Source organism: Nitratireductor sp. CH_MIT9313-5 (genome assembly GCF_037029545.1).
Lineage (GTDB): Bacteria > Pseudomonadota > Alphaproteobacteria > Rhizobiales > Rhizobiaceae > Chelativorans.
In genome coordinates, this window is sequence record NZ_JAYMER010000010.1 from 308210 (window position 1) to 365880 (window position 57671).

Sequence of the window (57671 nt, forward strand, 5' to 3'; positions counted from 1 at the left end):
TCACGTGGTGCGCTTCAATGGCAGCTAGCTCCCGTTCCGGCTGGGGCCGGCGGGGGCGCAACATCATTGGTAACCTGCTTCTGCTGACGGTTCTTGCGGGCTGTACGGCGACCGGTTCTGCGCCGGGCGAATCAGGTTCGGGATTGCGCCTGCCGGTCACATTCTCCTGCGATGGCGGTCGAAGCCTTACGATCTCCACTTCTGCGGATGGCGGCATCCGGGTGCTGAGCCCGCGTGGGCAGGATGTCGTGCTCTATCCTTCGCCAGCAGGCCAGGATGTGCGCTTTCAGGCGCCGCCCTATGCAATCAATGTCGACCCGCAGGAAGCGCTCTGGATCGTTACCGGAAAGCGCCCGCTGTCGTGCAAGAGGTAGCAGCGCGCAGTCCCAAATCGATTAAGGCGAAAGTTGGGTGTCTGCGGCTTTGACGCAGTGCAAAAACCGCATTAGAAAGCCACCTGCCGCGGACCTGCCCAACACTTCATCAGTGTGACGGCATTTCCGCCAGATAACGGGGAAGCCATGAGCAAGCCAACAGCCACCCGCGCGAGGCCCCTCTCGCCGCATTTGTCCGTCTACCGATTCATTCCAACAATGGTCATGTCGATACTGCACCGCATTACGGGTGCAGCACTTTATTTCGGCACGATCCTTCTGGTCATCTGGCTGGTCGCCGCGGCGTCCGGACCTGAAGCATTCGACCAGGTGAATGGCATTTACGGATCCTGGTTCGGGCGGCTCATCCTGTTCGGCTACACCTGGGCGCTTCTTCATCACATGCTGGGCGGCATCCGTCACCTGATCTGGGATACCGGCCACGGTCTTGAGAAGCAGACGGCAACCAAATTCGCCTATGCAACCATCATCGGCTCGGTCACGCTGACCGTGCTGATCTGGGTCGCTGGCTACGCATTCGGTGGGGGAGCCTGATCATGAGCGACTTTCGCACACCCTTGAACCGCGTTCGCGGCCTCGGCTCTGCCAAGGAAGGGACCGACCATTTCTGGCGTCAGCGCCTGACGGCGGTGTCCAACCTGTTCCTGGTGATCTTCTTCGTCGGGTTTGTCGTCTTCTATAACGGCGCGTCCTATGAGACCGTCCGCGGTGCGCTTGGCAATCCCGTTATTGCCATCCTGATCGCGCTGATGCTGCTTTCGATCCTGTATCACATGAAGATCGGCATGCAGGTCATCATCGAGGACTATGTGCACGGTCCGGCCAAGGTGCCGTTGATCCTGCTCAACATCTTCTTTCCCATCATTGTTGGCGTGAGCGCGCTCTACGCCCTTGTAACGATTGCCTTCGGAGGCTGACGGCGGATATGGCTACGGCAAATGAAAAGAAGGCTGGCAGCGCCTATACCTATGTCGATCACAAATTCGACGTGGTGGTTGTCGGTGCCGGCGGTGCGGGTCTGCGTGCGACGCTGGGCATGGCGGAGCAGGGGCTGAAGACAGCCTGCATCACCAAGGTTTTCCCGACCCGCTCGCACACGGTTGCTGCCCAGGGCGGCATCGCGGCCTCTCTGCAGAATATGGGCCCCGACCACTGGCAGTGGCACCTTTACGATACCGTGAAGGGGTCGGACTGGCTTGGCGATGTCGATGCCATGGAATATCTGGCGCGCGAAGCGCCGGCTGCCGTCTACGAACTTGAGCATTATGGCGTGCCATTTTCGCGCACCGAAGACGGTCGCATCTATCAGCGCCCCTTCGGCGGCCACATGCAGAATTTCGGTGACGGCCCGCCGGTGCAGCGCACCTGTGCGGCAGCCGACCGTACCGGCCACGCGATCCTTCACACGCTTTACGGCCAGTCGGTGAAGAACAACGCGCAGTTCTTCGTCGAATATTTCGCGCTCGACCTCATCATGACCGACGGTGTCTGCACGGGCGTGGTGGCCTGGAACCTGGAAGACGGCACCATTCACCGCTTTGCGGCCAAGATGGTGGTGCTTGCGACCGGCGGCTATGGCCGCGCCTATTTCTCCTGCACCTCGGCCCATACCTGTACGGGCGACGGCAATGGCATGGTTGCACGTGCCGGACTGCCGCTGCAGGACATGGAATTCGTGCAGTTCCACCCGACCGGCATTTATGGTGCCGGCTGCCTTATCACGGAAGGCGTGCGCGGCGAGGGCGGTTACCTCGTCAATTCCGAGGGCGAGCGGTTCATGGAGCGCTATGCGCCGTCCGCCAAGGATCTTGCCTCGCGCGACGTTGTCTCGCGCTGCATGACCATGGAAATCCGCGAAGGCCGCGGTGTGGGCAAGAACAAGGACCACATTTTCCTGCATCTCGACCATCTGGACCCGGCGGTCATTCACGAGCGCCTGCCTGGCATCGCCGAATCGGCGCGCATCTTTGCCGGTGTGGATGTAACGCGCGAGCCGATCCCGGTTCTGCCGACGGTTCACTACAATATGGGTGGCATCCCGACCAACTATTGGGGCGAGGTGCTGAACCCGACCAGCGACAATCCGGACGCGGTGGCGCCGGGTCTGATGGCTGTCGGCGAGGCAGCCTGTGCGTCGGTGCATGGTGCCAACCGTCTCGGCTCCAACTCGCTGATCGATCTCGTGGTCTTTGGTCGCGCGGCTGCCATTCGCGCCGGTCAGGTTGTCGACCGGGATTCGAAGGTCCCGCCGATCAACGAGGCGGCGTGCGAGAAGATCATGGACCGCTTCGATCGCTTGCGTCACGCTTCGGGCTCCACGCCAACGGCAGAGATCCGCGAGCACATGCAGCGCACCATGCAGGAAGACGCAGCCGTCTTCCGCACGCAGGAATCGCTGGAGCAGGGCTGCAAGCGTATCTCCGAGGTTTGGAAGGAACTGCCGGATGTGAAGGTCTCCGACCGTTCGCTCATCTGGAATTCCGATCTCATGGAGACGCTGGAGCTGGAAAACCTGATGGCCAATGCGGTTGTTACGGTCTACTCGGCTGAGGCGCGCAAGGAGAGCCGTGGCGCACATGCACGCGAGGACTTCACCGAGCGTGATGACGCCAACTGGCGCAAGCACACGCTTTCCTGGATCGACGAGAGTGGCAAGGTCACCCTCGATTATCGCCCGGTGCACACCGATCCGCTTCTGAAAGAAGAAGACGGTGGCATCGAATTGGCCAAGATCGCGCCCAAGGCGCGCGTCTACTAAGGCGGGGATATCATGGTTGAACTTACACTTCCCAAGAACTCCAAGGTTCGTCAGGGCAAGGTCTGGCCAAAGCCTGAGGGCGCGACCAATCTGCGCGAATACAAGGTTTATCGATGGTCGCCTGATGACGGCGAGAATCCGCGCATCGACACCTATTATGTCGATATGGACGATTGCGGGCCGATGGTTCTCGACGGTCTGCTCTGGATCAAGGACCATATCGATCCGACCCTGACCTTCCGCCGCTCCTGTCGCGAGGGCATTTGCGGTTCCTGCGCCATGAATATCGATGGCACGAACACGCTGGCCTGCACCAAGGGCATGGACGAGATTTCCAGTGACGTGAAGATCTATCCGCTGCCGCATATGCCGGTGGTGAAGGATCTGGTGCCGGACCTCTCGGTTCCCTACGCCCAGCTTTCCTCCATCGAGCCCTGGCTTCAGACGGTTTCGCCGGAGCCTGCAAAGGAATGGAAACAGAGTCACGAGGACCGCTCCAAGCTGGATGGTCTCTACGAGTGTATTCTGTGCTTCTGCTGTCAGACTTCCTGCCCGAGCTACTGGTGGAATGGCGAGCGTTATCTGGGACCGGCGGTGCTTCTGCAGGCTTATCGCTGGCTGATCGACAGCCGCGACGAGAAGACGGGCGAGCGCCTCGACAATCTCGAGGATCCGTTCCGGCTCTATCGCTGCCACACTATCATGAACTGCACGCAGACCTGCCCCAAGGGTCTGAACCCTGCCAAGGCAATCGCCGAGATCAAGCAGATGATGGTCGAGCGCCGCGTCTGACGGTAATTGGTCCGGGGGAGAAGCCCCCCCCCTGCAAGCCTGATTTCAAGCCGCTCACGCACACGTGTAGCGGCTTGAATTGCTTTCAGGCTCCTTCACGGTAGGTGTCAGGGGGGCCTCTAGGAGATTTTCATGCGCAGACTACTCACACGTCTTGTCATTGCAGCCGGCCTGGCTGTTTCCGGTACCGGTGCCGCACTTGCAGCGGAACAGACGGCGATATTCGCCGGTGGCTGCTTCTGGTGCGTGGAAGCGGATTTCGACAAGGTTCCAGGCGTGACCGGCACGGTCTCGGGTTATACGGGCGGTCGCACGGAAAGCCCGACCTATCGCACCTATTCAAGCGGCGGGCATCGCGAGGCGGTCAAGATCACCTATGATGACACGCAGGTCAGCTATTCCGAGCTGCTCGACATCTTCTTCCACTCCGTTGATCCAACCGATGCGGGCGGCCAATTCTGCGATCGTGGTGTGAGCTATTCGACCGCCATCTACACGCTCTCGCCCGAACAGGAAGCTGCGGCGCAAAAGGCCAAGCAGGCAGCTGAGAAAGAGCTGGGACAGGCTGTTGCAACGCCAGTCATTGGTGCCAGCACCTTCTGGCCGGCTGAGGACTATCACCAGGAATATTACCGCAGCAATGAGCGGATCCTTACCCGCTTCGGCCTCGTGACCAAGGCGGACGCGTATAAGGGTTACCGCGAAGGCTGTGGCCGTGATGCGCGGCTTGAGCAGCTATGGGGCGAAAACGCGCTTCGCGGCATCAAGAATTAGGCTCATTGTTGGTGCAGGCTTGCCGGCATTCGAACAGGAGCATTTTTCATGAACATGTTGGCACGAACACTTATCGGCACCGTCGCGACCGTCCTTGCAGGCGTAACCGTCTCCCATGCGACCGAAGGCTGGATCATCAAGGACAGCCCGCACAGCGTTTCCGAAACAGCTGACAGGTTGGAGGCAGCGATCGAGGAAAGCCCGGCGAAGCTCGTCGCGCGGCTTGACCACCAGGAAAATGCCAAGAGCGTGGGCCTGGACATGTCTCCGGCAACAGTCTTGTTTTTCGGCAACCCGAAGGTTGGCACGCCGATCATGCAGGTCAATCCGCGTGCGGCACTCGATCTGCCGCTGCGTGTTCTGGTCTGGGAAGAGCATGACAAGGTTCGCATCGGCTATCTTTCCGCCGAGGCGCTTGCACAGCGCTACGGCATCCAGGGTGCGGACGAGGCTTTCGGCAATATGGCGAAGGCATTGAACGGCCTGACCTCGAAGGCCATCGCTAAAGAAGAATAGGCGGCGGCTGACGCGAATAATGCGCTCCTGGATTGGCCGGGAGCGCATTTTTTTACTCTACGCCTTGCGGGCCTTGATGCGTGCCATCGCGATATCCGAGGCCACATCATTGGTGGGGCGATTTTCAGCGTCGGCCTTCTTGAAGATCGCACTGAGGGTCGCGGGAATTTCCTTCACCATCTGCATGGTTGCCTCCCGATCATAGCCGCCGGGGGCGAGCTCTGCGGCGACATTCATCAAACCGCCCGCGTTGATGACATAGTCCGGCGCGTAGAGAATGCCGCGCTCCATCAACAGACGTGCATCTTCGTGGCGCGCAAGCTGGTTGTTGGCGGCGCCGGCAATAATTTCGGCGTTGAGCTTGGGGATTGTGTCGCCCGCAAACAGGCCGCCGAGGGCACATGGAGCGAGAATGTCGGCTTCGACGAAAAGGATTTCGGTCGTAGGCGCTATATCGGCCCCAAACTGAACACGGGCTCGTTCGGCAGCGTCTTTGTCGATATCTGCGACGTTCAGTTTGGCGCCTTCTGCGTGAAGTTTTTCGCAGAGGGACCAACCGACCGAGCCCAGACCCTGTACGGCCACTTTCACGCCATCCAGCTTGTCGTGGCCGCGCCGGTGCGCAAAGGCGGCTTTCAGACCCAGGAATACGCCTTGTGCGGTGACCGGGGAGGGATTGCCACTGCCGCCCTTGGTCGTGCCTGTCACATTCGTGGTGCGCTCGCGCAGGAAGTCGGCGTCGGCCAGCGTAAGCCCTACATCTTCACCGGTGAAATACTGTCCTTCGAGAGCAGCCAGCATTTCCGCATAGGCTTCCAGCAGCGCCGGCGTCTTGTCCTTCTTGGGGTCGGCAATGATGACGGCCTTGCCACCTCCGAAAGGTACTCCGGCAATGGCGGCCTTGTAAGTCATCCCGCGGGAAAGGCGCAGAACGTCGGTCAGTCCGGCTTCGAAGCTTTCATGCGCCCAGACACGGGTGCCGCCCAGAGCCGGGCCAAGCACGGTGTTGTGAATGCCGACAAGCGCGGTCAGGCCGCGTTCGTCGTCGCGCCCACACCATACGCGCTCGTGACCATCATAGGCTTCCAGTTTGGCGGCTTCTTCGGTGACGTCGGTGATTTGCAGCGTGCTGTTCTTTGCAGACAGCTTCAGGTTCGGCTGCGCATGTGCATGCAGCATTGTCTCACTCCCATGATCTCCTTGGCAGCGAGGCAACTGCTGGCCTCTCTGCCATCTCCCATGAGAGGATTTTACGCTTGTCGCGCGGTTCTTTGGTTGCGAAGAGGTGTCGGGGCGCGACCGACCATTGCGTTTCGCAGCCCCTTTGATGCCAAAACTGTCCCGAATATCAAGCGAAGCGGGCAGACAGCGTGATCTTGATCGCGCCAAGAGCCTTGGAAACCGGACAGGTATCCTTGGCCTTCTCGGCGATCTCCACGAACTTTTCCTCTTCCAGACCGGGCACCTTGCCGATGACCGTCAATGCGCTGCCGCAAATTTCGAAGCCGCCGCCCTGTGCGGGTTGCAGGTCGATTTCTGCCTTGGCGTAGAGAGTTTCGGCAGGTGTACCGCTTTCGGCGAGCATGTGGGCAAGCTGCATGGAAAAACAGCTGGCATGGGCGCCAGCCATCAATTCTTCCGGATTGGTGCCCGCGATGCCCTGCTCATCCTCGAAACGAGCCTTGAAGGTGATTGGCAGATCGCCGATCGCCTGGCTTTGCGTGTCCAGCCGTCCGGCACCCTGTGTCAGCGAGCCCTTCCAGATGGCGTTTGCGTGTCTTTTCATGCGTTCCCCCAAGAGAAGTTCAGATAGGCTCGCCCTGCAGAAGCCTGGGCGCAGACCCTTGCGTGGTTGATGCCTGGCGAATGAAGAAGTCTTTCAGTGCTGGCATGCGATCGACCATGCCCAAACCAAGATCGCGGATCGCCCTTATCGGGCCGATATCGTTCGAGAACAGGCGATTGAGGACATCGGTGGTGATGCCCATCTGCACCGTATCGAAGCGGCGCCAGCGCTCATAGCGTTGCAACACGTCCAGCGCGCCAATATCCTCGCCCAAACGGTCCGCCTCCACCACGGTCTCGGCCAGTGCGGCGGCATCCTTGAAGCCGAGATTGAGGCCCTGGCCGGCAATCGGGTGGATGCCGTGCGCGGCATCACCTGCGAGAGCAAATCGCGGGCGCACGAAATCGCGCGCAAGCGTCAGGCCGAGCGGCCATGCCCGGCGTGGGCCGTCGACCCGAATCTCGCCCAGCTTGAGGCCGAAGCGCATTTCAAGCTCCTGCTCGAAGATGAATTCGTCCTCGCTCACCAGCCGTTCGGCATCTTCGGTACGCTCGGTCCAGACGATGGAGGAGCGGTTGCCGGGCAGGGGAAGGGTTGCGAAGGGGCCAGCGGGCAGAAAGTGCTCTTCGGCACGCCCATTATGCGGGCGTTCGTGCTTGACCGTGCAGACGATGCCCGATTGGCCATAGTCCCAGTGAAGCGTCTTTATGCCAGCCATGTCGCGCAGGCGCGACTTCACGCCATCGCAGGCGATGAGAAGCCGGGCGGAAACGGCAAGGCCATCGCTCAGCCGCACGATGGTGCGGGCGGTGCCACGGTCGAAGCCGTCAACGCTTACGCCCTGGACGATGTCGATGCCCAGTTCCTCGGCGCGGGCGCGCAGTGCACCGTTCAGTTCGCGGTTCATGACCATATGGGCGAAAGGTTCGCCCGGAGTGGTCTCCCCGCCAAAGGTCAGGAAGACGGGGCGCACGGGATCTGAGGTGCGCGAGTCGGTGACGACCATTTCGTTGATCGGCTGTGCCTCGCCAGCCAGTTCATCCCAGCAGCCAAGCCGGGAGAGCATGCGGGTTGCGGCTGCGGCAATTGCAGAAGCGCGACCGTCTTTCTGCCAGACACCGGCTGGTGCGGCATCAACGATCATGATCTTGAGGCTTGGGCGCGCCTGAGCGATGGAAACGGCAGTAGCAAGGCCGACATAGCCGGCGCCAGCAATCAGGATATCGATCTGCTCACCTGAATTTGCGGTTGTCTCAGCCATGGCCATATCCTCTCATTCTGGTCGTCTGCCTTGACTTCCACTCTGGCGTTCGCTTTCTCGCCGGAAATGCCGAATTGCTGCCGGAGGGATATCTATGTCGTCTGCAATGAACGAGCTTCTCGACATACTTGATCTCGAGCCGCTTGAACACAACCTGTTTCGTGGCCGCAGTCCCCAGGTGGGCTGGCAGCGCGTGTTCGGCGGTCAGGTCATAGGTCAGGCACTTGTTGCCGCCCAGCGAACCGTGTCGGAAGGGCGGCACGTCCATTCGCTTCACTGCTACTTCATGCGGCCGGGCGATCCTGCCGTGCCGATCATCTATGAAGTCGACCGCATTCGTGACGGCGGCAGCTTCACGACGCGGCGGGTGGTGGCGATCCAGCATGGGCACGCAATCTTTTCGCTTTCTGCCTCCTTCCAGGTGGAAGAAGAGGGGCTTGAGCACCAACTGCCAATGCCGCTCGATGTTCCGGGGCCGGAAACGCTGAAATCCCAGCGCGAATTCATCGAAGCATTCGGCGACAAGGTGCCGGAGAACATTCGCCGGTACTGGAAGCAGGAGCGTCCGCTGGAAATCCGACCGTTGAATGTGGAGCATTACACGACGCGAGACCCGTTGCCGCCGATACAGAATGTCTGGCTGCGCGCCACGGGTCCCGTGCCGGACGACCGCGCGCTGCAGGCGGCGATACTTGCCTATCTCTCCGACATGACGCTGCTCGACACTTCAACATTCCCGCATGGTCGCTCGGTCTTCGATCCGGAGCTTCAGATGGCGAGCCTCGACCATGCAATGTGGTTTCATCGCCCGACGAAACTCGATGACTGGCTGCTCTACACCTCCGACAGTCCCTCCTCTCAAGGCGCGCGCGGTTTCTCCCGCGGAGCGCTTTATGCGCGCGATGGAACACTGATTGCCTCGACTGCCCAGGAGGGGTTGGTGCGACTGCGCAAAAAATAGGCATAGAAATTTATCCGCCTATAAATTAATCATCTCCATTACGTACAAACCTGCCGCAACACCAGTGGCAGGTTTTTTTATGCTTGTTTAACAGCAGGTTGCGCGGATCGCATTCAAACTGGCACGGTACTTGAATCCACTTTGGCATAGCCGGCGCAAGGGGTGGGCTGGCGACATCTGAACGCGGGGAACCGCACCAGCAGAGGTGGATCCTGATGAAACTCGTCATGGCAATCATAAAGCCGTTCAAGCTGGAGGCAGTGCGTGAAGCGCTGACCGAGCTTGGCATTCAGGGCCTGACCGTCACGGAAGTGAAGGGGTATGGCCGCCAGAAGGGGCATACGGAAATCTATCGTGGGGCCGAATACGCAGTGAGCTTCCTGCCCAAGGTGAAGGTCGAGGTTGCTGTCGATAGCGATATTGCAGACCGCGCCGTCGAAGCCATCGCCACGGCCGCCAAGACCGGCCAGATCGGCGACGGCAAGATCTTCGTTCTCAATGTGGACAAGGCCGTGCGCATTCGCACCGGCGAAACCGACAGCGCCGCTCTTTGAGCCGTCCGGATATTACAGGGAGATTATCAATGACAATTCGTTCGTTTCTGACTGCCAATGGCGGTCGGCTTACCGGAGCGCTGGCGATTGCGGCACTTTCTGCCGTTCCGGCAATCGCCCAGGACGCAGAGGCTGCTCCTGCTGCCGGTGCCGATACGGCTTTCATCTTCAACACGCTTCTATTCCTCATCGGCGGCTTTCTCGTCATGTGGATGGCCGCAGGCTTTGCCATGCTGGAAGCCGGTATGGTGCGTTCGAAAAACGTTTCCATGCAGCTTTTGAAGAATGTCGCGCTCTATTCCATCGCCGGTCTGATGTATTGGGTCGTGGGCTACTCGCTCATGTATGTCGATGTGACGGGCTGGATCGGCAGCTTCGGCGCCTATAGCTGGCCTGATGCGGGTGTAGCCAATGAAGGTGACTACTCGGTCGCTTCCGACTGGTTCTTCCAGATGGTCTTTGTTGCTACCGCAGCCTCGATCGTTTCCGGCACGCTTGCCGAGCGCATCAAGCTTTGGCCCTTCCTGATCTTCGTGGTCGTTCTGACCGGCTTCATCTACCCGATCCTCGGTTCGTGGAAGTGGGGCGCTGGCTGGCTCGATGCGATGGGTTTCCAGGACTTCGCTGGCTCCACGCTTGTTCACTCCGTCGGTGGCTGGGCAGCTCTTGCAGGTGCACTCCTTCTTGGGGCTCGTCAGGGCAAATATGCTTCCAACGGCCAGATTCAGCCAATCCCCGGTTCCAACATGGCGCTCGCCACGCTTGGTACCTTCATCCTGTGGCTTGGCTGGTTCGGCTTCAATGGTGCTTCGCAGCTCGCCATGGGCACCAATTCCGACGTGTCTGACGTCAGCCGCATTTTTGCCAACACCAATCTTGCCGCTGCCGGCGGTGTGGTTGCCGCTCTGCTCCTGACTCAGCTTGTCTACAAGCGGGTCGACATCACCTTCGTGCTGAACGGTGCTCTGGCCGGTCTCGTCTCGATCACGGCCGAGCCGCTGACGCCGAGCCCGCTCATGGCGATCATCATCGGCGCAATTGGCGGTATCATCGTCGTGTTCACCGTTCCGCTGCTCGACAAGCTGAAGATCGATGACGTTGTCGGTGCGATCCCTGTTCACCTGATTGCCGGTATCTGGGGTACGCTTGCCGTGCCGCTGACCAATGAGGGTGCAAGCTTCGGCGTGCAGCTCGTCGGCATCGTTGCCTACGGTATCGCAGCCTTTGCGGTCTCGTTCATCGTCTTCGCAATTCTGAAAGCGACCATGGGCTTGCGCGTATCGCCGGAAGAAGAGCTTTCGGGTCTTGATGTCGCGGAAGTCGGCGTTGAAGCCTATCCGGAGTTCATCGCCTCGCGAGTCCGCTAGAGATCGGAGAGGCGGGGACTTGAGCCCCGCCATCCAACAATTTCCCGTCGCAGCATTAAAGCACATCCTCCCGCTTTGACCGCTGCACCTTTGGCCCGGAGCAATCCGGGCCTCTTTTCGTTCGTGCAGGTAGGGGCGGTGCCATGCATGGTTAATGGGCCCTTAACCTTCCAGCCCTAGTCTGCGGAGCGAATCCCCAGTGGCGGCATTTGCCGCATCAGTGATGCTTGGACGGGCTAATGCGTATGAGTTCCGGTTCTTCCGCGACCTATGTCTATGACGAAGGCAGCCATGGCTTTCACGCCTTTGTGCTGCGACAGGCCTCGCGTCTGTCGGGTCTCCTGATCCTTGCATTTGCTGCATTTGCACTGGCCAGCCTTGCCACATGGAATGTGGCCGATCCAAGTTTCAGCTACGCAACTGACAATCCCGTCACCAATGCCATGGGTTATCCGGGTGCGGTTTTCGCCGACCTCGCCATGCAGTTTTATGGCGTTGCCGCGGTTGCAGGGCTGGTGCCTACGGTCTTTTTCGGCGCCCTGCTTGCCACGGCGCAGGGTATCGAGCGTCCCGGTCGCCGGCTTGGCGCGTGGCTGCTTGGCTCCATTCTTGCCGCCGGTGTTGCAGGCTGCGTTGCGCCGCCGGATTCCTGGCCGCTGCCGACCGGCCTTGGCGGGGTGTTTGGCGACATGGTTCTTGCCATTCCGAAAGTGTTTATCGGCCAATACCCTTCCGGCATTCTCGGCTTCATCATCGGCGCGCTGCTGGTAGGGCCGGCAGCCTGGCTTGTCCTGTTTGCCTCCAGCATTCTTGGGCGCAGCCCGCGCGCGGATGTGTCAATGGACGAGCCGACCGAAGAAATCATCTATGACGCCGACTTCGTCGAAGACGACAGCAATGGCTCCATCGTTCTTGGCTGGATGACGCATTGGTGGCTGACGGCCTGCGCGTTCGTGCGCCGTCGCCTCGCTGTTCGCGGTCCAGATCTGCCGGAAGAATACGATGTCCCTGTTATCGCGCCGAGCGGTGAAGGCCCGGCGATAGATGATGGCGTGAAGATCGAACCGGATTTTGATGACGACGTTTTCGGCGGGCAGAGCCAGCGTTCCGCATCCGTGCATGAAGCCGGCCCGGCAGCAGGTCCTGACGAGGATGACGATTATCCGTGGGAAGAGCCGGTCCAGCGTGTCGCGCAAGCAGCACAGCCGCAGGCGCGTACCACTGTGGCCCAGCCTGCCCAGGCCTCGCGGGTGGAAAATCCCTCGCCGCGGCCGCAGCCCGGCACTCGGGTGCGCCGTGAGGCACAGCCTTCGCTTCTGGGTGATGACGGTTTCGAACTACCCGCGCTTCATCTTCTGGCCGAGCCGAAGGCAACCGCGAAGGATCCCACGCTTTCCAAGGAAGCGCTGGAGCAGAATGCACGGCTTTTGGAAGGCGTTCTGGAGGATTTCGGCGTCAAGGGCGAGATCATTCATGTCCGCCCCGGTCCCGTTGTCACGCTTTACGAGCTTGAGCCGGCGCCGGGCATCAAATCTTCGCGCGTGATCGGACTTGCAGACGATATTGCCCGCTCGATGAGCGCGATTGCGGCTCGTGTTGCCGTCGTACCCGGTCGCAACGCCATCGGTATCGAACTGCCCAATTCAACGCGCGAGACCGTTTATCTGCGCGAGCTTCTCTCCAGCCGCGATTTCGAATCCGCAAAGGCCAAGCTGGCGCTATCGCTCGGCAAGACCATCAATGGCGAAGGCGTGATCGCGGACCTTGCCAAGATGCCTCACCTGCTGGTGGCTGGTACCACGGGTTCGGGTAAGTCGGTCGCGATCAACACGATGATCCTGTCGCTGCTCTACCGCATGACGCCGGAGCAGTGCCGCCTGATCATGATCGACCCGAAGATGCTGGAGCTTTCGGTCTATGACGGCATCCCGCATCTTCTGACGCCGGTTGTGACCGATCCGAAGAAAGCGGTGGTCGCGCTGAAATGGACCGTGCGGGAGATGGAAGACCGCTACCGCAAGATGTCCAAGGTCGGCGTTCGCAATATCGAAGGCTTCAATCAGCGCGTTACGGCCGCCAAGAAGAAGGGCGAGACCATCCAGCGCACCGTCCAGACCGGCTTTGATCGTGAAACGGGCGAAGCCATCTACGAGACGGAAGAGCTGGATCTGGAGCCGATGCCGTTCATCGTCGTCATCATCGACGAGATGGCCGACCTGATGATGGTCGCGGGCAAGGACATCGAAGGCGCGGTGCAGCGTCTGGCGCAGATGGCACGTGCCGCGGGCATACATGTAATCATGGCGACCCAGCGCCCGTCCGTCGACGTCATCACCGGTACCATCAAGGCCAACTTCCCGACGCGAATCTCCTTCCAGGTGACGTCGAAGATCGACAGCCGCACCATCCTTGGCGAACAGGGTGCAGAACAGCTTCTCGGCATGGGCGACATGCTCTACATGGCCGGCGGCGGACGCACCCAGCGTGTTCACGGCTCCTTCGTGTCTGATGGTGAGGTTGAGGAAGTTGTGGCCCATCTGAAACGTCAGGGCGCACCGGCCTATCTTGAAGCCGTCACCGAAGACGATGGCAGCGACGATGGTGACAGTGCAGGTGGCGGTGGCTCCACCGGAAACCTCGCCAATTCCGACGATCCCTATGATCAGGCGGTTGCAGTCGTGCTGCGCGACGGCAAGGCATCGACCAGCTATATCCAGCGCCGCCTCGGCATCGGCTACAATCGCGCTGCTTCCATCATCGAGCGCATGGAGCAGGAGGGCATCGTTGGTCCAGCAAACCATGCCGGCAAACGCGAGATCCTGGTCCCGACCGAGCAGGACGAAGTCTGAGGCGAGGGGCGCTGAAAAGGGGAACCGGCTGATGATGCAGCCGTTTCCTTCCTGAAGCCAAATTTCAGCCCAGTTGCGTTTGTATTCGCAACTATCAGATTCAGCATCCGGAGCGATCATGAACAAGACATCGAAGCTCAGCCGCACGATCCGCGCTTTTGCAGCTGCAATGGGGCTGGTGATGTTGGGGGCCGTGGCTGCGCCCGTCGCAGGGCACGCGCAGGGCAATGCGTCTTCCGCGCAGGCAATCGCCAATCATTTCTCGAGCGTGCGAACCATGACGGGTGAATTCGTGCAGTTTGGTCCGAGCGGCGAGCAGACGGGTGGCAAGTTCTATATCGAGCGCCCCGGAAAGGTACGCTTCGACTATGAAGCGCCTTCGAATGTCCAGGTGATCTCGGACGGCACTTCTCTCGTCGTGCAGAACCGCAAGCTGCAGACAGCCGATGTCTATCCGCTCGGCAAAACGCCTCTGAAGCTTCTGCTCGACCGGCAGATCGATTTGTCCGGAAGCAAGGTGCAAAGCGTGAAGCAGGATGACGAGCTGACGACGATCAAGCTTGCCGACAAGTCGGTATTCGGCGACTCGACCATCACCATGATGTTCGACAGCAAGTCCTACGAGCTGCGCCAGTGGACCATCACCGACGCACAGGGCAAGGATACGACGGTGATGATCTTCAACGTGCAGAATGGCGTGTCATTCGATCCCAGCACATTCGCAATCGATTATCGCAAGGTTAACCAGATGAACCGCAGGCGCAACTGACAATCCAGTCAGCAGCGGTTGTGGAAAGCTGAGCCCGCCCCGGTCTTCTGCCGCGGCGGGCTTGTCTTATGGAGCTGCAGCATTCATTTTCGCGCCTGACAAGAAGACCTAGATCAAGTTGGGGTGCGGATGCCGCTTCGAATTGCCACCTGGAACATCAACTCGGTGCGTCTGCGCTTGCCGCTTGTGCTGCGTTTCCTCGAGGAGCATCAGCCGGACGTGCTTTGCTTGCAGGAGACCAAGTGTCCCAACGACCAGTTCCCCACGGCCGCCTTCCGCAAGATCGGCTATGACCATGTCGCGATCCATGGCCAGAAGGGCTATCACGGGGTCGCAACCATTTCGCGCCGTCCAATGTCGGTTCTGGAGACGCGCACCTTTTGCGGCATAGAAGATTGCCGGCATCTGGCAACTTCGGTGGAGCTTGGCGGTCGCCGCATCCATTTGCACAATTTCTATGTACCCGCAGGCGGTGACGAGCCGGACCCGGAGGTCAATCCGAAGTTCAGGCACAAGCTCGACTTCGTGAAGGAGATGCATGACGTCCTGCCCTCCACCATTGCCGATACGGGCAGCATATTGGTCGGTGATCTGAATATTGCACCGCTGGAGGCCGATGTGTGGTCTCACAAGCAGATGCTGAAGGTGGTGAGCCATACGCCGGTGGAGACGGAAGGGCTGGAAGCCGTGCGCAAGGCAGGTGGCTGGGTCGACATCATGCGCCAGCATGTTCCGCCGGAAGAGAAGCTGTTTACCTGGTGGAGCTATCGCTCAAAGGACTGGGAAGCTTCCAACCGCGGGCGCAGGCTCGACCATGTGTGGTCCTCACCCGACCTCTCTCCGGTGTTGAAGAACATGACCGTGATCAAGGAAGCGCGTGGCTGGGAGCGCCCTTCCGACCATGTGCCGGTTATATCCGATTTCGATATCGGCTAGCGCTGCAAGCGGTTGGCCACTTCCTCGATCTGGCGCAGCATGGCCTGAAGATTGGCCGAAATGCGCCGGTGCAGGATTGCTGCGGTGTCTGGAAACTCTTCCAGTATTCGGCGGAACATGGAGCGGCTGAGGCGGAGCAGCTTCGTATCTTGTTCCGCAACGGCTTCCATGAGCCGCTGGCTTTCGGCAATCAGCGCGAACTCACCCAATATCGCGCCGCTGCCCTCAACAGAGACGCGTTCGCGCTTGCCGTCGCGCAGACGGTAGAGACCAATTGCGCCGCTGATAATTACAAAGGCGCAATCCGCAGGGGCACCCTCGGCATAGAGCTTTTTTCCAGCGGCGAGCGTGACAGTTTCCGCACCGAAGGCCATCAGGCGCAGCTGTTCGTGCGTGAAACCCTGAAAAAGTCTCACGCCGGACAGTACGCGAATATCATCGTCCAGCGCCATTCACCCGTCCCCAGCCCGTGCCTTGTCCAAGACGGATGATGCCCCCGCATCCGGTCTTCAAGGTACGAGCTTGTATCCGCCGCTTTCTGTCACAAGAATTTCCGCTTTGGAAGGATCGCGTTCGATCTTTTGCCGCAGGCGGTAGACATGTGTCTCCAGCGTGTGTGTCGTCACACCGGAATTGTAGCCCCAAACCTCTTCCAGAAGTACATCGCGTGTCACGACCTTCTGATCAGCGCGGTAGAGGAACTTGATGATGGCCGATTCTTTCTCGGTAAGGCGGATCTTGCCGCCGCGCTCGTCGATGAGAAGTTTCTGGCTGGGCTTGAAGGTGTAGGGGCCAACGGTGAACTTGGCGTCCTCGCTCTGCTCGTGCTGGCGAAGCTGCGCGCGGATGCGGGCCAGCAGCACGGCGAAGCGAAAAGGCTTTGTCACATAGTCGTTTGCGCCTGCTTCCAGACCGAGGATCGTGTCGGAATCGGTGTCTTGCGCGGTCAGCATGATGATCGGTGCCCGGAAGCCGCCCTTGCGCAGGATCTTTACCGCCTCGCGTCCATCCATGTCCGGCAGGCCGACATCCATGATGATGAGGTCCACCATGCCACTGCGGGCAGTGTTGATGCCCTTGGTCGCATTGGGCTCCTGGAGAAGATCGAACTCTTCGTAAAGTGCGAGTTGTTCCACAAGTGTGGCGCGAAGGTCTTCATCATCATCGACGATCAGAATGGTGCGTGGCGTCATATTGCTTCCCGTCAGTCCTCAAAGCTGATGTTGACCCTGCCCGCCAAATCGTAAACCTATCCCGGATGGAGCGGGTTGACGACGAGCGGTGCTGCCAAACTTTGCTTCCACCAAAGGATTATATGCGAGAAACAAAGGTTTGACAGGGGCATGGTGCATTCCACACCCATACGGGTTCACGCGCAGCCGGGCCAGCCCTCCCGCGGGATACTCAGTTACAATGGCATGACATTTTCGTGTGCGCTCGGTCGCGGTGGGATCACGGCCTTCAAACGGGAAGGCGATGGTGCCACACCACTTGCGCGTATGAGGGTAGTGGAAATCTTCTGGCGCGGCGACAGAACATCGCTGCCGGTGTGGCAGGCAGCGCTGCCGTCCCGGCTCATCCGCAGCGACATGGGCTGGTGTGATGCCCCTGCTGACGCCAACTACAACCGGCTTGTGCGTCTGCCCTTCAAGCCCAGTCACGAGACTATGCAGCGTGACGACCGGCTATACAATGTCGTCGTTGTTCTCGACTGGAATTTGCGGCCGCGAATGCGCGGTCGCGGCAGCGCCATCTTTCTCCATATTGCCCGTGAGGGTATGAAGCCGACCGAAGGCTGCATTGCCGTGGAGCCGTGGGTCATGCGACGGCTTCTGCCATTGCTGCATCCCGGTCGCAGCTTCGAGGTGGTACGCTGAGCCTTACCGCGCCATCGCGTGATATTCCTCGTTTGGTCGCATATCGACAGCGGACGCCATGCGGTTCGACATGTTGAAGAAGGAAGTGACCGCTGCAATGTCCCAGATGTCGCGATCGGTGAAGCCGACATCACGCAGCGCTTGCCGGTCGGCCTCTTCGATCCGGTCTGGTGTTTCGGTAAGCTTCACCGCGAAATCGAGCATGGCCTTCTGCTTCGGTTCAAGATCGGCTGCACGATAATTCATGACCAGCACCTCCCCCAGTGCAGGGTCGCCTGAGAGCTGTCGTACGGCAGCGCCGTGGGCAGTGAGGCAGTAATAACAGTGGTTCACGCTGGAAACCGCGACTGCAATCATCTCCCTTTCCAGCTTTGACAGCGACGAGTCGGCCAGCATCAGATCGTTATACATCTGTGCGAAGGTCGTCAGTTTTGCGTCGTTGAACGAATAGGCAGCCAGCACGTTGGGCACCATGCCGAGCTTGTCGCGGCATTTCTGGAAATAGGCCTGGTTTTCAGGCGAAAGTTGTGTTTCAGCCTCGATCGTCAGCGCGGTCACATTCTTCGTCATGATTAATTCACCTTTCAGAGGGAAGACCACATTGTAGATCAAGGTTCGCCGAGAGACATTGCCTCGTCAAACCATCCATATAAGGCTACGGTCAAAATCTATTGCGCTACGGAGGGATAATCCCGAATGAGCACTAAGGCATCCAAGGCAAAATTCACAAAAGCAAATTCCAGTATCGGTGAGGAGCGCTTGCGCGAAGCGATGGTGGCGCGCGCACCGTCCGAAGACCTGGCTGCCTATGACCGTAGCGATGTCGACCACGCGGTAAGGCTGGCGGCAGCCTGCCTTGCGGTGCACAAGCCCGGCGACAGCATCGTCGAGATCGAACCGGTCTCCGATATCCGCCACGAGGGCCGCGCGGTGACGACGATCACCGTCGTTAATGACAACATGCCGTTCCTGTTCGATTCGGTGCTCGGCGAGATCGCAGATTCAGGCGGTGAACCGATCCTGGTGCTGCATCCTGTCCTCCTTGTGCGTCATGACGCCCACGGCGTAAGTGAGGTGCTTGGCGATGCCTCGGTCAAGGCTGTGGCCGATGCAGAAAAGGTCAGTCTCATCCACGTGCATCTGCCGCGCCTTTCGGAAGAGGATTGCCAGGCACTCAAGGAGCGGCTCTGCCATATTCTGGCGCAGGTGCGTGCTGCGGTCACCGACTGGAAGCCGATGCTGGCGCGCCTCGACCAGGAGCTGACGCGCCTGCGTTATGCCCCTGTGCCCATCGAACAGGCCCAGCTTTCCGAAGCCATCGCCTTTCTGGAATGGCTGAGAGACGACAATTTCACTTTCCTCGGCATGCGCGAGTTCCGCTACACGGGCAATGAGGAAGAGGGCACGCTTGAGCGCTCGGACAAGAAGGGGCTCGGCATCCTGTCCGATCCGAAGGTGCTTGTGCTTCGTCGTGGCACCGAGGCCGTTTCGACGACACCGGAGATCCGCGCCTTCCTGCATGGTCCGGAGCCGATCATCGTCACGAAAGCCAATGCGCGGTCTGTCGTGCATCGGCGCATCTATCTTGATTATGTAGGCGTGAAGACCTTCGATGAGGAAGGCAAGCTGACGGGCGAGCTTCGCATCGTCGGACTGTTCACCTCCACGGCCTATACAAGTTCGGTCATGAAGATCCCCTATCTGCGCTCCAAGGCGCAGGCGGTGGTTCAGAAGTCCGGCTTCGCCCCCACCGACCATTCCGGCAAGGCGCTTATGAATGTGCTGGAATCCTATCCGCGTGACGAATTGTTCCAGATCCCGGTTCAGCGATTGCGCAAGCACGCCGAAGCCATTCTGGCGCTGGGCGAGCGGCCTCGGGTTCGCGCGCTCTACCGGGTTGACCAGTTCGACCGCTTCGTTTCCGTCATCGTGTTCGTGCCGCGCGACCGCTACGATTCACGCGTGCGCGCCGAGATTGGCGAGTATTTGAAGACGGTCTTCGAGGGGCGCGTCTCCGCGTATTATCCGGCCTTTCCGGAAGGCACGCTGGCGCGCGTTCACTTCATCATCGGACGATCCGGCGGCAAGACGCCTCGCATCGATGCCGAAACGCTGGAAGCCGGTATTCGCAAGATCGTGCGAACCTGGGATGACAGCCTGCGTTCGGCGGTCGAGGATACCGCGGCAGAGCCGGAAATCGCTTCCATCGCATCCGGTTTCCCCGATGATTACCGCAACAGCTTTTCGGCAGAGACCGCGTTGGTCGACGCCAAGCGCATTGCCGCGCTTTCGGCGGATAACGAGATCGAGATCGATTTCCACCGTCACGAGGATCAGGCCGAGAACCAGGCCGCACTTCGCATCTATCACTATGGCAAGCCGGTAGCGCTCAGCCGTCGTGTGCCGCTTCTTGAGAATATGGGCTTCCGTGTCATTTCCGAACGCACATTCGAGATGGGCGAGCGCGATGGCCAAACGGTCTTCCTGCACGACATGGAGCTTGAAAATGCTTTTGCCGGTTCCATCGATCTGGAAGATGACGGCAGCCTTTTCGAAAATCTCTTCCTTTCAGTGTGGCGCGGGCGGTACGACAACGACCCGCTCAACGCGCTGGGTCAGACCGCGCATCTGCGCGCCGAGGAGATCGCGGTGCTGCGCGCCTATAGCCGCTATCTGCACCAGGCGAGCATTCCGCAAAGCCAGGACTTCATTGCGGCGACACTCAATCGTTATCCGCAGGTGTCCTCACGCCTCTTCGAGCTGTTTGTCGCGCGCTTCGATCCGCAGGGCGTGAAGGAAGAGCGGGCAGCCGAGCTTGAAAAGGAAATCGAAGATCTTCTGCAGGATGTGCCGAGCCTTGATGACGACACGATCCTGCGGCGCATGCTCAACCTCATCCAGTCGACGCTGCGCACCAACTGGTTCGCGCTGAAAGACATGCCGGAAAACCGCTCGTTGGCGCTGAAATTCGATTCTCACAAGGTTGAAGGTCTGCCGCAGCCACGTCCGTGGCGTGAGATCTTCGTCTATGGGCCGGAAGTGGAAGGCGTTCATCTGCGCTTCGGGCCGGTTGCCCGTGGCGGCTTACGCTGGTCGGATCGTGCGCAGGATTATCGCACCGAAGTGCTGGGGCTGGTGAAGGCTCAGCAGGTGAAGAATGGTGTCATCGTGCCGGTGGGCGCGAAGGGTGGTTTTTATCCGCGCCAACTGCCGGAAGGTGGGGATCGGCAGGCCGTATTCGAGGCCGGTCGCGCGGCCTATGTTAATTTCGTTTCCAGCCTCCTGTCGCTCACCGACAATCTGGATGGCGACAAGGTCGTGCCGCCGCGCAATGTGGTGCGTCATGACGAGAACGATCCCTATTTCGTGGTTGCCGCCGACAAGGGCACGGCGACATTCTCCGACACGGCGAATGGCATCAGCCAGGACCACGGCTTCTGGCTGGACGATGCCTTCGCATCTGGTGGTTCTGCCGGTTACGACCACAAGAAGATGGGCATCACGGCGCGTGGAGCGTGGGAGGCGGTGAAGCGCCATTTCCGCGAGATGAACCGCGACATTCAGAACGAGCCATTCACTGCAGCCGGTGTCGGCGATATGTCGGGCGACGTGTTCGGCAACGGCATGCTCCTGTCGCCCTGCACCAAGCTGATCGCAGCCTTCGACCATCGCGACATCTTCATTGATCCGGACCCGGACACGAAAACAAGTTTCGAAGAGCGCCAGCGCCTGTTCGACATGGGCCGGTCCAGCTGGCAGGACTACGACCAGTCGAAGCTTTCCAAGGGCGGCATGATCGTCTCTCGCAGCCAGAAGAAGATCAAGCTGACGCCGGAAGCCGCTTTAGCCATTGGCTTTGAAGGCGAGGAAGGGTCACCGACGGAGATCATGCGCGCCATCCTGAAGGCGCCGGTGGACCTCATGTGGTTCGGCGGCATCGGCACCTATATTCGCGCGACCTCTGAAACCAATGCCGAGGTCGGTGACCGCGCAAATGATGCGATCCGCGTCACGGCACCGGAGGTCAAGGCCAAGGTGATTGGCGAAGGTGCCAATCTGGGTGTGACGCAGCTGGCTCGCATCGAGTTCAACAAGCATGGCGGGCGCGCCAATTCCGATGCCATCGATAATTCCGGTGGCGTGAATTCTTCCGACGTCGAGGTGAATATCAAAATCGCGCTGGCTGCAGCAATGCGCGCAGAGACACTGACGCGGGAGGCACGCAACAAGCTGCTTGCGCAGATGACGGAAGAAGTCGCCAAGCTGGTGCTTGAGAACAACTACCAGCAGACCTTGGCGATCTCGCTTGTCGAGCAGCGCGGGCTGTCAGAGCTTCCGCACCAGTCGCGGATGATGACGCTTCTGGAGCAGCGCGGCCTGCTCGACCGGGCGGTAGAGTTCCTGCCCGGGCCGCAGGAGATCTCGGAACGCGAAGCACGCGGCGAGCCGCTGACGCGCGCGGAGATCGGCGTTCTGCTGGCCTATGCGAAGATCGTTCTGTTCGATGAGCTGGTGGCCAGCGAAATCCCGGACGAAACACATTTCGAGGCCGATCTCTTCGGCTATTTCCCGAAGGAAATGCAGAAAAAATATGCCGAGGAAATCCGCGGCCACCGTCTGCGCCGCGAGATTATTGCCACCGAGCTTGGCAATGACGTGATCAATCGTGGCGGCCCAAGCTTCATCACACGTCTGCAGGACCGCACGGGCCGGTCGGCACCGCAGATCGTTGCCGCTTACGCGGTGGTGCGCGACGGTTTCGACCTGCGATCCCTGTTTGCCGCAATCGATGCGTTGGACAACAAGATCGACGGTGCGGCGCAGCTGAAGCTATACCAGCATGTCTGGCATCTTCTGCTCTCAGCCACCGCCTGGCAGCTCAAATATGCCTCCGAGGAGGCAAATGTGGGCGAGCGCATTGCGCGTCTGCAGGCTGCACGCAAGGAGTTGGAGCCGGCACTCGACCATCTGCTGCCGGCATTCCTCTCGAACCGAAGCGAAGAGCTTCGCGCGCAGTTCGTGGCTGACGGGGCACCAGAGGAACTGGCCAAGCGGCTGGCGAGCCTCAGCGTCATCGAGCTGGTGCCGGATATCATGCTGGCGGCGGAAAAGGCCGATACGAGCCTGACCCGTGCAGCACGAACCTTCTTCGGCATTTCGGAAGCGTTCCGCATCAGCCGTATCGAGGACGCTGCGCGCACAATCACGCCTGCCGACTATTATGATGGCCTGGCGCTTAATCGTGCGACCGAAATGATCGATGCCGCGCGCCGCGATGTGGCGGTGGCTGCTATCAGGGCCAATCCGGAAGCTGATGATCCTGCAGTGCTTTGGGTTGAGTCCGGCGGAGAGCGGGTGGCGCGGGTGCGCGACCGCCTCACATCGCTCATCGATACCGGTGACATCTCGGTCTCGAAGCTCACCGTCGCGTCCGGCCTCATGGCCGATCTGAGCATCTGAAGGTGAGTGCCACGGGTGGAGTGATCGAGCAAAAGCGGGTCTCGCGGCGCGGGATCTGGGGCTGGATGCTTTTCGACTGGGCGCAGCAACCTTTCCACACGCTCATCATCACATTTGTGTTCGCGCCCTATTTCGCCTCTGCCGTTGCGCCCAATGCGGCAGAGGGGCAGGAGCTTTGGGGGCTTGCGACAGGCGTAGGCGGTCTGCTTATTGCGCTGTCCTCGCCCATTCTTGGCGCCATCGCGGATGCGTCGGGACCGCGAAAACCGTGGATCGCCGTTTTCGCAATTATCGGCATTCTCGCCAATATGGCGCTTTGGTTCGCCGTACCGGACATGCAGCATCTTTGGCTCGTGCTGGTGCTCGTCTCGCTCGCCGTATTCGGCATGGAATTCGCGGCCGTCTTCAACAATGCGATGATGCCAGGGCTGGTGCCTCGCGAGGAGTTGGGGCGGCTATCGGGCTCGGCCTGGGGGCTTGGCTATCTGGGCGGACTGGTCTCGCTCATCCTCGTGCTCGGCTTCATGTCGGCCTCGCCGGAGACGGGGCGCACCCTTCTCGGCGTCGAACCGATCTTTGGTCTGGATGCTGCGGCACGTGAAGGCGACCGAGCGGCCGGGCCCCTGACAGGTCTTTGGTTCCTCGTCTTCGTCATCCCGATGTTCCTCTTCACGCCCGATCAGCCCCGCCGCGAGGCGGTCGCTGGTGCAGTGCGGGACGGGCTGCGTCAGCTGATGAACACGCTGAAAAGCCTGCCCTCGCAGCGCAGCTATTTCAGCTTTCTCGCCTCCTCCATGCTCTATCGCGACGCGCTCAATGCGCTCTATGCATTTGGCGGCATCTATGCTGCGGGCGTTCTCGATTGGTCGATCACGCAGATCGGCCTGTTTGGCATTCTCGCCAATATCACCGGTGCGATCGGTGCATGGGCTGGCGGGCGCATGGATCAGAGGTTCGGACCGAAATTCGTGGTCTCGATCTCGATCCTTGTGCTGTCTGCCTGCTGCCTGCTGGTCATCTCCACCACGCGTAGCGAGCTGCTTTTCGTGCCCCTTGGCACCACGGACAGTTCCGCGCCCGACATCGCGTTCTTCATTGCAGGCGGTTTCATTGGTGCTGCAGGCGGTGCGATTCAGGCGGCTTCGCGCACGCTTCTGGTCGATCAGGTGCCGCAGGAGCGGTTGACGGAAGCCTTCGGCCTCTATGCGCTGTCGGGCAAGGCCACGACCTTTATCGGACCGTTCGCGGTTGCCGCGGCCACGGCATTCTTTTCGTCGCGGCTTTTCGATCTGTCGGTCGAGGATGCACAGCGACTCGGCGTGACGCCCATTCTTCTGCTCTTCGTTCTGGGGCTGGTTCTGCTGCCCATGGTGCGGCAGCGGGTTGGCGACAGCTGAGGCGCCTTTTCGATTGTGCGCGAGCGTGGCACATTTCCATCCGATTACCGGGGAGCATTTTCAATGGCCGAGACTTTCGTAATCGCGCAGGGCGGAGGCCCGACCGCCGTCATCAATCAAACCGTTGTCGGTGCGACGCTGGAAGCCAAACGGCGCTATCCGGGTGCACGTGTGCTGGGCGCGCTTCATGGTGTACGCGGCATTCGCGATGGGAATTTCGTTACGCTTTCCGATCTGAGCGAGGATGAGCTGCGCGCCATCGCGGCCACGCCTAGCGCGGCTCTCGGATCGACCCGCGACAAGCCGGATGAGGCCTATTGCGCGCAAGTGCTCAAGGGGCTGGAAGCTGTTCGTGCGGATGCCTTCATCAATATCGGTGGCAATGACACGTCCGGCACGCAGGCCATTTTGCGGGATGCCGCGGGCGGCCGCATGACCTTCATGCATGCGCCGAAGACCATCGACAATGACCTGATGGAGAACGACCACACGCCGGGCTTCATCTCGGCTGCGGAATTCGTGGCCGGCGCCTTTCTGAGCGTGGATCTGGATTTTCGCGCGCTGCCGGGCGTCTATGTCGGCATTGTCATGGGGCGCCATGCCGGGTTCCTAACGGCTGCGGCTTCTGCCTGGGCAACGGACGAGACATCCGGCCCACATCTGACCTATGTACCGGAACGTGCTTTCGATCGCAGCCGGTTCATTGAAGATGTAAAATCGGTTCTTGCCACACATGGGCGCTGCATTGTCGCGATGTCGGAGGGTGTGTCCGATGGCAGCGGCAGGTCTCTCGTCGAAAGTCTCGTCCCGCCTGAAATGCTTGAGCGCGACGCGCATGGCAATGTCCGCCTTTCCGGCACAGATCTCGGACAGGCGGTGGAGCGGATGCTGGCGGAAGATCTGCCTGGTCAGCGCGCCCGCGTCGATACACTCGGCTATCTCCCCCGCGGGAATATCGCGACGATCAACGAGACGGATGCGCGCGAGGCCTTCGAAGCGGGGGCATTTGCCGTTGCCAGTGTCGAGCAGGGCGATGGCTCGGTCGCGCTGCAGTTCGATGGTATGCGAACCGCCTTGAAGCTGGTGCCGCTCGAAGCAGTGGCTGCGAAAACCCGCCACATGCCGGAGACCTACCTGGAGCCTGAAGCGAATAAGATTTCAGCCGAAGGACGGGAGTATCTGCATCGTCTCCTGCCGCGGAAATTCGAGGTGGGGCGGGTGTTTGTCTAGGAGCTAGACAAAGACCTGACGCTCTTTCTCCACGAGCTTCGAAATGAACTCGGCGACCTTCTGCACCCGGCGCGATGGGCGCATGGATTCGTGGTAGACGAGCCAGTAGTTGCGGCGGATGGGCTGGGTGAGGTTCAACTCCACGAGTTCGGGATGGTTGCGGGCGATGAAGCTGTGCAGGATGCCTATGCCGAAACCGGCACGCACCGCCTCCACCTGGCCGAGAGCCGAGGAAACGGAATAAGCTGCTTCCCAGCCTTCATAGATCTCGGTGGCATAGTCGAGCGTTCGACTGATGATGAGGTCGGGCACATATCCGACAAGCCGGTGGTCTTTCAGCTCTTCAACCTTTGTGGGCGCCGGGTTCTCTTCGAGATATGCGCGTGAGGCATACAGGTTGAGCGTGTAGTCCACCAGCTTCTGCGCGACGAGGCGACCTTCCGTCGGACGTTCGACCGTGATTGCAATATCGGCTTCGCGGCGCGAGAGCGAAAAGGAACGGGGGACCGGGACCAGTTGCACCGACAGACCCGGATGCTGCGCGGTAAGGTGTCCAAGACGCTGTGCCAGATAGGCGACGCCGAAGCCGTCGGGCGCGCCAATGCGCACCGTGCCTGAAACCGCTTCTCCCTCACCGCCCAATTCCGCTCGGGCAGCGATCATGTCGGCTTCCATGCGCTCTGCCGATTCCATCAGGCGCTCGCCGGCTGGCGTCAGCTCCGATCCAGTGGTCAGTCGATGGAAGAGCTGTGTGCCCAGCGACTCTTCAAGTGCAGCGACCCTGCGGGAGACGGTCGCGTGATTGAGGCCCAGGCGTTTAGCGGCGCCCAGGATTTGCCCCGCGCGCGCGACAGCCAGAAAAATCCTCACATCATCCCAATTCATGGACGCTCCTCCCGTTAAGCGTTTTATGCACGCGACATATTATTGCGCATTTAATTTTTGCACAACGGCTTGTTTTCCGCGCGCGTTGCTTTTGCTGTGTGGAGCGGAGAAAATGAAGGCGAATTAAAAGGTATCCCGCATCTCCCGGCGCGGTGCCTGCCGCCGGACCGCACTGGCGGGTAACATGAACGCAGGACGCGATTTGGAGGCATCCAGTGGAAGAATACGGGCATTTTATCGGTGGCAAGCATGTGGCTGGCAAAAGCGGGCGCAGCCAGGATGTAATGCAGCCCATGGACGGCACGGTACGCGCGAAAGTGGCGCTGGCTTCGGCAGCCGAGCTGCGTGAGGCGGTGGAGAATGCCAAGGCAGCTCAGCCAGCCTGGGCGGCGACCAATCCGCAGCGGCGCGTACGTGTTCTGCGAAAGTTTTTGGAGCTTGCGCATCGCGATTATGACGATTTGGCCGAGCTTCTGGCACGCGAGCATGGCAAGACGATCCCCGATGCGAAGGGGGATCTTCAGCGCGGTCTCGAGGTTGTCGAGGTCTGCCTCGGTGCACCGCATATGATGAAGGGTGAATATACCGAAGGTGCCGGTCCGGGCATTGATGTCTATTCCATGCGCCAGCCGCTTGGCGTGGTGGCCGGTATCACGCCCTTCAACTTTCCCGCAATGATTCCGCTTTGGAAGATTGCTCCGGCCATTGTCTGCGGTAACGCCTTCATCCTGAAGCCGTCGGAGCGCGATCCGGGCGTGCCGATGAAGCTTGCAGAGCTTTTCATCGAAGCCGGTCTGCCTGAAGGTGTTTTGAATGTGGTCAACGGCGACAAGGAGGCGGTTGACGCCATTCTTGATGATCCGGACATCAAGGCTGTCGGCTTTGTCGGCTCCACGCCGATCGCGCAATATATCTACAGCCGTGCAGCCGCTACCGGCAAACGCGCGCAGTGCTTTGGCGGCGCGAAGAACCATCTCATCATCATGCCGGATGCCGACATGGACCAGACCGTGGATGCGTTGATTGGCGCGGGTTACGGCTCGGCGGGCGAGCGCTGCATGGCCGTCTCCGTCGCGGTGCCGGTGGGCGAGGAAACTGCAAACCGGCTCGTGGAAAAGCTCATCCCGCGGGTGGAGAGCCTCAAGGTTGGCCCGTCCACCGACAGCTCGGCCGATTTCGGCCCGCTGGTAACAGCCGATGCGCTGGAGCGGGTGAAGAACTATGTCGATCTGGGCGTGAAGGAAGGCGCAAAGCTCGTCGTGGACGGCCGCGACTTCAAGATGCAGGGCTATGAGAACGGCTACTATATGGGCGGCTGCCTCTTTGACAATGTCACGCCCGACATGCGCATCTACAAGGAAGAGATCTTCGGGCCTGTTCTTTCGGTGGTGCGTGCGAAGAACTATGAGGAAGCGCTGGCGCTCCCCAACGACCACGAATACGGCAATGGTGTCGCGATCTTCACCCGCGATGGCGATGCGGCGCGAGACTTCGCGGCTCGGGTTGATGTGGGCATGGTCGGTGTGAATGTGCCGATCCCGGTGCCAATTGCCTATTACACTTTCGGTGGCTGGAAAGCGTCTGCCTTCGGCGACCTGAACCAGCACGGACCCGATGCCTTCCGCTTCTACACGAAAACGAAGACGGTTACTTCGCGCTGGCCTTCCGGGGTGAAGGATGGAGCGGAGTTTGTCATCCCGACCATGAACTGAGAAAGCCGGCTCCTCCCGGGAACTTGTAGCCCTGCCTCCTCCGGAGGCGGGGCTTTTCTTCTTTGGCCAGCCGTTTCGATGCAGTGTGAGCCGCAGATCCGAAGCGTTGCGCAGCTGCAACTCTCATTAATGTGAATGCCGTGGATACAAGGGCGAGGGAACGCCTGTGCCGCGAATCCGTTACCTCCCGGACAAGACGCTAAAAAAGCGTGAATGATTGAGCGATGCCCCGTCAGACGACCGACGAGGTGGCAGGAGGTACAAAATGATTAAGGCCATGAAAGCCGGCTTCGGCTTGACGGCGCTTGCCGCCGTCGCACTCTTCACCGGATCGCAGCAGGCTACCAGTGAGGCGAGCGTTTGCGCGCCACGTGACGATCTGGTCAACCAGCTCGGCCTTCAGTTCAACGAAAGCCAGAAGGCTGTCGGTATGCTGGGTGCGGAAGCGGTGATGGAAGTCTTCACATCCAGCCAAGGCAGCTGGACGATACTCACGACCGATGTGAATGGTAACAGCTGCATCATGGCCGCCGGAGAGGGCTGGGACGACAACTTCTCCACACTCGTGGGGCAGGGCGTCTGAGGACTGAATTGCCCCGATCCGCTCAAGCACCTGGTGCTTCAGATGCGCGCTGCGGCTTCGGCGTTTCGCCGAAGCAGGGTCACGAGCTGATCCGCAGCCTTTGCCGCTTCGCGTTCGTCCCCATCAAGAATGGCCTGGATAACGTGGATATGTTGCTCTGCCGCAGGAGCAAGACCTGAATCCGCTTGAAAGCGATACCAGAAGCGTCGGCTATGGGTCTGCAGAGGTGCAGCGGCGCGTGCTGCGTGCGGATTGTCTGATGCCAGCGCCATAGCTTCATCCACCTCACGATCTGCTTCTAGAAAAGCCATGGCATTGCCTGCCACGGTCGCCTTCTGCATGCGTAGCGCTGCATGGCGGAATTGTGCCGCCAGATCTGCCGTCACGAAACGGGCTGCAGACTTTGCCAGCGTCACCTCCAGCCCGCGTCGGGCATCAATAACCTTCAGCCAGTCACTGGCATTAAGCGGGGCGATAGCGAGCCCGGCGCGCGGCCTGACCTCCACCAAACCTTCCCATGACAGTCTCTGAATGGCTTCCCGCACCGGGGTCCGCCCGAGTTTCAGGACATCGATGAGTGCGCCTTCCGTGGTGACAGTACGCGGTGGAAGTTCCAACGTGACGATCATTTTCTCCAACGCGCGATAAGCACGCATTGCGGCAGGTTCCGTGGTCGGTGGCGCGAAGGGAATCATTTGAGTCCTTGTTGATATATCTGACCCCTTCATAGCTGGTGCGGCTTCCCAAGCACCAGCATGTTCGAGATATATCAACAGAGTTATGCGCAACAACGATTGTAGCGGTGGCGGGATTGCAGTCAGGGCGTGCCATGCGGCGCTTTAAGTGCTGCATTAACTGTCTCCCGCAACACAAGTCTCTTGCAGCCCAGGGGTCGGATGGGCAGCAATGGAATATCAGAGGACGGGAGTGCGGATGAGGTCATCTGCAAGCAGGTGAGGGGGGAGCCAAGTGGCTGAAAACATCGTGGTGCTCGGCGGCGGCATAATCGGCGTCAATGTGGCTGCGCATCTTGCCGAAGCCGGGCAGAAGGTTCTGATTGTCGATCGCTCCGGTATCTGCGAGGAAACGAGTTCAGGAAATGCTGGTGCCCTGGCTTTTGCGGATGTGCTGCCACTTTCGCAGAAGGGCATGATGGGGCAGGTGCCGCGCTGGCTGTTTGACCCGCTCGGTCCCTTTGCAATTCCACCGGCATACGCTCTGCAGATCGCGCCTTGGTTGGTTCGCTTTCTCATCGCAAGCAGACCTCAACGCTATGAAAGCGCACTGGCGGCGCAGGCTTCCCTGATGAAGCTTTCCGCCAAAGCCTGGCCAGACCTGCTCAAGCGCGCGGGCAGCATCGACATGCTGCACAAAGAGGGCAGTCTCGAGCTTTACACGAGCGAGGCCGCGTTCAAGGCTTCGCTCCCGGGTTGGGACGCCCGCGCGAAATGCGGAATCTCGTTCACTCATGTCGAGGGGGCCGAGCTCGAAGCCATTCAACCGGGGCTTGCGCCGTTCATAAAGCGCGGCACCTATGTTCCTGGCTGGTACACGGTTGCCGATCCGCGTCAGGTGGGACAGCGGGTGTGGGCGCATGCGGAGGCTCATGGTGCGCGGTTCCTGCCCGGAGAGGTTGCCACGATAACGCGTGAGGGCGATAGCCTGCGGCTTAGCTTCACGGATGGACGCAGTGTTGATTGCCGGAAAATTGTCGTGGCGGCCGGTGCCTATTCCCGAAAATTTGCCAGACTGTTCGGCGACACGATCCCGCTCGAGACGGAGCGGGGTTATAACACCACGCTTCCCCTTGATGCGTTCCCCATTGCCAAGCAACTCATCTTCGGCGGGCACGGCTTCATTGTTTCTCCCCTTGCTACCGGCATCCGGATCGGTGGAGCGGTGGAGCTTGGCGGGTTGAAGCGTCCGCCAAATTATGCACGTGCGCAGGCAATGCTGGAGAAGGCCTCGCGCTTTCTGCCCGGCCTGAAGCGCGAGGGAGGGCGCCAGTGGATGGGCTACCGTCCGTCATTGCCGGATTCGCTGCCGGTGATCGGCCGTTCACGCCGCGATCGCGACGTGGTCCTGGCGTTCGGGCATGGTCATCTTGGGCTCACACAAGGGGCGGCAACTGGAAAGATCGTGCGCAGCCTTGTTCTTGAGGAAGCGCCGCCGGTTGACCTCTCTGCGTTCAGTCCGCAGCGGTTCTGATCGTTTCTCAAGATCAGTGGAAGTCTCGGATTGCATTGGTGTTTCATGTACTCACCAAGTGCCCAGACAAGGTTTGCCCTGCTGCATGGGAGTGGCATGAGATGCGTATGACCGTGAATGGTGTACGGGAGAATCTGTCCGCGCCGTAACACCGTTGCCGAAGAACTTGAGTGCGCGCAAGAATAGTGCGCGGTTAGCGCCTCTATTCGGGGATTGTTCGAAAATTTGAAAAAAATCTGGCCTTCAACACAAGGACATTGCACAGTGCGGGTGATAGCCTCCCCGCCACGGTTAAGCCACAATGCGGGCATGGCACGATAAACAAGGTCGCAGGAAAAATATTGGACCAAGAGAAGTCCGACCAGGCGACCAGGGAACAACAATTACGTAGCGGCTTCACCTCAAGCCGCTCAGGGGAGATACGCGAAATATGGAATATTTCGTCCAGCAGCTTATCAACGGGCTGACGCTGGGTTCCATCTATGGTCTCATCGCCATCGGCTACACGATGGTGTACGGCATCATCGGCATGATCAACTTCGCCCACGGCGATATCTTCATGATCGGCGCGTTCATCGCGCTGGCGATGTTCCTCATTCTGACCAGTGTACTCGGCTTCGCCTTCCTGCCGCTCGTTCTGCTCATCGTGGTGATCGTCGCCATGATCTTCACCTCCGCCTGGGGGTGGACGGTTGAACGTCTGGCCTATCGGCCCTTGCGCGGTTCGTTCCGCCTTGCGCCCCTGATCACGGCCATCGGCATGTCGATCGTTCTGCAGAACTTCGTGCAGATCACGCAAGGTGCCCGCGTCAAGCCGCTGCCGCCGCAGATCCAGGGTGGCATCACCTTGATGGAAGGCAACACGGAAACCGGCGCCATTGTCGTCCAGCTTTCCTACATGCAGATCATCATCATCCTGACGACGCTCGTGCTGATGGCTGGTTTCACCATGCTCATCAATCGCACCTCGCTGGGTCGCGCGCAGCGCGCCTGTGAGCAGGATCGCAAGATGGCGGCCCTTCTGGGCGTCAATGTCGACCGCACGATTTCGCTGACCTTCGTGATGGGCGCCGCACTTGCTGCCGTTGCCGGTCTCATGTTCCTGCTGCTTTACGGTGTGATCGACTTCTATATCGGCTTCCTTGCCGGCGTTAAGGCGTTCACCGCGGCTGTTCTTGGTGGCATCGGCTCGCTTCCCGGCGCGATGCTCGGTGGCCTGCTGATTGGCCTGATCGAAGTGTTCTGGTCAGGCTATTTCACGGTTGAGTACAAGGACGTTGCCGCGTTCTCGATCCTCGCGATCGTGCTCATCTTCCTGCCATCCGGCCTGCTAGGCCAACCCGAAGTGGAGAAGGTGTGATGGCTGGACCTGCAAAGAATGTACCGGCGGACATCCAAAAGCCCGCCGGAGCTCAAGCCAAGGCAGAAGCGCGCCGCGACGGCACGCAACCGCCTGTTCCAACCGGAAAGACCATGCAGGATTCGTTGCGTGATGCGCTGACGGCTGCCGTTCTGGTTGGCGTGCTTGGCCTGTTCTTCATCAATGTGCGCACGGACATCGCACCGGGTGGGCTGGACGTTACCACTCGCTGGGTGGCGTGGTTCGTCTCGATCCTGATTGCGTTTGCCGGGCGGCTGGCGCTCAACGTCTTCGTGTTCAATGCGCGCAAGCCCGCAACGGAAACACTGGGCAAGAAGGTCGCCGCACTCGGCAATGCAGCACCGGGAACAGGCAAGTGGCTCCTGCGCGGGCTTTTCATCTTCGCCTGTATCCTGCCTTTCTTCTTCACGATGCTCTTCCCGGGTCGCGACCGTCAGTTCATTGATCTGGCGATCCTGATCATGACCTACATCATGCTCGGCTGGGGTCTGAATATCGTGGTGGGGCTCGCGGGCCTTCTCGATTTGGGCTACGTCGCCTTCTACGCCGTGGGTGCCTATTCCTTCGCGCTTCTGGCCCAGTATTTCGACTTCATCGGCTTCTGGGTGGCACTGCCGCTTGCCGGTCTTCTGGCCGCGGTCTGGGGTATGGTGCTTGGTTTCCCGGTGCTCAGACTTCGGGGCGACTACCTGGCCATCGTCACGCTGGCCTTTGGTGAGATCATCCGCGTCGTGCTGTTGAACTGGTATGAATTTACCGGCGGTCCTGACGGCATTTCGGGCATTCCGAAGCCAACCTTCTTCGGTCTGGAACTGAAACGTGGCGAGGGTGGATTTGCCGACTTCTTCGGCATTGCCTATGACCCGATCCACCGGTTCATCTTCCTCTATTACATCATCTTCGCCCTCGCGCTCCTGACGAACTTCGTCACGATGCGACTACGGCGACTGCCTATCGGTCGTGCCTGGGAAGCGCTGCGTGAAGATGAGATCGCCTGCCGTTCACTTGGCATCAACACCCGCAACACGAAACTGACCGCCTTCTCGATTGGCGCGATGTTTGGTGGTTTCGCCGGGTCGTTCTTTGCAACGCGCCAGGGCTTCATCTCGCCGGAGAGCTTCACCTTCCTGGAATCGGCCATCATCCTTGCCATCGTGGTTCTGGGTGGTCTCGGGTCGCAGGTGGGCGTGGTCATTGCCTCGGTCGTCATGATCGGTGGCATTGAGATGCTGCGTAATCTCGGTTTCCTCAGCCAGGTGTTTGGTCCCGGCTTCGATCCGGTCCAGTACCGCATGCTGATCTTCGGCCTCGCCATGGTTCTGATCATGGTCTGGAAACCGCGCGGGCTTGTCTCGACGCGTGAACCTTCGGCTGTTCTCAAGGAGAAGAAGAAGATCGGCGCTGACATGGTTGCACAGGGTGAGGGTCACTGATGAACGCGATGACGGGAAAGAAAGCGCCCGAGGGCGCAGCGCTTCGTCGTTGGGAGCAGGACCCTGTTCTCTCGGTGGAGCATCTGACGATGCGATTCGGCGGACTGGTCGCAGTCGGCGACCTCTCCTTCGATGTGGGGCGGGGTGACATCACCGCCCTGATCGGGCCGAATGGCGCGGGCAAGACCACGGTCTTCAACTGCGTGACCGGCTTCTACAAGCCGACCGAAGGACGCATCATCATGCGTCACGGTCCGGGGCGACAGGACGATACGGTGAAGACGGTCACCGACAGCGGTCTGCGCTTCCATAAGGAGGGTGGCCAAGGGGTTTATCTTCTGGAGCGGATGCCCGACCATGAAATCTCGCACAAGGCTAAAGTGGCGCGTACCTTCCAGAATATCCGCCTGTTTGGCGGCATGACCTGCCTGGAAAACCTGCTCGTTGCGCAGCACAATCCGCTGGTGGTCGCGTCAGGCTTCTCCATCGGCGGCATTCTTGGACTGCCGAGCTACAAGAAGGCGGAAGAAGAGGCGATCGAGAAAGCCGTCTACTGGCTTGAGCGCACGCATCTCATCGACCGCGCCGACGATCCGGCGTCCGATCTTCCCTATGGTGCACAGCGCCGTCTGGAGATTGCACGCGCCATGTGCACCGGGCCCGAGCTTCTGTGCCTGGACGAGCCTGCAGCCGGTCTGAACCCGCGTGAATCCGCCGAGCTCAACGAGCTGCTGCGCTATATCCGCGACGAACATGGTACCTCGGTGCTGCTGATCGAGCACGATATGGGCGTCGTGATGGAGATCTCCGATCACATCATCGTCCTGGATTACGGTGTGAAGATTTCGGACGGTACGGCCGACGAGGTGAAAGCCGATCCGAAGGTGATCGCCGCCTATCTTGGCGTGGATGACGAGGAAGAGATTGACGTTCCCGAAGTCCTGGAGGACGTGAAGGAAGTCGTCGAGGAGCATGAAGAACAGGTTCATGCCTCGTCGGATGTTCCGGAAGTTCAGGAAATCGTCATTGCCGATGCCGGGAATTATCCGGGTCGTCAGCCGCTTGGGACCATCAATCCTCCGGCCTCTGGCGCCAACAACCTGACCCGCATCAAGGGTATCGGTCCGCAGAACGAGCGCAAGCTGAACGCGCTTGGCATCTGGACCTTCGGGCAGATTGCAGCCTGGGGGCAGGAAGAGGTCGAGTGGGTCGGCTCCTACCTCGCGTTCCCCGGTCGTATCGAGCGGGAGGGATGGGTAAGCCAGGCCCGTGTTCTGGCCGAAGGCGGAGACACGGAATTCTCCAAGCGCGTCGATGGAGGCAAGGTTTCGTCCAGCCGCCCCGGTCGTGGTGCGGCCAAGAACAATAATGGAGGCAAGGTATGACGAACGCGGCAGATACATTGCTTTCGGTCCGCGGCGTCGAGACCTATTACGGAAAGATCTGCGCCTTGCGCGGCGTGGATCTTGAGGTGCATCGCGGAGAGATCGTGACGATGATCGGCGCCAATGGTGCCGGGAAGTCCACTCTCATGATGACGATCTGCGGCAATCCGCAGGCGCGCACCGGACAGATCATCTATGACGGTGTGGACATCACTTCGATGCCCACCCACGAGATCATGCGCATGAGCATCGCCCAGTCTCCAGAAGGGCGACGCATTTTCCCGCGCATGACCGTGATGGAAAATCTGCAAATGGGCGCTTCGCTCGTCGACCCGAAGCACTTCAAGTCGGACCTGGAAAAGGTGTTCACCCTTTTCCCGCGTCTGAAGGAGCGTCAGCATCAACGTGGCGGCACGCTATCGGGTGGCGAACAGCAAATGCTGGCCATCGGACGCGCGCTCATGAGCCGGCCGAAGCTTCTGCTTCTGGACGAGCCATCGCTTGGTCTGGCACCACTGATCGTGAAGCAGATCTTCGATGCCATTCGCGAACTGAACGAGACCGAGGGGCTGACCGTATTCCTGGTGGAGCAGAACGCATTCCATGCGCTCAAGCTCGCCCATCGCGGCTATGTGATGGTCAATGGCAACATCACGATGAGCGGCACGGGGCAGGAACTTCTCAAGAAAGAAGAAGTACGTGCAGCCTATCTTGAAGGAGGGGCACACTGATGGACGGCAATGCAAACGGTCTCATCTGGGAAGTTTCCATCTGGGAATTCGTCTTCGTCACCGTGCTTTTGGCAGGCGGTGCCGCCTATCTGACCGGAAAGGCAGTGGCGAGCGCCTGGCAGCCCAATCTGCAGCTTGCAGCCTATGTGTTGCTTCTTGGGCTTGCGACGCGCTTCATCCATTTCGCGCTCTTCAACGGCACGCTTTTGTCGCCATACTATTACATCGTTGATGTACTGGTGCTTATGGCGATTGCCTTCTTTGGCAAGCGAATCACACGGGCGCGGCAGATGAGCACGCAGTACAGTTTTCAATATTCGCGAAGCGGTCCGATCAACTGGACGAAGAAAGCCGCCGCGGATTCATGATTAACCAGAACAATAGCTTCACTTCGCGTCAGAATTGAGCTTTGATGCTGGTTAAGCGGGTGCAAACCCGCGCGGCAGAACCGGAAAGCCGAACACCATTTCCGGACAGCTGTGGGAACATCAGGTGTTAAAGGGAGATACCATGAAAAGAGCACTTCTGGCTGGCGCAGCGCTTAGCCTTGTGATGACGGGGTCCGCTTGGGCCGAAATCGTAATCGCGACTGCTGGTCCGATGACGGGGCAATACGCTTCCTTCGGCGCGCAGATGAAGGCCGGTGCCGAGCAGGCCGTTGCCGATATCAATGCGGCTGGCGGCGTGAATGGCGAGCAGCTCGTTCTTGAAGTTGGTGATGACGCCTGCGATCCGAAGCAGGCTGTTGCCGTTGCAAACCAGTTTGCCGGTCAGGGCGTGGCATTCGTGGCAGGTCACTTCTGCTCGGGCTCCTCGATCCCTGCTTCCAGCGTTTACGCTGAAGAAGGCATCGTGCAGATCACGCCGGCTTCGACCAATCCGAAGTTCACCGACGAGCGTCCGGGCGACGGCGTATTCCGCGTCTGCGGCCGTGACGACCAGCAGGGTGAAGTGGCCGGCAATTTCCTCGTCGAGAATTTCGGTGACAAGAAAGTGGCCTTCGTTCACGACAAGACCGCCTATGGCAAGGGCCTGGCCGACGCGACCATGGCTGCCTATGAGGCTGCCGGTGGCAAGCCAGCTCTCTACGAAGCCTACACCGCTGGTGAAAAAGACTACACCGCGCTTGTTTCCAAGCTGAAGCAGGAAGGCATCGGTGTTCTCTATGTGGGCGGTTATCACACCGAAGCTGGCCTCATGGCACGCCAGATGCGCGAGCAGGGCATGGATACGGTTCTCGTTTCCGGTGACGCTCTCGTGACCGACGAGTACTGGGCCATTACCGGTGATGCCGGTGAAGGCACCCTCATGACCTTCTCTCCGGATCCACGCAAGAACGAAGTTGCAAAGCCGGTTGTTGAAGCTCTTGAAGCTGCTGGCAAGACCACCGAAGGCTACGCGCTCTACACCTACGCAGCCATCCAGACCTGGGCAAAAGCTGCCAATGATGCTGGTTCTGTAGAGTATGACGCAGTGGTCAAGGCGCTCAATGAAGGCACCTTCGACACCGTTCTGGGCGAACTCTCCTTCGACGAGAAGGGCGACGTGACCCTGCCGGGTTACGTCTTCTACGAGTGGAAAGACGGCAAGTACGACTATCTCCAGCAGTAGTCCTTGCTAATATTCGCAAGAAAGCGGCCCGGCAGAAATGCCGGGCCGTTTTTCTTTGCGTTCGCAACCACTCCATAGGGGCAATGCGCAAAGATATGCTCATTTGGGACCTCACCTTGCGATATATGCGTTTGCGCTGCAGCAATCGGCGCGCTAACAAATGCGTGGCGTTTCGCGGGGGAGGAGTGACGCTGAACATCTTCCCCGGTGAAATGCACGTAATAATGTTTCCCTCACCGGAGTATGCCAGTGCAGATCAAGAAGCTTCTCGTCGCAAATCGTTCTGAAATTGCCATCCGCGTTTTTCGCGCTGCCAACGAGATGGGCATTAGAACGGTCGCGATATGGGCGGAAGAGGATAAATACTCACTGCACCGGTTCAAAGCCGACGAGTCCTACCAAGTGGGGCGTGGGCCGCATCTGGAGAAGGATCTCGGGCCCATCGAAAGTTACCTTTCGATCGAAGAGGTGATGCGGGTTGCCAAACTTTCAGGCGCCGATGCCATTCATCCCGGTTACGGGCTGCTCTCTGAAAGCCCGGAATTTGCGGAAGCCTGTGCCGAAGCCGGCATCACGTTCATCGGGCCGAAGCCAGAGACGATGCGCCGCCTCGGCAACAAGGTGGCCGCGCGCAATCTCGCCATCGAGGTGGGTGTGCCGGTGGTCCCGGCCACCGAGCCGCTGCCGGACGATATGGCTGTGGTGCGCCAGATGGCCGATGAGATCGGATATCCGGTCATGCTCAAGGCCTCCTGGGGTGGAGGCGGTCGCGGCATGCGCGCCATTCGCAAGGCCGAAGATCTCGAACGCGAGGTGATGGAAGCCAAGCGCGAGGCAAAGGCCGCCTTCGGCAAGGACGAGGTCTATCTGGAAAAGCTCGTCGAGCGCGCTCGCCATGTGGAAGTGCAGGTGCTGGGCGACACGCATGGTAATGCCGTGCATCTGTTCGAGCGTGACTGCTCCATCCAGCGTCGCAACCAGAAGGTCGTTGAGCGGGCGCCGGCTCCTTACCTCGACAACGCCAAGCGGGAAGAACTCTGCGGCTATGCGCTGAAGATCGCGCAGGCAACCAACTATATCGGCGCAGGCACGGTCGAGTTTCTGATGGATGCCGACACCGGCTCCTTCTACTTCATCGAGGTCAATCCGCGTATCCAGGTTGAGCATACGGTCACCGAAGAAGTGACCGGCATCGACATTGTAAAGGCGCAGATCCGCATTCTCGAAGGCCAAGAGATCGGCAACGGCAACACCGGCGTTCCGGTTCAGTCGGAGATCAAGCTTAACGGTCACGCCCTGCAGTGCCGCATCACCACGGAAGACCCCGAGCAGAATTTCATTCCCGATTACGGACGTATCACCGCCTATCGCGGTGCGACCGGTTTCGGCATCCGTCTCGACGGTGGTACGGCCTATTCGGGCGCGGTCATCACCCGCTTCTACGATCCGCTTCTGGAAAAGGTGACGGCCTGGGCGCCGACGCCGGAAGAGGCAATCCTGCGCATGGACCGTGCGCTGCGCGAATTCCGCATTCGCGGTGTCGCCACCAATCTGACCTTCCTTGAGGCGATCATTCGCCATGAGAAATTCCGCAACAACACCTACACGACGCGTTTCATCGACACGACGCCGGAACTGTTCGATCAGGTGAAGCGCCGCGACCGTGCGACCAAGCTCTTGAACTATCTGGGCGATGTTACGGTCAACGGTCATCCGGAGGCGCGCGACCGTCCGCGGCCCAAGGCGGATGCGGCTGCGCCGATCGTGCCCTATCTCAATGGCCCGGTCCCTGACGGCACCAAGCAGATTCTGGATGAGCGCGGCGCGGAAGGCTTCGCCAAGTGGATGCGTGAGCAGAAGCGCGTTCTGGTAACCGACACCACAATGCGCGACGGGCATCAGTCGCTTCTGGCCACGCGCATGCGCACACATGACATAGCGCGCATTGCGCCTGTCTATGCCCGAGCACTGCCCGAGCTTTTGTCGCTGGAATGCTGGGGAGGTGCGACCTTTGACGTTTCCATGCGCTTTCTGCAGGAAGACCCTTGGGAGCGTCTGGCGCTTGTGCGTGAAGGTGCACCAAACCTGCTTCTGCAGATGCTTCTGCGTGGCGCAAACGGCGTTGGCTACACCAACTACCCAGACAATGTGGTCAAGCTCTTCGTGGAGAAGGCGGCTGAAGGCGGCATCGATCTTTTCCGCGTCTTCGACTGTCTGAACTGGGTCGAAAATATGCGTGTGGCGATGGATGCTGTGCGCGAGAGTGGCAAGCTCTGCGAAGCGACCATCTGCTACACCGGCGACATCCTTGATCCGGAACGCTCGAAATATGACTTGAAATATTATGTGGGCATGGCGCAGGAGCTTGAGGCGGCCGGTGCGAACATAATCGCCGTGAAGGACATGGCCGGCCTGTTGAAGCCGAATGCCGCGCGCGCGCTCTTCAAGGCCCTGCGCGAGGCGACGGATCTGCCATTGCACTTCCACACGCATGACACATCTGGCATTTCGGCGGCGACTGTTCTTGCGGCTGTCGAGAGTGGCGTGGATGCGGTGGATGCGGCCATGGACGCGCTTTCGGGCAATACGTCCCAGCCATGCCTCGGCTCCATTGTCGAGGCGCTCAAGGGCGACGAGCGGGATACGGGTCTCGACCGCGAGTGGGTGCGCCGCATTTCCTTCTATTGGGAAGCCGTGCGCAACCAATATGCGGCCTTCGAAAGCGACCTTAAGGGCCCTGCTTCGGAAGTCTATCTGCACGAGATGCCGGGCGGTCAGTTCACCAATCTCAAGGAGCAGGCACGTTCGCTTGGGCTTGAGACCCGCTGGCACGAGGTGGCGCGTGCCTATCACGACGTCAACATGATGTTCGGCGATATCGTTAAAGTCACGCCGTCGTCCAAGGTCGTTGGCGACATGGCGCTGATGATGGTCAGCCAGGACCTGTCGGTCGAGGAGGTCGTTGATCCAAGGAAGGACATTGCGTTCCCCGACTCGGTCGTCTCGATGCTGCGCGGCGATCTCGGTCAGTCGCCGGGCGGATGGCCCGAAGCGCTGCAGAAAAAGGCGCTCAAGAACGAGAAGCCCATCACCGTACGCCCCGGTTCGCTTCTGGAGCCGGCCGATCTGGAGGCGGATCGCAAGGAGCTGGAAGAAAAGCTTGGTCGTGAAGTCAGCGATTTCGAATTTGTCTCCTGGCTGATGTATCCGAAGGTTTTCCTCGATTTTGCCGCAGCGCAGGAGACCTATGGCCCTGTCAGCGTCCTGCCGACGCCGGTCTTCTTCTATGGTGTCGAGACCGAAGAGGAGATCTTCGTAGACCTGGAGCGCGGCAAGACGCTGGTCATCCGCTGCCTGGCAGTGGGCGAGCCGGACGAGAAGGGCATGGTCACGGTCTTCTTCGAACTCAACGGCCAGCCGCGCCGCGTGAAGGTGCCGGATCGCCGCCATGCGGGTGCTGCGAAGACGCGTCCGAAAGCGGAGGCCAGCAATGAGGCACATGTGGGCGCGCCGATGCCGGGCGTCGTCTCCTCCGTCTCGGTCACGCCGGGTCAGGATGTAAAGGCGGGCGATGTTCTCCTGTCCATCGAAGCCATGAAGATGGAAACGGCCCTGCATGCAGAGCGTGACGGCGTGGTGTCGGAGGTTCTGGTGAAAGCCGGTGAGCAAATCGACGCCAAGGACCTGCTCGTGGTATTCGAGAACGGCGCCTGAGGCGATTTCTGCATAGGCAGAAGACCAAAGCCGGCTCCTCGGGGCCGGCTTTCTTCTTCTGGACCAAATGCAGGAGCAATGATGCCTGTTGACGTGGTGTCATCCTCGCGCGCTATGTGGCGCTTTCCCGCACACTCGGTTTTGAGGTGCGGGTCGCCATTTTGGACAATGTCATGACTGATCGCACGAATATCCGCGGCCGTTGGGCCGGCGCTGCCTGTTTCTTTGCCAATGGCTTCATGATTGGAAGCTGGGCGCCGCAGATCCCAGAACTGGCGGAGCGCTTCTCCCTGAGCGAAACCCAGTTGGGATTGCTTATCCTGGTCTTCGGGATTGGCGGCGTGAGTGCGATGCCGGTGAGCGGGATGCTAATCGGTGCGTTCGGAACGCGTCCGCTTCTGCGTCTGTCGGCCATTCTTCTTCCAACGGCTTTTCTTGCCGTCATTCTTGCTCCGTCCCTGCCATTGCTTGTCGCGATGCTCGCCCTGTTTGGAGCCATGCTCGGCGCGATGGACGTTTCGATGAATGCGAATGCAGTGCTGGTTGAGCGCCGTCTCGGACGGGCGATCATGTCATCGGCGCATGGCTTCTGGAGCCTGGGCGGCTTTGTGGGTGCGGGTGCCGGTGGCCTCCTGTTGGAAGCCAACGGTTATGTCTTCCATGCCGTCACGGTTGGTGTTGCCGCAATTGCCCTGGCGGTTATTGCGTGGCCTCATCTGCTCTTGGAGCGGCGTCCGGTTCTGGAAGATCGGGGCAAGATGCGCCTGCCGCGAAATCCGGCCATCTATCTTGTCGGGATCATCACGCTCTTCTGCATGGCGCCGGAAGGTGCCGTCCTCGACTGGGCAGCACTTTATCTGCGCGAGGAAATGGGTGCCAGCATTGCAGTCGCCAGCCTTGCATTTACGGCCTTCTCCGGCGCCATGGCGCTGATGCGGTTTGCTGGTGATGGTTTGCGCAACCGGTTCGGTGCGGTTCGCATGCTGCGGATTTCGGGTGTTCTGGCCGTAGTCGGGATGATCGGAGCGGGCCTTGCCACATCTCCCGCCGTTGCGATCTTCGCATTCGCGCTTACTGGCTTGGGTATTGCGAATATGGTGCCGATTGCATTTTCGGCTGCGGGCAACCAGCCGGGTATTTCGTCGAGCGCCGGCATGAGCGTGGCAACAACCATCGGATATTCGGGACTTTTGGTTGCCCCCTCGCTCATCGGCTATGTGGCCGAACATACAGGCTTTCAGGTCGTTTATCTTGGTCTGGCCGGGCTTCTTGCGCTCGTGGTGCTGCTCGCCCAGATCGTGGCCCCGGCCGACCAGATCCTCGCACAAGCTGCCGAGTAGCAGAGAGGAGACGGCCCGACCCGAAGGTCGGGCGCGTCCTTGAGGCTGTTCAGGCTATATCTGACCCATCAGAACCAGGATCAGGATGATCACGAGGATCAGTCCCAGGATACCGGACGGCCCGTAACCCCAACCGCGGGAATAGGGCCATGCTGGAATTGCGCCGATAAGCACAAGAATCAGTATGATAATCAGGATTGTGCCGAGTGACATGAGTGTTGCCCTTGTAAAAGATGAACCAACACCCTCACAACGCACATCAATTGGAGCGGGTTCCAGAACCCGCTCCTCATGCTTTATTCGGCTGCCTTGGAGTAGGGCAGATCGTCGTTCTCGCCCATAACCGGTTCCCTGCGCTCCTGCGCCGGTCTGCGGCGGAAAATGCGGGCGAGGATGCCGCGGCGCTTTTCTCCCGCAGGGCGATTTTCGCGGGTGAAGACCATCAGCGCCGAAGGCGTCACGATCAGCGTCAGGATGGTTGCGAAGGTCAGACCGTAGACGATCGCGCTGGACAGCGAGACCCACCACTGGGTTGATGGTGCGCCGATAGTGACCTCGTGGTCGAAAAGCTCAAGGCCGAGACCAAAGGCAATGGGCAGCACGCCCAGTACAGCCGATATGGCGGTCAACAACACGGGGCGAGCACGTTCGCGGCAAGTCTGCAGGATCGCCTCCTGCTTGCCCATGCCCTCCGAGCGCAGACGGTCATATGTGTCGATCAACACGATGTTGTTGTTTACCACGACACCGGCCAGCGCAATGACGCCGATGCCCGACATGACGATGCCGAAGGGCTGACCCGTCAGAAGCAGGCCGAGGAAAACGCCAATCGTCGCCATGACTACGGTCATCAGCACGAGAAAGACGCTGGTGAACTTGTTGAACTGCGCCAACAGCACCACGAAAATCAGGAAGATTGCAGCACCGAATGCCTTGCTAAGGAAGGCGGCTGCCTCGTCACTTTCTTCGCTGGAACCTGCAAGCTTCCATCGTGTGGCACCGAGATCAACCTCCTGCATCGCCTGTGCAACCTGCGCCTGGACTTCCGAAACCTGGAAGCCACTGGCCACATTGGCGGTGACCGACACGGTGCGCTGGCTGTTGATGCGGTTCAGGATACCCGTCGCCATTTCCGGTTCGCGTTCAACGAAATTGGAGATTGGCACAGGGCCCTGTGCGGTCTGCACACGAAGCTGGTCGAGTGTTGAAAGCGTGCGCCGGTCCTGAGGCAATCGCAGACGAATATCGACGGCGTCATCAACGCCAGCAGGGCGATAATCCGACAGCTTCAGCCCATTGGTAACCAACTGCACGACCGTGCCAACTGATGCAGGGCTGACGCCATATTGCGCAGCCTTTGCACGGTCGACGCGGATCGCCCAATCGATGCCGGGCGGCGGCAGGCCATCAGAGATGTCGATCACGCCATCGATCTCGCCGATCATGGCGGCGACCTGTGCAGCCTGATCGTTGAGATTGCGCGGATCAGCAGCGGAGAGCTGAATTTGGATCGGCTGCCCGGTTGGCGGGCCGGCTTCGGGTACGCGCACTTCAATTTCCACACCCGGCATCTGCGCCATCTCTGCGCGCAGATCATCGAGGATCTCGTTGGACGGCTTGCGCTCACGCCAATCGACAAACTCGTACTGGATGACGCCAACTACATCTTCGTCAATGTCCTGGCCGCCGCCGCGGGTCTGCCCGACGCGGGTATATACGGATTCGATGCCCGGCCAGCCGACGAGTTTTTCCTCAGCCGGGCGCACGAGACGGTCCATCTCGTCCAGCGAGAGATTGCCGCGCGCATGGACATACATCAGGCCATATTCGGGCTCTACCTCGGGGAAGAACTCCACGCCTGCGCCGTATTGGGAATAGGTGTACTGCACGCCCACAAGCAGCGCCACCGTGAGCAGCAGCACGGTCTTGGGGAACCGGATGGCCTTGCGGACGAGGCCGATATACCAGCCATCAGGCTTCGGCTCTTCCTGCACTTCCGCTTTCGCGATCAAGGCGCCGAGCGTGGGCGTGAAGATCAGGGCGTAGATCATGGAGGCTGCCAGGGTCACGATCAGCGTGATCGGCAGATATTTCATGAACTCGCCCACGATACCCGGCCAGAAGAGCAGGGGCGAGAAGGCGGCGATGCGGGTCATGGTGGCCGCGATGACAGGACCTGCCATGCGCTTTGCGGCAAGCTCGAAGGCGCTTGCGCGGTCCATGCCTTCCGTCATCCGGCGCTCTGCATATTCAGTGACGATAATTGCATCATCGACAAGCATGCCAACTGCCAGAATAAGGCTGAAGAGCACGACCATGTTGACCGTGTAGCCCATCAGCGACAGGGCATAGATGCCCATGAGGAAGGATGCCGGCACGGCGAGGCCGATAAGGAAGGAGGCGCGGCCGGACAGTGTGTAGAGCACGACGATGAAAACGAGGATGACGGCAATCAGAACGTGGTTCTGAAGATCCGAAAGCATGTCGCGGATCATCACCGACTTGTCCTGGCTGAAGGTGACATTCACACCAGCGCCGGTTTCCTTCACGAAGCTTTCAGCGATTGCCTTTACTTCATCGACGGTCTCAACGAGGTTCGAGCCGACACGCTTCTTCACCTCGATCGCGATCGCATTCTCGCCGTTCAGGCGCGTGACGGTGTCCGCATCGGTGAAGGTGGAGCGGACCGTTGCCAGGTCGCGAGCGCGGACGACTGCGTTTTGTGTGGCCACAATGGGGAGATTGGCCACATCTTCCACGTCTTCGATCAGTGAGGGGATCTTGACCGCATATTTGCCTTCACTGCCTTCCAGTGCGCCGGCTGCAACCAGACTGTTGGCGGCGTTAACGCCGCCGATAAGCTGGTTCAGCTGCAGGCCGTAGGAGGATAGTTTGACCGGATCGATGATGATCTCAACGAGTTCGTCGCGCGCGCCCTGGATCGCTCCTTCCAGAACGCCGGGCACTTCCTCGATGCGGTCCCGCAGCTCCTTGGCGGCATTGGTGAGAACACGTTCCGGCACATCGCCGGAGAGCGTTACGACGAGGATCGGGAATTCCGAGACATTGACCTCGTGAACGCCGGGTTCATCCGCGCCCTGCGGCAGCTCACGCTCTGCATCGGAAACCTTTGCGCGCACATCCTCGATGGCGTTGGAGAAGTCGTATCCGGCCTGGAACTCGACCAGCACATAGCCGCCGCCCTGATAGGCGGAGGAGCGCATTTCCTTGACGCCTTCCAGTCCTTTCAGAGCGGTTTCGACCGGACGCAGCAGGAGGCGCTCGGAATCTTCCGGTGAAATGCCCTGGTAGGACAGGCTCACATAGATGATCGGGATCGGAACATCCGGTTCAGCCTCTTTGGGGATGGACTGATAGGCCAGCGCGCCGGCGACGATGAAGAACATCAAGATCGACAGCGTCAGGCGCGCATTGCGGATGGCGAGACGAACAATATCCATCAGGGCTGGTTCCTACTGAACCGCTTGATCCGAAAGGGAGCCAGCGAGTTTGCGGATGAGCTCGGGGTCGGCATCGACGGGATGAACTTTCTCTCCATCACGGACGAGGTCCTGTCCCGCCACGATCACCCGTGCGTTTTCCGGGATGCCGGCGAGGTAAAGTGCGCCGGGCGTGTCATCGACTATGTCTATGGGGTAGAATGAGACGGTGTCGTCGTCGCCGACAACGCGAATGCCGAGGTCGCCTTCATTGCTGAGTGTGACGACCGAGCGGGGAAGCGCCACGGTTTCCACCCTCTCGGAAAGAATGCTGATCTCTGCCGTCATACCGGCAGGGATTGATCCGGCTTCGTTCTTGATGGCGACTTCAACCTGAAAGGTGCGCGTCTGCGGAGAGGCTTCGCGGCTGACATAGCGGATCACACCATCCAGATCGCGCCCATCCACCAAACGGATGCGCGCCCTGTCGCCGGGCTTGATGGTGCCAAGATCACGTTCAGACACCTCCCCGATAGCCAATATCGGGTCCAGTTTGAGCAAGGTAGCAATTTCACTGCCCTGCATGATGGAGCTGCCTTTCTCAACCGGCACGGAATCGATTAGGCCGGAGAAGGGGGCTTTCACGACCACGCGATCGAGATCTGCCTGTGCGGCCTCAACGGCCGAACGCGCACTGGCGAGGGCGGAGCGGGCGGCATCGAGCTGCAGGCGGGCGATATTCCCGCTCTTCGACAAGCGCTCGGCTGCAGTGGCCTCTGCTTCGCGTTGCGCAAGTACCTGCTGGGCGGAAGCAAGTGCTGATTCCTTGCCCTCGGTCTGGAGCTTCAGGATAATTTCCCCTTCGCTCACGCGCTGGCCTTTCTCTACGGTCAGCTCTTCGACGATGCCGGAGGAGCGGGCAGCGAGTACCGATTTCTTGTCGGGCGCGGTATAGCCGGAAACGCGAATGGTGCGGGCATGCTGCAGACGCGGCGGCACCGCAACCTGAACGGTCTTCAGTTCCACTTTGCGGGCAGGTGCATCCTGAGCTTCCTCGCGCTTCTGCTCAGCCTCGGCGCTGGCGCTGCCTACGGACGCAAATTCACCGGTCGCAATCCACGCGCTGGTTGCCAGCAGCACGATGACGGCTGCGACCTTGTGGAACTTTATCTTTGCCATTCTACTTTTCCAGTGTGAGACGTCTGCCTGGCAGAGCCCGGATGAGGGTCACCTGGCGACCCGGAAATTCGTGCCGAGAAATGCACAACCAGAATACTACAATGCTCCTGTTACGCGAGAAAGCCGTAGCCAGCTTTCTCCTGACACGGAAGGTAAGAGGATTCCCCTGTCCAATCGTAAAAGTTGAAGAGCGCGACGAGGAGCAGGTCTTCTTCTGCGAACACATTGACAAAATCCGTAATTTTGTCAACTTCGATTGCTGACAACTCTCTTCACCAGAAAGCGAAGGCTGTCCTTGAGCGAAAACAAGCGATCTCGAATTCTGCAGGGCGCACTTCAGGCTTTTCTGACTTACGGATTTGCCCGAACGACGATGGATGACATTGCCAAGGCAGCAGAAATCTCGCGCCCGGCGCTCTATCTCGAGTTTCGGAACAAGGCGGATATTTTCCGTGCGGTCGGGCAGGATCTCCTGGAGCAGTCCAGTGCGAAGGCAAAGGCGGCACTCAGGCAGTCCGGCAGTTTGCGCGAACGCATCCTGGCGGCACTGGACGGCGCGGTTTTCGAGCTGATCGACGAGATCGATGCGTCAGCGCATGGCGCCGAGCTGATCGATATGGAGAACCGAATTGCAGCTGACATTGTGAGTTGCTGGCGTGATGTGCTTGTCACCGCTTTTACCGAAGAGATTGCGAAAACCGCCGACAGCAAATGCGTTGCTTTGCAGGATCTCGGTCTGCCTCCCGCGGCTTTGTCGGGAATGCTCATGGATGTCTTGGAGGGAATGCGGGTGCGCGGAGAGTGCGGATCAACAGCGCGTGAGGCTGCGTGTCGCATGCTCAGGCTTATCGAAACAGCGATTGAGCAGGCGCGTATGGAAGCCGGGGCAACGGTGGGATAGTCGTGATGATCTGCGAACGCCCCGCATTTGGCGGGGCGTCATCGCGTAACAGGTCCGCGCTAGCGGCGCAGGAAGAAAGTGGCAGCCAAGCCGATGGCCACAAGGCCGGCAGCGGCGACACCAGCGCTGGCGGCAGGATTGTCGCGCGCCGTGCGTTCCAGACGGTGCGCGTTTCGGCGGATTTCAGGCAGGGCGGCGCTTACATATTCACGCAGCATTTCGCCGAATTCCGCGCCCATATTGCGGGTGTCGTGGTAGGCGCGCGCGCTCTTGCGCGACATCTGACGACGCAGATCGGCCACTTCGCTGGAGAGGCTGGCAATCTGATCATGCAGATCATCAGCCATGGAATCCCGGTAGCGGTGCATGGAGGTCGTTTCCTTTCATGTTCCCAACTGGCAAGGAAACGGTACATCCGGCAGGTGGTTCCATCATCAACTCTCCAGTTTCGGATGGGCGCAACCATTGACATTCACACTTGCCTCGGCCACCTGAAGGCCTCAAGCGGCTTGAATATGCGGAACACGCCATGAGCGGCAATTGCCTCCCTGACTATCTCAGCCAGCCCTTTCCCCGTCGCCCTTCGGTGAATGTGGATGTGGGCGGCGTAACCGTTGGCAGCGATGCGCCGGTGGTTGTGCAGTCGATGACCAACACCGACACGGCAGATATTGATGCCACGGTCGCGCAGGTTGCAGCACTTCATCGTGCCGGTTCCGAGATCGTACGCATTACGGTGGATCGTGACGAAGCGGCGGCCGCCGTTCCGAAAATTCGCGAGCGCCTTGAGCGCGTTGGCGTGAATGTTCCGCTCGTTGGCGATTTTCATTACATTGGACACAAACTTCTTGCCGACCATCCCGCTTGCGCGGAAGCGCTGGCGAAGTACCGCATCAATCCGGGCAATGTCGGCTTCAAGGACAAGAAGGACAAGCAGTTCGCTGCGATTATCGAGACGGCAATCCGCTACGACAAGCCGGTGCGCATCGGTGTAAATTGGGGTTCGCTTGATCAGGAACTGCTGACCCGCCTGATGGACGAGAACCAGGCCAATGGCTCGCCGATGACCGCGCAGGAAGTGACGCGGGAGGCGATCGTGCAGTCGGCACTGCTTTCGGCGGAACTGGCCGAAGAGATCGGCCTGCCGCGCGAACGCATCATCCTGTCGGCCAAGGTCAGCCAGGTGCAGGACCTGGTTGCCGTCTATACCGAGCTTGCAAAGCGCAGCAATCACGCGCTGCATCTCGGTCTGACGGAAGCCGGAATGGGGTCCAAGGGTATTGTTGCCTCATCCGCTGCCATGGGCATTCTGCTTCAGCAGGGGATTGGAGACACGATCCGCATTTCGCTGACGCCCGAACCGGGTGGCGACCGTACCCGCGAGGTACAGGTGGCGCAGGAATTGCTTCAGACCATGGGTTTCCGCCAGTTCGTGCCGGTGGTCGCCGCATGTCCGGGCTGTGGCCGTACGACTTCGACCGTGTTTCAGGAACTGGCGCAGAAAATCCAAAGCGACATTGCGCGCAACATGCCGGTCTGGCGCGAGCGCTATCCGGGTGTCGAGGCTTTGAAAGTTGCCGTTATGGGCTGCATCGTGAATGGGCCCGGTGAGTCCAAGCATGCGGATATAGGCATTTCGCTGCCAGGCACCGGCGAGACGCCGGCGGCCCCTGTCTTCATCGACGGCAAGAAGGCTGCAACGCTTCGCGGACCTGAGATCGCGCAGGATTTCGAGAAAATGGTTGCCGACTATATCGAACAGCGTTTCGGGCAGCAGGAAGCGGCGGAGTAGGTTTCCGCCACGGTAATGATGGATGGCGGCCGCGTCAGGCGCTGGCCGCCATTTTTTCTTCCAGCCATTCGCTGATCTTTGAAGCCAGTTTCTGCGGTGAGATGGGCTTGGTCAGATAGTCGTCCATGCCAGCGTTGATGCACTTGTCGCGATCGCCGTTCAGCGCATGAGCCGTAATGCCGATGATCGGCGTATGCCGCCCGGTAAGCTTGTCGGCCTCGCGTATGGCTGCCGTCGCCTCGAACCCGTTCATCTCCGGCATGGAAACATCCATGAGGACAAGCTTCGGATTGAGCGAGCGATGCATCTGTGTAGCGGTGCGGCCATTGCCGGCTATGCGGTAGCTTACGCCCAGACCCTCCAGAACCTGCGAAAAGACGAGCTGGTTCACCTCGTTGTCCTCGGCGACAAGTATATCGAGGCGTCCTTCAGGCCTTGTTTCCTGCTTGTGGCGCGTCTGGCGCAGAGGCTTCACATTCACCTCCAGTGGCTCGATGGGCGAGTTCTTCTGGCGCGCCGCTCCCTGCATGGTGCTGACGAGGGTTTCCAGAAGGGCTGACGAGCGGGCGGGCTTGTTCAACTGGGCGGCAATTCCGCAATCGGAGAGCACTCGCATCGTCTCGGCCTGATCGACGGAGGTCAGAAGAACGATCGGTAGATCGGCATTGCGCCGGTCCGCCTTGATCGCACGTGCGACTTCCGCCCCGTTCATTCCCGGCATCTGATAGTCCAGGATCACGCAATCGACCGCGCTTCCAAGCTCGCGTGCATGTTTGAGGAAGGCGACTGCCATCTGGCCGCTTTCGGCGGCGGCGCAATCGAAAGCCCAACTTTTCAGCTGTTCCAACAGGATGCTTCGATTGATGGGATTGTCATCGACGGCAAGAACGCGTGCGCCCGACACGTCTATCGGAAGGGGCTTTGGCGGCTGTGCCTCGTGATTCAGCGGCAGGTCCACCGTGAACCAGAAGACGGAGCCCTCTCCAACGGTACTGTCTGCCTGAAGCTGGCCGCCCATCAGTTCAACAAGACGCGAGGCAATCGCCAGGCCAAGACCTGTACCTTCATGACGTCGTGTCGAAGATGCATCCACCTGGGCGAACTTTTCGAAAACCGCCTTGAGCTGGTCCGGAGGAATGCCGGGGCCGGTGTCTTCTACGCGAACGGTCACGCTGGCGCAGTCGCCCTTGGCTGCGCCAGAGACGTCTATCAGCACATGTCCGCGCTCGGTAAATTTGACCGCATTGCCGACCAGGTTCGTGACCACCTGACGGAAGCGACCCAAATCGCCGATAAAGGAGACCGGCATTTCCGGATCGATGCGGACGATCAGTTCGAGGTCTTTCTCTGCCACTTTCGGCGAGACAAGAGTTGCAACATCTTCAATGGCTTCGCCGAGCCTGAAGGGCGCGTCCTCCAGTCGAAGCTGTCCGGCATCGATTTTCGAGAAGTCCAGAATGTCATTGATGATTGTCAGAAGTGCCGAGCCTGACTTCACGATCACATCCACAAACATGGATTGCCGCTGGTCGAGATTGGTGCGGGCGAGCAACTCTGCCATGCCCATCACGCCATTCATCGGTGTGCGGATCTCGTGGCTCATATTTGCGAGGAATTCGGACTTTGCCTTGTCCGCGGACTGGGCCTTGATCTTCTCTTCGGCAAGCTGCTGATTTGTCTCGTGAAGCGCCTGCTGGGCAGAATCCACCCGTCCAACCATGGGCAGAAAGACGCGCGCCGAAATCAGGATCGCACTGACCGCGATGGCCAGGCTGATGACCAGGATGGTCAACTGCATCGTGCCATAGGTGTCGGCCATCTCGATATTTAGCTCGTTGGAGATCGAGCTCAGATGCGGGACGATCGATCCGTTTGCCAGTGACTGCATCTCGGCGAACACGCGCCGTGCGGCTGAAGACGAGTAGTCGCCAAAGATGTCGAGCCGGTTGGCCAGGCCAATGATCGCCTTCAGTTCGTTCTTCAGCGAGGCCTCGCCGTCGCCTTCCCACATTTCGCGCACGAAAGCAGGTGCGCTCTGGCCGGTCAGGAACTGCAGGAATGCCTCGCCGGAATAGGAGGAGGCGCCTTCGCCGACAGTTCCTTCTTCTTCCGCCGTCAAGCGCTGGCTTTCAAGTGTGGTGACATCGCCGTGGAGTGCCATCTCCATCGCGTTGTAACCGTTCTCCAGGGCTTCCAATGCGGATTGCAGTGCTGCGCGTGCGTCCTCCATGGGGGCAAGAGCGGTTGATGGTGAGGGCGCTGCGGCCAGATCCAGGGGTATGCCAAACCGGCCCGAGGCGCTGCGGCGGGAAAAGTTGACCGGCACGTTGCGCAGACTGGCGGCGTGGAGGCTCGCATATTGCATGCGCATGGCGCTGTAAATCACGTCGCTGGTCGCGTCGGTCATGTAGCCGATCAGGCCGGAAAAGCGGGCTTGCGTCTTTGCACGCTCGGCCTGCCAGAGAAGTACGCTCGCACCCAGTGCGACGGTCATGACAAAGCCGATCAGTACCGCCAGAAGCCGTCTGTGCATATATCGGCGTGTAACCACAGATGTCATGAATTGCCCCATTAAACCCCAGTTCCCGGGAGTAAAAATCGAGCAATCGGATTAAGCCGTGATTAACGCCGCGTCAGCATTGAGCGTAAACTCAAATTCAATGCTCGCGATCGGCAACGAAGCGCGCGGCCAGGCGCAGGACGGCAGCTTTTTCCCCGAATGGCATGAGCAGCTGTTCGGCCTGGTCCACGAGGCCTGCAAGCTGTTTTCGCGCCCAGTCTTCGCCGTGCATGGCGACAAGAGTTGCCTTGCCGGCGGCGGCATCCTTGCCTGTCGCCTTGCCCATCTGCTCGGCGCTGGAGGTGATGTCGAGGAGATCGTCAGCGAGTTGGAAAGCCAACCCGATGATCTCGCCAAACTGGACCAGATGCTCGCGCTGGCGCTCATCGGCGCCGCCGATCAATGCACCAGCCTCGCAGGCAAAACGGATAAGCGCGCCGGTCTTCATGGCCTGCAGCAGGATGATACCCTGTTCGTCGGGCGGTGTCTGTTCGGCCTGCAGATCGAGCGACTGTCCGCCTGCCATGCCGCCAAGGCCTGCGGCGCGTGCAAGCTTCTTCACAAGCTCCACCTGCACGATGGGCGAGAGCTGGGTCTTGTGGTCGGTGATGATGTCGAAGGCGTAGGTCAGCAGACTGTCACCGGCCAGGATGGCATCGGCTTCGCTGAAGGCGCGGTGGACGGTTGGTTGTCCGCGTCGATAGTCGTCATCATCCATGGCGGGAAGATCATCATGGATGAGTGAATAGCAATGGACGCACTCCAAAGCCGCGGCTACGCGCAGGGCCGCATGATGTCCGGCGTCGAAGAGACAGGCGGTCTCCACAAGAAGGAAGGGGCGAAGCCGCTTGCCGCCGTTCAGCACGCCATGGCGCATGGCCGCAAGCAAGCCCTTCGGGCGCGCCAATTCACCGTCTGACGGGCGATCGCTCAAGATCTCCCGCAGAAGGGCATCCATTTCTTCCGCGCGTAGGGCCAGAAGGGCTTCGAAGGGTGGGGCTGTCTCATCCATGCGCGGAGCGATGCCGTCAAAATGTAGCGCGGTCAAGGGCACGTAGTGTGCGGCTTGCTTCTTGAGCGTTGCCAGCGGCTGCGTGCAGGGCTATCGAAGAGCAGCGAAAGGGGAGCATCCGTGGCGGCACCGCAGGTGGAAGGTGAAAAGAGGCCGGTCAGACGGCGACGCAAGAAGAAGGCTGAGGGCCGCCCTTTGCGTCGTGTTTTACGCTACGCGCTGCTGACCGTTCTTGCGCTGTTGGCCCTGCCGCTCGTGCTTTCTCTGCTGTACCGGATTTCGTGGGTGCATCCGGTGTCCACTCTCATGATGAAGGATCTCGTCACGCTGCAGGGCTATACGCGGCAATGGACATCCATTGAGGATGTGGCTCCCGTGGCGGTGCACTCGGTCATCATGTCGGAGGACGGGCGCTTCTGTTCCCATTCCGGGGTGGACTGGGACGCATTGAACACCGTGATCGAGGATGCGCTGCAGGGTGAAAAGGCACGGGGCGCCTCCACCATCTCTATGCAGACAGTGAAAAACCTTTTCCTCTGGCAGGGGCGGTCTTTCCTGCGCAAGGCTCTTGAGGTGCCGCTGGCGCTCTATTTCGACGCGGTCGTGCCGAAGAAGCGCCTGATGGAGATCTACCTCAATATTGCGGAGTGGGGACCGGACCTCTACGGCATCGAGGCTGCCGCACAGCATCATTTCGGGCGCAGTGCCGCTAATCTTTCCGCACGGCAGGCCGCGTTGCTGGCAGTGACCTTGCCCAACCCGGTAGAGCGCAACCCTGCACGGCCGGGACCGGGGCTGTCGCGCCTTGCCGGGTTGATCGAACGACGCGCTGCGAAAGCCGGTGGCTATGTCGGTTGCGTCAAGTAAGGAGCGGATTTGATGGTAAAACGCGGCGCATCCATCGGCTTCTTCGGGCGGTTCGGCCGCTCGCAGGACATGCGCAATCTCGACCGGGCCTTACGCTTCTCCGGCTTGCATCCTGCGCAGGTGCCAGAGGGCGTGAAGCTGGCAGCCGTTGGAATCATTGCTGGTGATGGGGGAAATGAGCCGGCCGAAACCGCCTATCCGCCGGCCGGGGAACTCATGGCTTTTTGTGCCTTGGGTGAAGAGCATTTCACGCATGAGAATGGTGAGAGCCGAGCGGAAAGCGCGCGCAGGAGGCTGGAGCGGGCACTGGAAGAAGGGGAGGGCCAGGATGCCGAACTCATTCTGCTTCTGCTGCACGCAAAGCTGATCCATCCGGTGGTGGTCGATCAATACGATCTGCGTGCGGAAAAAAGCGGAGATTAAGTGCCGGCGAAACAGGCGCTGGCTGCAAAAACATGGGCTCGCCCACTGGCCAAAGCTGCAATTGCAGTGTATAGGCGAGCCGAATTCAGATACCCGACTGGCTTGCGGGGCACCCTGAATGGGGGCCGTAGGGCCGGTTTGACCGCATATCGGAGCAGAACAATGGCTGTACCTAAAAGGAAAACGACTCCGTCCAAGCGCGGCATGCGCCGCTCGGCGGACGCGCTTAAGAACCCGACCTATGTCGAGGACAAGAATTCCGGCGAACTGCGCCGTCCGCACCATGTCGACCTGAAGTCGGGCATGTATCGCGGTCGCCAGGTTCTCCAGCCGAAGGACGCGTAAGCTTCCTTCATCGGCAGTGCAGCGTTTGAGATTTGAGACCGGTCCTTGCGGCCGGTCTTTTCTCGTTTGAAGGTAGTCAGGCCTAGTCGCGACCCATGGCGTCGAGCTTGCGCTGCATTGCAGCAATCTGCTCGCGCAGATCGTTGAGATCGTCCTGCGTTTCGTCTTTCGAGGGCGAGGCCGAGCGCTCATTCTCGTTTGGCTGAGGGCGGCTGGGCGCGGGGGATGCTGCAGGCGCAAACATCTGCATCGCACTTTGAAACATTTCCAGGTTCCGGCGCGTCTGCTCTTCAATCATCTTCATCGGGGCGCTGAAATCCATCATGTCGGCATGTTTGCCGCCAAATGCCTTTTGCATATGCTCACGCATGCGTTCCTGCTCCTTGGAAAAGGCCTGCATCGACTGTTCCAGGAAGCTCGGCACGACCATCTGCATCTGGTCGCCATAGAAGGCAATCAGCTGGCGCAGGAAGGAGATGGGCAGCATGTTCTGCCCGTCCTTGTCGTTCTCAAGTTCGAAAATGATCTGCGTCAGAACCGAATGGGTGATGTCATTGCCGGTCTTGGCATCCTGCACGACAAATTCCTCATCGCGCTTGACCATCTCGGCAAGGTCTTCAAGCGTCACATAGGTGCTGGTTCCAGTATTGTAGAGGCGCCGGTTCGCATATTTCTTGATGACGACCGGATCGTCCTTCTCTGGCATCCTCGACCCTCCCTGGCGCTTTTTTAGGCAGGCTTCGCGATCGTCCTGCCCTTTGCGTGCAGGATATGCGAAAGAATGCGGCAAATGAAAGCGGTTTATACGCAGTGCAGCAAAGCCGGTTTGCTCCTGGCCCAAAAAGCGTTCAACGACCTGCCTTTTGATTGACCAGAAGTGACGCCCATATATCCTCCGGCGCGACCTATTCTCAGGAGTTTAAGATGGACAAAGCCAATTCGATTGTCATCGTCAGTGCGGCGCGCACGCCGGTCGGGTCCTTCAATGGCTCCTTTGCTCATACTCCCGCACACGAGCTCGGTCGCACAGTGATCGAGGCGCTGCTCGAGCGGGCTGGGGTCGAGACTGCGGATATCGATGAGGTCATTCTCGGTCAGGTGCTGACGGCCGGCCAGGGACAGAACCCGGCGCGTCAGGCGGCAGTCAATGCAGGCCTGCCGATCGAGACGACCGCCTGGGGCCTCAACCAGGTTTGTGGGTCGGGCCTTCGCGCCATTGCGATCGGCATGCAGCAGATTGCCTGTGGTGATGCCGAGATTGTCATTGCCGGTGGCCAGGAATCCATGTCGCTGGCTCCCCATTGCGCACATCTGCGAAGCGGCGTGAAAATGGGTGACTTCCAGATGATCGACACCATGATCCGCGACGGCTTGTGGGACGCCTTCAACGGCTATCACATGGGGGTCACTGCCGAAAATGTCGCGGAGAAATTCCAGATTTCGCGCGACGAGCAGGACGCTTTTGCACTGGCGTCGCAAAACAAGGCCGAAGCCGCGCAGAAGGCAGGGCGCTTCAAGGACGAGATCGTTCCCGTAACCATCAAAAGCCGCAAGGGCGAGGTCGTCGTGGAGGACGACGAATATATCCGTCATGGCGCCACACTTGAGGCGATGCAGAAGCTGCGTCCGGCCTTCTCCAAGGATGGTTCTGTCACTGCGGGCAACGCATCCGGTTTGAACGATGGCGCTGCGGGTGTCCTCCTTATGAGCGAGGCGGAGGCGGAGCGTCGTGGGCTGAAGCCCCTTGCGCGAATTGCCTCCTGGGCCACGGCCGGTGTCGAGCCTCAGATCATGGGCACCGGTCCGATCCCTGCTTCGCGCCGCGCGCTTGAAAAGGCGGGCTGGAAGGTTGGTGATCTCGATCTCGTCGAAGCCAATGAGGCATTCGCCGCGCAGGCTTGTGCGGTGAACAAGGACATGGGCTGGGATCCGGATATCGTGAACGTGAATGGCGGGTCCATCGCCATCGGTCATCCGATCGGCGCATCAGGCGCGCGCGTCTTCAACACTCTGCTTTATGAGCTGCGGCGTCGTGGCGGCGGCAAGGGTCTTGCCACGCTCTGCATTGGCGGCGGCATGGGGGTTGCCATGTGTGTCGAGGCCTTTGAGGCCTGATTGCGATAACAATCACAGCATTGCAGCGGGAGTTCCATGCTCCCGCGCCGGCTGGGCGTTAATCTTTGGTCTGCGGGCGGGTGTCCCAGAATAATACAGTGTGGTTGCCAGCCTCCACCTTCTTCCACAATGTTCAGTTTGCTATCGGTGGATAGCCTGTTGATAGCTGGTGGATAACGCTACATCTTGTGGTGAACATACAGAGAATTTCTTGCAATGTCCGATTCGTCACCGATTCGTTCTCGCTTTGAGCGATTTGTTAATCCTGCACCCCAACAGCGGTGAAATGGGGTTAACCAGTCGTTAGGAAAGTTAAACGCTTTCAATGTTTTGGTTCGCCCGCTCCCGCTCGGCCGCCGGCCTTTGCGCTCG

General features: G+C 59.8%; 50 protein-coding genes (1 of these 50 cut by a window edge). 35 read left to right on the forward strand and 15 right to left on the reverse strand.

Going from position 1 to position 57671, the window contains the following annotated elements; translation table 11 throughout:
* From WA367_RS02760 to WA367_RS02795, 8 genes are all read left to right on the forward strand, one after another.
* Positions 1 to 28: the 3' end of a GNAT family N-acetyltransferase gene (locus WA367_RS02760; protein ID WP_036485773.1), read on the forward strand. It extends 434 nt beyond the left edge of the window; the window shows 28 of its 462 coding nt (coding positions 435–462); its start codon lies beyond the left edge, outside the window; the stop codon is at positions 26 to 28.
* On the forward strand, positions 18 to 374 hold the full coding sequence (locus WA367_RS02765; protein WP_336055265.1) for a hypothetical protein: 357 nt from the start codon (positions 18 to 20) through the stop codon (positions 372 to 374). Before WA367_RS02760 ends, WA367_RS02765 begins: the two co-directional genes overlap by 11 nt.
* Positions 375 to 521: 147 nt before the next feature.
* Complete coding sequence (sdhC, locus tag WA367_RS02770; RefSeq protein ID WP_336055266.1) at positions 522 to 929, forward strand: succinate dehydrogenase, cytochrome b556 subunit; 408 nt, start codon at positions 522 to 524, stop codon at positions 927 to 929.
* Positions 930 to 931: 2 nt separating this feature from the next.
* Entirely contained in the window at positions 932 to 1312 is a 381-nt protein-coding gene (gene sdhD, locus WA367_RS02775) for a succinate dehydrogenase, hydrophobic membrane anchor protein (protein WP_336055267.1), read from the forward strand.
* Between the two features lie 8 nt (positions 1313 to 1320).
* The gene (gene sdhA, locus WA367_RS02780) at positions 1321 to 3153 is read left to right on the forward strand and encodes a succinate dehydrogenase flavoprotein subunit (RefSeq protein ID WP_336055268.1); all 1833 of its coding nucleotides are present in this window, start codon (positions 1321 to 1323) and stop codon (positions 3151 to 3153) included.
* Between the two features lie 12 nt (positions 3154 to 3165).
* Positions 3166 to 3945: a succinate dehydrogenase iron-sulfur subunit gene (locus WA367_RS02785; RefSeq protein ID WP_336055269.1), complete on the forward strand. Its 780-nt coding sequence runs from the start codon at positions 3166 to 3168 to the stop codon at positions 3943 to 3945.
* Positions 3946 to 4077: 132 nt separating this feature from the next.
* The gene (gene msrA / locus WA367_RS02790; RefSeq protein ID WP_336055270.1) at positions 4078 to 4719 is read left to right on the forward strand and encodes a peptide-methionine (S)-S-oxide reductase MsrA; all 642 of its coding nucleotides are present in this window, start codon (positions 4078 to 4080) and stop codon (positions 4717 to 4719) included.
* A 48-nt stretch (positions 4720 to 4767) separates the two neighbouring features.
* Complete coding sequence (locus tag WA367_RS02795; protein ID WP_336055271.1) at positions 4768 to 5235, forward strand: DUF302 domain-containing protein; 468 nt, start codon at positions 4768 to 4770, stop codon at positions 5233 to 5235.
* Between the two features lie 57 nt (positions 5236 to 5292).
* Here WA367_RS02795 and WA367_RS02800 read toward each other — a convergent pair whose 3' ends face one another.
* The 3 genes from WA367_RS02800 to WA367_RS02810 all read right to left on the reverse strand — a co-directional run bounded on the left by WA367_RS02800 (position 5293) and on the right by WA367_RS02810 (position 8282).
* On the reverse strand, positions 5293 to 6414 hold the full coding sequence (locus tag WA367_RS02800) for a Glu/Leu/Phe/Val family dehydrogenase (protein ID WP_336055272.1): 1122 nt from the start codon (positions 6412 to 6414) through the stop codon (positions 5293 to 5295).
* Positions 6415 to 6583: 169 nt separating this feature from the next.
* On the reverse strand, positions 6584 to 7021 hold the full coding sequence (locus WA367_RS02805; protein WP_336055273.1) for an OsmC family protein: 438 nt from the start codon (positions 7019 to 7021) through the stop codon (positions 6584 to 6586).
* A gap of 19 nt (positions 7022 to 7040) precedes the next feature.
* Positions 7041 to 8282, reverse strand: coding sequence for a ubiquinone biosynthesis hydroxylase (locus WA367_RS02810; RefSeq protein WP_336055274.1), 1242 nt, complete (start codon positions 8280 to 8282; stop codon positions 7041 to 7043).
* A 94-nt stretch (positions 8283 to 8376) separates the two neighbouring features.
* Between WA367_RS02810 and tesB the strand changes: the two genes are divergently transcribed.
* The 6 genes from tesB to xth all read left to right on the forward strand — a co-directional run bounded on the left by tesB (position 8377) and on the right by xth (position 15718).
* Positions 8377 to 9243, forward strand: coding sequence for an acyl-CoA thioesterase II (tesB, locus tag WA367_RS02815; protein WP_336055275.1), 867 nt, complete (start codon positions 8377 to 8379; stop codon positions 9241 to 9243).
* Between the two features lie 215 nt (positions 9244 to 9458).
* Positions 9459 to 9797 (forward strand): P-II family nitrogen regulator, encoded by a 339-nt coding sequence (locus WA367_RS02820; protein ID WP_336055276.1) that lies wholly within the window; start codon positions 9459 to 9461, stop codon positions 9795 to 9797.
* 29 nt (positions 9798 to 9826) lie between these two features.
* Entirely contained in the window at positions 9827 to 11164 is a 1338-nt protein-coding gene (amt, locus tag WA367_RS02825; RefSeq protein ID WP_336055277.1) for an ammonium transporter, read from the forward strand.
* Positions 11165 to 11409: 245 nt separating this feature from the next.
* Positions 11410 to 14013, forward strand: coding sequence for a DNA translocase FtsK (locus WA367_RS02830; protein WP_336055510.1), 2604 nt, complete (start codon positions 11410 to 11412; stop codon positions 14011 to 14013).
* Positions 14014 to 14131: 118 nt separating this feature from the next.
* Positions 14132 to 14782 carry an outer membrane lipoprotein carrier protein LolA gene (locus WA367_RS02835; protein ID WP_442935518.1) on the forward strand — a complete coding sequence of 217 codons (651 nt, stop codon included), beginning with the start codon at positions 14132 to 14134 and terminating at the stop codon, positions 14780 to 14782.
* 129 nt (positions 14783 to 14911) lie between these two features.
* A complete protein-coding gene (xth, locus tag WA367_RS02840) occupies positions 14912 to 15718 on the forward strand; it encodes an exodeoxyribonuclease III (RefSeq protein WP_336055278.1) in 807 nt (268 codons plus the stop codon).
* Here xth and WA367_RS02845 read toward each other — a convergent pair.
* Positions 15715 to 16170 (reverse strand): Crp/Fnr family transcriptional regulator, encoded by a 456-nt coding sequence (locus WA367_RS02845; protein ID WP_336055279.1) that lies wholly within the window; start codon positions 16168 to 16170, stop codon positions 15715 to 15717. The genes xth and WA367_RS02845 overlap by 4 nt on opposite strands.
* A 57-nt stretch (positions 16171 to 16227) precedes the next feature.
* Positions 16228 to 16911, reverse strand: a complete 684-nt coding sequence (locus tag WA367_RS02850; RefSeq protein WP_336055280.1) for a response regulator transcription factor — start codon at positions 16909 to 16911, stop codon at positions 16228 to 16230.
* Between the two features lie 225 nt (positions 16912 to 17136).
* Between WA367_RS02850 and WA367_RS02855 the strand changes: the two genes are divergently transcribed.
* Positions 17137 to 17595 (forward strand): L,D-transpeptidase family protein, encoded by a 459-nt coding sequence (locus WA367_RS02855; protein WP_336055281.1) that lies wholly within the window; start codon positions 17137 to 17139, stop codon positions 17593 to 17595.
* Positions 17596 to 17598: 3 nt separating this feature from the next.
* Here the strand turns inward: WA367_RS02855 and WA367_RS02860 are convergent, their stop codons facing one another.
* The gene (locus tag WA367_RS02860) at positions 17599 to 18165 is read right to left on the reverse strand and encodes a peroxidase-related enzyme (protein WP_336055282.1); all 567 of its coding nucleotides are present in this window, start codon (positions 18163 to 18165) and stop codon (positions 17599 to 17601) included.
* Positions 18166 to 18291: 126 nt separating this feature from the next.
* Between WA367_RS02860 and WA367_RS02865 the strand changes: the two genes are divergently transcribed.
* The 3 genes from WA367_RS02865 (at position 18292) to WA367_RS02875 (ending at position 25682) form a co-directional block, all read left to right on the forward strand.
* On the forward strand, positions 18292 to 23055 hold the full coding sequence (locus WA367_RS02865) for an NAD-glutamate dehydrogenase (protein WP_336055283.1): 4764 nt from the start codon (positions 18292 to 18294) through the stop codon (positions 23053 to 23055).
* 65 nt (positions 23056 to 23120) lie between these two features.
* Positions 23121 to 24452 (forward strand): MFS transporter, encoded by a 1332-nt coding sequence (locus WA367_RS02870; RefSeq protein ID WP_442935532.1) that lies wholly within the window; start codon positions 23121 to 23123, stop codon positions 24450 to 24452.
* Positions 24453 to 24515: 63 nt separating this feature from the next.
* Positions 24516 to 25682, forward strand: coding sequence for a diphosphate--fructose-6-phosphate 1-phosphotransferase (locus WA367_RS02875; protein ID WP_336055285.1), 1167 nt, complete (start codon positions 24516 to 24518; stop codon positions 25680 to 25682).
* A gap of 3 nt (positions 25683 to 25685) precedes the next feature.
* Here WA367_RS02875 and WA367_RS02880 read toward each other — a convergent pair whose 3' ends face one another.
* On the reverse strand, positions 25686 to 26567 hold the full coding sequence (locus WA367_RS02880; protein WP_336055286.1) for a LysR family transcriptional regulator: 882 nt from the start codon (positions 26565 to 26567) through the stop codon (positions 25686 to 25688).
* Positions 26568 to 26782: 215 nt separating this feature from the next.
* On the opposite strand from WA367_RS02880, the gene WA367_RS02885 reads away from it, so the two are divergent.
* Both WA367_RS02885 and WA367_RS02890 read left to right on the forward strand, forming a co-directional pair.
* Positions 26783 to 28279: a CoA-acylating methylmalonate-semialdehyde dehydrogenase gene (locus WA367_RS02885; RefSeq protein WP_336055287.1), complete on the forward strand. Its 1497-nt coding sequence runs from the start codon at positions 26783 to 26785 to the stop codon at positions 28277 to 28279.
* Positions 28280 to 28544: 265 nt separating this feature from the next.
* Complete coding sequence (locus WA367_RS02890) at positions 28545 to 28862, forward strand: hypothetical protein (protein ID WP_036485830.1); 318 nt, start codon at positions 28545 to 28547, stop codon at positions 28860 to 28862.
* A gap of 38 nt (positions 28863 to 28900) precedes the next feature.
* On the opposite strand, the gene WA367_RS02895 is transcribed toward WA367_RS02890, so the two are convergent.
* Positions 28901 to 29518, reverse strand: a complete 618-nt coding sequence (locus WA367_RS02895; protein WP_336055288.1) for a GntR family transcriptional regulator — start codon at positions 29516 to 29518, stop codon at positions 28901 to 28903.
* A gap of 313 nt (positions 29519 to 29831) precedes the next feature.
* Between WA367_RS02895 and WA367_RS02900 the strand changes: the two genes are divergently transcribed.
* From WA367_RS02900 to WA367_RS02940, 9 genes are all read left to right on the forward strand, one after another.
* The gene (locus WA367_RS02900) at positions 29832 to 31070 is read left to right on the forward strand and encodes an NAD(P)/FAD-dependent oxidoreductase (protein ID WP_336055289.1); all 1239 of its coding nucleotides are present in this window, start codon (positions 29832 to 29834) and stop codon (positions 31068 to 31070) included.
* A gap of 430 nt (positions 31071 to 31500) precedes the next feature.
* Positions 31501 to 32430 (forward strand): ABC transporter permease subunit, encoded by a 930-nt coding sequence (locus WA367_RS02905; RefSeq protein WP_336055290.1) that lies wholly within the window; start codon positions 31501 to 31503, stop codon positions 32428 to 32430.
* Positions 32430 to 33884, forward strand: coding sequence for a high-affinity branched-chain amino acid ABC transporter permease LivM (gene livM, locus WA367_RS02910; RefSeq protein WP_336055291.1), 1455 nt, complete (start codon positions 32430 to 32432; stop codon positions 33882 to 33884). Before WA367_RS02905 ends, livM begins: the two co-directional genes overlap by 1 nt.
* Complete coding sequence (locus WA367_RS02915) at positions 33884 to 35269, forward strand: ATP-binding cassette domain-containing protein (protein ID WP_442935519.1); 1386 nt, start codon at positions 33884 to 33886, stop codon at positions 35267 to 35269. The genes livM and WA367_RS02915 overlap by 1 nt, the downstream gene beginning before the upstream one ends.
* Positions 35266 to 36000, forward strand: a complete 735-nt coding sequence (locus tag WA367_RS02920; RefSeq protein WP_336055292.1) for an ABC transporter ATP-binding protein — start codon at positions 35266 to 35268, stop codon at positions 35998 to 36000. The genes WA367_RS02915 and WA367_RS02920 overlap by 4 nt, the downstream gene beginning before the upstream one ends.
* The gene (locus WA367_RS02925) at positions 36000 to 36368 is read left to right on the forward strand and encodes a DUF6867 family protein (RefSeq protein ID WP_336055293.1); all 369 of its coding nucleotides are present in this window, start codon (positions 36000 to 36002) and stop codon (positions 36366 to 36368) included. The genes WA367_RS02920 and WA367_RS02925 overlap by 1 nt, the downstream gene beginning before the upstream one ends.
* Positions 36369 to 36510: 142 nt before the next feature.
* A complete protein-coding gene (locus tag WA367_RS02930) occupies positions 36511 to 37611 on the forward strand; it encodes a branched-chain amino acid ABC transporter substrate-binding protein (protein WP_336055294.1) in 1101 nt (366 codons plus the stop codon).
* A 249-nt stretch (positions 37612 to 37860) separates the two neighbouring features.
* Positions 37861 to 41325: a pyruvate carboxylase gene (gene pyc / locus WA367_RS02935; protein WP_336055295.1), complete on the forward strand. Its 3465-nt coding sequence runs from the start codon at positions 37861 to 37863 to the stop codon at positions 41323 to 41325.
* Between the two features lie 173 nt (positions 41326 to 41498).
* Positions 41499 to 42665, forward strand: coding sequence for an MFS transporter (locus tag WA367_RS02940; RefSeq protein WP_336055296.1), 1167 nt, complete (start codon positions 41499 to 41501; stop codon positions 42663 to 42665).
* A 54-nt stretch (positions 42666 to 42719) separates the two neighbouring features.
* Here WA367_RS02940 and WA367_RS02945 read toward each other — a convergent pair whose 3' ends face one another.
* The 3 genes from WA367_RS02945 to WA367_RS02955 all read right to left on the reverse strand — a co-directional run bounded on the left by WA367_RS02945 (position 42720) and on the right by WA367_RS02955 (position 47284).
* Entirely contained in the window at positions 42720 to 42878 is a 159-nt protein-coding gene (locus WA367_RS02945) for a DUF3309 family protein (RefSeq protein WP_036485855.1), read from the reverse strand.
* Between the two features lie 83 nt (positions 42879 to 42961).
* A complete protein-coding gene (locus tag WA367_RS02950) occupies positions 42962 to 46126 on the reverse strand; it encodes an efflux RND transporter permease subunit (protein WP_336055297.1) in 3165 nt (1054 codons plus the stop codon).
* 12 nt (positions 46127 to 46138) lie between these two features.
* Complete coding sequence (locus WA367_RS02955; protein WP_336055298.1) at positions 46139 to 47284, reverse strand: efflux RND transporter periplasmic adaptor subunit; 1146 nt, start codon at positions 47282 to 47284, stop codon at positions 46139 to 46141.
* A gap of 295 nt (positions 47285 to 47579) precedes the next feature.
* Here WA367_RS02955 and WA367_RS02960 point away from each other — a divergent pair, with 295 nt between their 5' ends.
* Positions 47580 to 48185 carry a TetR/AcrR family transcriptional regulator gene (locus WA367_RS02960; protein ID WP_336055299.1) on the forward strand — a complete coding sequence of 202 codons (606 nt, stop codon included), beginning with the start codon at positions 47580 to 47582 and terminating at the stop codon, positions 48183 to 48185.
* Positions 48186 to 48244: 59 nt separating this feature from the next.
* Here WA367_RS02960 and WA367_RS02965 read toward each other — a convergent pair whose 3' ends face one another.
* Positions 48245 to 48553: a hypothetical protein gene (locus tag WA367_RS02965; RefSeq protein WP_336055301.1), complete on the reverse strand. Its 309-nt coding sequence runs from the start codon at positions 48551 to 48553 to the stop codon at positions 48245 to 48247.
* Between the two features lie 161 nt (positions 48554 to 48714).
* On the opposite strand from WA367_RS02965, the gene ispG reads away from it, so the two are divergent.
* The gene (ispG, locus tag WA367_RS02970; RefSeq protein ID WP_336055302.1) at positions 48715 to 49977 is read left to right on the forward strand and encodes a flavodoxin-dependent (E)-4-hydroxy-3-methylbut-2-enyl-diphosphate synthase; all 1263 of its coding nucleotides are present in this window, start codon (positions 48715 to 48717) and stop codon (positions 49975 to 49977) included.
* 34 nt (positions 49978 to 50011) lie between these two features.
* On the opposite strand, the gene WA367_RS02975 is transcribed toward ispG, so the two are convergent.
* Together WA367_RS02975 and WA367_RS02980 are read right to left on the reverse strand one after the other, a co-directional pair.
* On the reverse strand, positions 50012 to 52537 hold the full coding sequence (locus WA367_RS02975; protein ID WP_336055303.1) for a hybrid sensor histidine kinase/response regulator: 2526 nt from the start codon (positions 52535 to 52537) through the stop codon (positions 50012 to 50014).
* Between the two features lie 97 nt (positions 52538 to 52634).
* Positions 52635 to 53549, reverse strand: coding sequence for a polyprenyl synthetase family protein (locus WA367_RS02980; RefSeq protein WP_336055304.1), 915 nt, complete (start codon positions 53547 to 53549; stop codon positions 52635 to 52637).
* A 120-nt stretch (positions 53550 to 53669) separates the two neighbouring features.
* On the opposite strand from WA367_RS02980, the gene mtgA reads away from it, so the two are divergent.
* The 3 genes from mtgA (at position 53670) to rpmF (ending at position 55184) form a co-directional block, all read left to right on the forward strand.
* Positions 53670 to 54416, forward strand: coding sequence for a monofunctional biosynthetic peptidoglycan transglycosylase (mtgA, locus tag WA367_RS02985; protein ID WP_442935520.1), 747 nt, complete (start codon positions 53670 to 53672; stop codon positions 54414 to 54416).
* Between the two features lie 12 nt (positions 54417 to 54428).
* Positions 54429 to 54839 (forward strand): hypothetical protein, encoded by a 411-nt coding sequence (locus WA367_RS02990; protein ID WP_336055305.1) that lies wholly within the window; start codon positions 54429 to 54431, stop codon positions 54837 to 54839.
* 162 nt (positions 54840 to 55001) lie between these two features.
* On the forward strand, positions 55002 to 55184 hold the full coding sequence (gene rpmF / locus WA367_RS02995; RefSeq protein ID WP_036485873.1) for a 50S ribosomal protein L32: 183 nt from the start codon (positions 55002 to 55004) through the stop codon (positions 55182 to 55184).
* A gap of 82 nt (positions 55185 to 55266) precedes the next feature.
* Here rpmF and phaR read toward each other — a convergent pair whose 3' ends face one another.
* A complete protein-coding gene (gene phaR, locus WA367_RS03000) occupies positions 55267 to 55890 on the reverse strand; it encodes a polyhydroxyalkanoate synthesis repressor PhaR (RefSeq protein WP_336055306.1) in 624 nt (207 codons plus the stop codon).
* A gap of 218 nt (positions 55891 to 56108) precedes the next feature.
* Between phaR and WA367_RS03005 the strand changes: the two genes are divergently transcribed.
* Positions 56109 to 57299 carry an acetyl-CoA C-acetyltransferase gene (locus WA367_RS03005; protein ID WP_336055307.1) on the forward strand — a complete coding sequence of 397 codons (1191 nt, stop codon included), beginning with the start codon at positions 56109 to 56111 and terminating at the stop codon, positions 57297 to 57299.
* Positions 57300 to 57671 lie beyond the last annotated feature (372 nt).

Bases quoted from the DNA above. Each gene is read 5' to 3' on its own strand.
- WA367_RS02895 (WP_336055288.1), bottom strand. From the start codon at position 29,518: ATGCGTGCTTATCGCGCGTTGGAGAAAATGATCGTCACGTTGGAACTT.
- sdhA (WP_336055268.1), top strand. From the start codon at position 1,321: ATGGCTACGGCAAATGAAAAGAAGGCTGGCAGCGCCTATACCTATGTC.
- WA367_RS02905 (WP_336055290.1), top strand. From the start codon at position 31,501: ATGGAATATTTCGTCCAGCAGCTTATCAACGGGCTGACGCTGGGTTCC.
- WA367_RS02800 (WP_336055272.1), bottom strand. From the start codon at position 6,414: ATGCTGCATGCACATGCGCAGCCGAACCTGAAGCTGTCTGCAAAGAAC.
- WA367_RS02820 (WP_336055276.1), top strand. From the start codon at position 9,459: ATGAAACTCGTCATGGCAATCATAAAGCCGTTCAAGCTGGAGGCAGTG.
- WA367_RS02920 (WP_336055292.1), top strand. From the start codon at position 35,266: ATGACGAACGCGGCAGATACATTGCTTTCGGTCCGCGGCGTCGAGACC.
- WA367_RS02980 (WP_336055304.1), bottom strand. From the start codon at position 53,549: ATGGATGAGACAGCCCCACCCTTCGAAGCCCTTCTGGCCCTACGCGCG.
- WA367_RS02830 (WP_336055510.1), top strand. From the start codon at position 11,410: ATGAGTTCCGGTTCTTCCGCGACCTATGTCTATGACGAAGGCAGCCAT.
- WA367_RS02940 (WP_336055296.1), top strand. From the start codon at position 41,499: ATGACTGATCGCACGAATATCCGCGGCCGTTGGGCCGGCGCTGCCTGT.
- WA367_RS02865 (WP_336055283.1), top strand. From the start codon at position 18,292: ATGAGCACTAAGGCATCCAAGGCAAAATTCACAAAAGCAAATTCCAGT.
- WA367_RS02990 (WP_336055305.1), top strand. From the start codon at position 54,429: ATGGTAAAACGCGGCGCATCCATCGGCTTCTTCGGGCGGTTCGGCCGC.
- WA367_RS02880 (WP_336055286.1), bottom strand. From the start codon at position 26,567: ATGAATTGGGATGATGTGAGGATTTTTCTGGCTGTCGCGCGCGCGGGG.
- WA367_RS02965 (WP_336055301.1), bottom strand. From the start codon at position 48,553: ATGCACCGCTACCGGGATTCCATGGCTGATGATCTGCATGATCAGATT.
- WA367_RS02925 (WP_336055293.1), top strand. From the start codon at position 36,000: ATGGACGGCAATGCAAACGGTCTCATCTGGGAAGTTTCCATCTGGGAA.
- WA367_RS02845 (WP_336055279.1), bottom strand. From the start codon at position 16,170: ATGGCGCTGGACGATGATATTCGCGTACTGTCCGGCGTGAGACTTTTT.
- WA367_RS02860 (WP_336055282.1), bottom strand. From the start codon at position 18,165: ATGACGAAGAATGTGACCGCGCTGACGATCGAGGCTGAAACACAACTT.
- WA367_RS02850 (WP_336055280.1), bottom strand. From the start codon at position 16,911: ATGACGCCACGCACCATTCTGATCGTCGATGATGATGAAGACCTTCGC.
- rpmF (WP_036485873.1), top strand. From the start codon at position 55,002: ATGGCTGTACCTAAAAGGAAAACGACTCCGTCCAAGCGCGGCATGCGC.
- WA367_RS02945 (WP_036485855.1), bottom strand. From the start codon at position 42,878: ATGTCACTCGGCACAATCCTGATTATCATACTGATTCTTGTGCTTATC.
- WA367_RS02955 (WP_336055298.1), bottom strand. From the start codon at position 47,284: ATGGCAAAGATAAAGTTCCACAAGGTCGCAGCCGTCATCGTGCTGCTG.
- msrA (WP_336055270.1), top strand. From the start codon at position 4,078: ATGCGCAGACTACTCACACGTCTTGTCATTGCAGCCGGCCTGGCTGTT.
- WA367_RS02785 (WP_336055269.1), top strand. From the start codon at position 3,166: ATGGTTGAACTTACACTTCCCAAGAACTCCAAGGTTCGTCAGGGCAAG.
- WA367_RS03005 (WP_336055307.1), top strand. From the start codon at position 56,109: ATGGACAAAGCCAATTCGATTGTCATCGTCAGTGCGGCGCGCACGCCG.
- WA367_RS02835 (WP_442935518.1), top strand. From the start codon at position 14,132: ATGAACAAGACATCGAAGCTCAGCCGCACGATCCGCGCTTTTGCAGCT.
- WA367_RS02805 (WP_336055273.1), bottom strand. From the start codon at position 7,021: ATGAAAAGACACGCAAACGCCATCTGGAAGGGCTCGCTGACACAGGGT.
- sdhC (WP_336055266.1), top strand. From the start codon at position 522: ATGAGCAAGCCAACAGCCACCCGCGCGAGGCCCCTCTCGCCGCATTTG.
- livM (WP_336055291.1), top strand. From the start codon at position 32,430: ATGGCTGGACCTGCAAAGAATGTACCGGCGGACATCCAAAAGCCCGCC.
- WA367_RS02890 (WP_036485830.1), top strand. From the start codon at position 28,545: ATGATTAAGGCCATGAAAGCCGGCTTCGGCTTGACGGCGCTTGCCGCC.
- sdhD (WP_336055267.1), top strand. From the start codon at position 932: ATGAGCGACTTTCGCACACCCTTGAACCGCGTTCGCGGCCTCGGCTCT.
- WA367_RS02975 (WP_336055303.1), bottom strand. From the start codon at position 52,537: ATGACATCTGTGGTTACACGCCGATATATGCACAGACGGCTTCTGGCG.
- WA367_RS02915 (WP_442935519.1), top strand. From the start codon at position 33,884: ATGAACGCGATGACGGGAAAGAAAGCGCCCGAGGGCGCAGCGCTTCGT.
- tesB (WP_336055275.1), top strand. From the start codon at position 8,377: ATGTCGTCTGCAATGAACGAGCTTCTCGACATACTTGATCTCGAGCCG.
- WA367_RS02950 (WP_336055297.1), bottom strand. From the start codon at position 46,126: ATGGATATTGTTCGTCTCGCCATCCGCAATGCGCGCCTGACGCTGTCG.
- WA367_RS02810 (WP_336055274.1), bottom strand. From the start codon at position 8,282: ATGGCTGAGACAACCGCAAATTCAGGTGAGCAGATCGATATCCTGATT.
- xth (WP_336055278.1), top strand. From the start codon at position 14,912: ATGCCGCTTCGAATTGCCACCTGGAACATCAACTCGGTGCGTCTGCGC.
- WA367_RS02765 (WP_336055265.1), top strand. From the start codon at position 18: ATGGCAGCTAGCTCCCGTTCCGGCTGGGGCCGGCGGGGGCGCAACATC.
- phaR (WP_336055306.1), bottom strand. From the start codon at position 55,890: ATGCCAGAGAAGGACGATCCGGTCGTCATCAAGAAATATGCGAACCGG.
- ispG (WP_336055302.1), top strand. From the start codon at position 48,715: ATGAGCGGCAATTGCCTCCCTGACTATCTCAGCCAGCCCTTTCCCCGT.
- WA367_RS02855 (WP_336055281.1), top strand. From the start codon at position 17,137: ATGACATTTTCGTGTGCGCTCGGTCGCGGTGGGATCACGGCCTTCAAA.
- WA367_RS02930 (WP_336055294.1), top strand. From the start codon at position 36,511: ATGAAAAGAGCACTTCTGGCTGGCGCAGCGCTTAGCCTTGTGATGACG.
- WA367_RS02795 (WP_336055271.1), top strand. From the start codon at position 4,768: ATGAACATGTTGGCACGAACACTTATCGGCACCGTCGCGACCGTCCTT.
- WA367_RS02870 (WP_442935532.1), top strand. From the start codon at position 23,121: ATGCTTTTCGACTGGGCGCAGCAACCTTTCCACACGCTCATCATCACA.
- amt (WP_336055277.1), top strand. From the start codon at position 9,827: ATGACAATTCGTTCGTTTCTGACTGCCAATGGCGGTCGGCTTACCGGA.
- WA367_RS02875 (WP_336055285.1), top strand. From the start codon at position 24,516: ATGGCCGAGACTTTCGTAATCGCGCAGGGCGGAGGCCCGACCGCCGTC.